Origin of the sequence: Lactiplantibacillus garii (genome assembly GCF_003885105.1) — a bacterium.
GTDB classification, from domain to species: domain Bacteria; phylum Bacillota; class Bacilli; order Lactobacillales; family Lactobacillaceae; genus Lactiplantibacillus; species Lactiplantibacillus garii.
Genome location: NZ_QWZQ01000010.1, coordinates 1 through 57,671, shown reverse-complemented (window position 1 = coordinate 57,671; position 57,671 = coordinate 1). Strand labels below are relative to the sequence as shown.

Here is a 57,671-nt window from a genome sequence, read left to right as displayed (position 1 = left end):
CGATCCCGCCAAACATTAGGCCGACCGCGATAATTTTTCCCACCGCGGTGTGCGGGGTGTCGTCGCCGTAACCCACCGTGGTCGCCGTCGTGATTGCCCACCACAACGAGTCCGACAAACTCTGGTGTTCAAACACGGAAAACAACAACGCGCTGAGGACGATAATGGCAATGCTAATTGAAAACAAATAAATAAAACCGGTGCTATAAATAAACCGGTGAAAATCGTGGGTCCACTTACCGTCCAATCCCAGTTTCCAGAAAAGATGGTGGTACTGGATCATCCGCGCGAGCCGGCCCAGTCGAAACAGGGCAAACACCGGGTGCATCGGAATGATCCCCATCAAATCAAAGGCCGAGTGAATCAAAAACGTTTTGCGGTCCTTCGCGATTGCCAGGCGGACAAAGTAGTCCACCGCAAATACTGCTAGTAATCCGTTGGCGACCTGTGACTCCAGGTGCCAGTTACCCACGTGAAAGCTGAGTAACACCACGTTAATGACCGAACCCAGCGTTAAGAGGGTCACAATCAGGTGGTAAACTGCCACCCACCGCCGTTGTCGTTCTGCTACCATCGCACTTACCCCTAATTCATAAACTAGCTTATAATATAGTCCACTTCACCTTAATTAACCAGCTTTGACCCAATTTTTAATTTTTCTTAAAACCAAGTCCCAACTACAAATAAAATTGGGTATAACAAGAAGAACAACGACGCACTTTTAACGGTCGTTATGAAGGTGCGCTTTTTATCCTGCACCGCAAAGAACGGCCGCATCCCCCGCCACATGAATGGTAGGAGCAAAACGGCCCCCAGTGTGACGACCGGGGCGATGCCCAGTAGGACGTTGACAATCGGCCACAGGCTGCCGAGAATCAAAAACAGTTGGATCAAACGGACCGCCCCGGGTTTACCCAGGTAGTACGCTAAGGTGTAGCGGTGGTTGCGAATATCCTCGTCACGGTCGGCCGTATTATTAGCCAGTTGAATCGTGAAAAAAATCAGGGTAAGCGGAAGGCACAGTAAGAAGGTCGTCCCCACCATTGTCCAGGTCATTGGCCGCTGCCCGTACGTCGAGACCACCACGCAAGTTAGCTGGATCAAAAAGGCAATCGATAACGCGACCACCGTTTCGCACAGCGGCGTCGCGTTGATTGGGTGCGGGCCGGCGGTATAAAAAATACCGATCACGTAACCGAGCAGGCCTAGTAGTAACACTAGCCACCCGGTCCGCCCAACCAGCCAAATCCCCGGTAGTAACGACAGCAAGTACAACCCCAGTGCTAAGCGCCCGACCCCGGCCGCTGGTAAGTTTAACCGGCCAATCGGGTTGGTATTTCGCGCGTAGTCGACCCGGTCGAGTGCGTGTTGGTAATCGTAGTAGTTATCCGACACGTTGACGGCCAAATCAAAAATAAACACCTCCACGAGGCATAAGCCGACGTTGAACCAGTTAACGGTTCCTAAGTGGTACTGGGCGATTGCGACGCCCAAAACGAACCACATCACGTTTAGCGGGGCCGTATAGATCTCGGTCAATTCATAAAACACGGGCCACGTTAGCCATTTTCGCATGCGTAAAACTCCCCATCCATTAATTTTTCTAACCACCATCGTACCCTTTTATCTGCCGGTTGCCCACCCGCACGCTTCTACAAATTTAGTTCGGTAACTTTTTGATGCGTTTTGCTTAGCCGTCATCATGGAAATGTGTTATAACCATTTTAGTTAAGGCCGTTAAATTAATAAACCAAATAGGAGTGAACGTTGATGAAAATCTATCAAGCAAAAATTGCCCCGTTAAACGCACAAGCCATCGGAACTGCCGCCCACGGTTCGGCCGTGTTCGTGGTGAACGGTGACCAATTGACCGTTAACATTGAAATGTTTGACACCCCCGCCAACCAGCAGCACTGGGAACATTTTCACGGCTTTCCGGACGGTCGGCCCGCAGCGGTTGCGACGATGGCTCAGGACGCCAACCAGGACGGCTACGTGGACTTACCCGAAACCGAGCCCGTTTCCGGAACCACGATGGTCCCCTTTAACGCGACCCCGGAAACCATGGACGTCCCCAACGACGCCTACCCGGTTGCGGACGCCAACGGTTACTTTGCCTATACCAAGGTGGTGCCATTAAAGCGTTTAGACGCCGAATTCAAAAAAGTCTTTCATGATAGCGAACTGGCTCTCGACAAGCGGGTCATTTACATTCACGGCGTCGCGCCCAGTCTAAACCTACCAGCCACGGTTGCCGGCGAAGTTGCCCAGTACGACCACCACGTGACCCTGCCGATCGCGGTCGGTAAAATCGAACGCATTCAAGGTTAACTAAAATAACTCAGAGTGTGCCAAAAGTCGGTTAGCTGGTGAGCGGAGCCCGCTAACTTTTGAAACCCGTTTCGACAATAATTGTGCGGAGATACAAAAGGTGCTGTGACTTTTGCCACGGCACCTTTTGTTTTAGTCGTTATTCAGTTTTTTCGGGAACGGCGAGTGGTAAGTCTAAGCGGGTCAGGTCTGCGTAACTTTCCCGTTGGACGACCAGCTGGCTCTGGCCGTTTTCACAAAAGACCACCGCGGGCCGCGGGTTACGGTTATAGTTGCTGGCCATTGAATAGCCGTACGCCCCGGTATCTAAAACGGCGAGGACGTCCCCCGGTTGCGTGGCGGGCAACTGCTGATTCCAGATCAACATATCACCGGATTCACAGTACTTCCCAGCAATTGAGACCACTTGTTTAGCGGGCAACGTCGGGTCCTTGGCCAATACCGCTTCATACTTGGCTTCGTAGAGGGCCGGACGGATGTTATCCCCCATCCCGCCGTCCACGGCCAAATACTTCCGGATCCCCGGAATGTCCTTCGAAGCGCCCAGGGTGTACAGGGTCATCCCGGCCGTTGCCACGAGTGAACGTCCCGGTTCGATCCATACTTCCAACATCGGGACGTGGTGGGCTTGCGTTTGGGCGATGGTTTCTTTTAGGATGGCGTCCACAAACGCGGTCGGTTCTAAGGGTTGGTCTTCGGCCGTGTACTTCACCCCGAAACCGCCGCCGACGTTCATGATCTGCGGGTAAAAGCCCAGTTCCGTTTGCCAGCGCGCAAACACGCCGACCAACTTATCCACGATCATTTCAAACCCGTTCAGTTCAAAAATTTGTGACCCAATGTGGCAGTGAATCCCTACTAAGTCTAAGTACGGCGCGCCAAGGGCCCGTTTAACGGCTTCGTCGGCCTGGCCACTGTTCAGGTCAAAACCAAACTTGGAATCTTCCTGACCAGTCGAAATGTAATCGTGGGTATGCGCCGAAATCCCGGGCGCGATGCGTAACATCACGGTCGTCATTTGCTGCCGCTCCGTCGTTAGTTGTGTCAGTAAATTCAGTTCGTAAAAATTATCCACGATAATGCAGCCAACACCAGCGTCTAACGCCATGCTAAGCTCGGCAACCGACTTATTGTTACCGTGAAACGAGACCCGTTCCATCGGAAAGCCGGCTTGTTGCGCCGTGTAAAGTTCACCGCCCGACACCACGTCGCAGTGGATGCCTTCCTGAGCGATCAACTGATACATCGCTACGGTCGCGAAGGCCTTGCTGGCATAACTAATTTGATACTTAACCCGGTTGGTTTCAAAAACCTGCTTAAAAGCTGCGATTTCTGCCCGAATGGCGCCCGTATCATAGACGTACAGCGGTGTTTGGTACTGCTTAGCTAGGGCTAAGGTATCGACGCCGCCAACGGTCAAATGGTGCGCGGCGTTCAGGGCGGCAGCACTAATTTGTTCGTTCACGATTTAACCTCAATTCTCCGCGTGACTCCCGTTTCAAAAAAACCGGCCCATCGGTTCGGCCGGTTCAACAATGAAAAAACTATTTAGCCTCTTCGTCGCTCTTTAAAACACCGCCAACACTGTAACGGTTCTTTTGCATTTCACTTAAAATAACATGAATGTGTTCGGCCGGGGCACCGGTATTTTTGCTAACGGCGTCGGTAACGTCCTTCACTAAATTTTTAAGTTGTTCTTGTGAACGACCGGCAATTAAATCAATGTGTACGATTGGCATTGAGTCCACGCTCCTCTTATTATTCTTACAGAAACTAATGATACTTTAATTTTATGGCTTTTGCAAACTTTCTCGTTGGGCCGCCTGTTCCCGCTCATTCATGAATAATCCCGACGTATCGACGGTGTTTAAGATGTCAATAAAGGCGTGCTGATCGTGGTCGTGAACCGCGCCCTGTAAGGCGTAGAGTTCGTAACGACTCAACACCACCAGCAACGTGGCGTTAGGCCGGCCGGAATAGGCTCCCGTGGAGCTGATGACGGTCACGCCGCGTAAAATCGCCCGCTGGATCGCCTTGGCAACTTCGGCCGGTTGACTCGTGACGATAATCGCCGTGAGCTTTTGGTGGCGGGTATGGATCAGGTCAACTAAGCGGGTCGACGCGTAAATCGCAATGATCGTAAATAACGCGTTTTCCCAACTAAATAAGAGCCCAGACATCACGATGATGATCAGGTTGGTGATAAACATTAGGCTGCCGACCGTTCGCCCCGTCACCCGTTCCAAAACTAACACGATAATGTCAAAGCCCCCGGTCGAAAAGCCGTAACGCATCGTAATGCCAATCCCGATCCCGGTCAAAATTCCGCCAAACAGCGCACCGAGTAACGCGTTGTGCGCGACGTTTATCACCGGGACGATCACGGCGGCCATCGCCGTCAAGAAGGCGGTCACAAAGCTCATGATCGTAAACCGGTGCCCGAGTTTAAACCAGCCGAGTAACGCAATCGGCACGTTAAAGATCAGGATGTACCAACCGGTATTGATCTGTAGACCCAGCGGTTTTCCTAGTGAGTATAACAATTGGGCAAGCCCGTTCACCCCGCCGCTAAAAGTATTAGCGGGAATCAAAAATTCGTTTAACGCGACCGCCGAGATCACGGCCGACGCCAGCATCACGATAACTTGCCAGGCAAACGCCAGGCGGGGATTAGTAATGTGCGCCATTTTGAAACCTTCTTTACGTCTTATTTAAACGCCTTCCATTATAACTAAAAATACGCATTGATTCTGAAAAATGCTAAAATTAACTCAGATAAGCTTATTAATTGATCCAGACAGAAAGAAGGACTCCTATGCTGACCCACCAGTTTAACCCCTATTCCGCTTGTACGAGCATCCTCGTTGGTAAGAACGCCAGCGCGGACGGTTCGACCATGATTGGCCGAAACGAAGACTCACGGGCGGCCTGGGCCAAAAAATTCGTCATCCACCCGCACACGGAATTTGACGCGCCCCAGACTTTTAAGTCCCAAGACGCCGACCACCCGTTTAGCATGACGTTACCCAAGATTCGGGCCAAGTACACCGCCACCCCCGAATGGACGCCTAAGTACGGCTTATTCGAAGAAGACGGCATTAACGAGTACGGCGTGGCGATGAGTGCCACCGAAAGCGCCTACTGCAACCCCCGCGTACTGGCTGCCGACCCCTACGTTCAAAATGGGATCGGCGAAGAAGCGATGGTCACGGTCACCTTACCGTACATTCACTCCGCCCGCGAAGGGGTCGAACGCCTCGGTCAAATTATTGAGGAACACGGCACCTACGAAACCAACGGGATCCTATTCAGTGACGCCGACGAAGTTTGGTACATGGAGACCGGGGCCGGCCACTACTGGGTCGCGCAACGCATTCCGGACGACGCCTACGCGGTGGTGGCCAACCAGTTAGCCATCCAAGAAATTGATTTGACCGACCACGATAACTACATGTACGCCAAGGGAATTCGTAACTTTGTATTAGACAACCAATTAGCTTCAATGGACAACGGTCTCAATTTTCGGGAAGTGTTTGGCACCGCCGACCTATCGGACCTACACTACAACACGCCGCGCGTTTGGTACGGGCAAAAGTACTTTACGCCCAACGTTGACCAACAACCGGAGTCGTTTGACCTGCCATTTATTCAACGGGCCAGCGGGTTGATCCACATCGACGAAGTCCAGCACTACCTGGCTTCGCACTATGAGGGGACCCCGTTTGACCCGGTCGGCAGCGGCACTGACGCGGAAAAACACACTTACCGACCAATCAGCTTAGCCAAGACCCAGGAATCCCACGTTTTGCAACTACGGGAAGACTTACCGGTGGCGACCCGCGGCATCCACTGGCTCGCGATGGGCGTGGCCGCCGAAAGTGTTTACGTGCCGTTTTACGCCGGTGCCGATGACACCCCGGCCGCGTACCAGGTAGCGACCGAAAAGTTTGATCCCACTTCGGCGTATTGGATCTTTAAACACGTCGGGGTCCTCGTTGACGCGCACTATCACGAACTCCACGGTGACCTGCAAACGGTCCAAAAGGACTTAGCCGTTGCGTTGGGCCACCACCTGATCGTGACCGACCACGAAGTTGCGGCCCTGACCGGTGACCAGTTGACCACTAAGCTGACCCAGGCCAACCAAAAAGCTGCCGACATTGCCATCAACGCGATGCAAGCCCTCGCCGCCGACTTGATCACCAAGAGTACCGACATGTCCCCGCTGAATTACAATACCGATTTAAACTTATAAACGTTCAAGCCAGAGTGTGCCAAAAGTCGGTTAGCTGGTGAGCATTAACGGCGGATGGCGAATAATCCTGGGCTTGGATTGTTTGACATCCGCCGTTAAGCGGAAGCCGCTGACTTTGGGTGCACGTTTCGACAATAATTGTGCGGAGATCCAACAGAGGCTGTGACAAAAGTCACAGCCTCGTTTTTTTATGCCGTTGGGTCCCCGTTTAGTTAATTCGACCGCCAGACCAGCACCACGTTTGCTATAATAAAACATAGTGAAAATGACGATGCAGTACTTAAACATTGCGTTCAAGCCATATCTAATAACGCCGTTAGCGAGGGGGGCGAGTGAAATGACGCAACGGGGCCACGTTGGTTGCATCGATACCATTATTATTGCGTTGATCTTAACTTTTATTGTCGTTCACTGGGTCTGGTTCGCCGTAGCGATTGGTGCCGGCCTAATCGTGGCCGGTATTAGCTGGTGGTTAAAAAAGCGGCACCGAGCCGCCAAAGAAACGGCCGTACCATCCACTACGAGTACCCCAACGGCGGGCATTCCGCCGCTTTTAGCCTCCCCGGTGGCGGCAGCCTCACCGCGGGCCTACTTTGAAGCGACCGTGACCGCGTTTGACGGCACCGCGATGAACTTTAGGTTAGACGATACCAACCGTTTCATGGATTACACCCTCTTAGACGTCACCACCAGCGGTTTAGCCCAGGCCGTGGCAACTGGCAGTGCCGAACTAACGGATGCCCGAAAACAAGTTCTGCAACAGAGCCAACAAATCGGTGAACAGTTCCCGGGACAGGGTTACGGGGTGCGACTCTACTACGGTACCAACTTTGAACACCTGCTGATTCAAGCACATAACGGCCAACTCGACTACTACGCGCCGGACGACCCTAACTTCTGAATAGCTTAAAACGGACGGCCCCGAATGATTCACACCTCCGGGGCCGTCCGTTTGCGCCTTATTTAATTAGTTGTTACTAACAAGTTGCTGTTAAACCAAGTACTACTTCAAATCCGACGTATTAATAATCGGCTGTGAGCCGCGCTCCGAGATAATGGTGACCATCATATTATTGATCAGTTGCAGCTTCTTATCGTCCGACAACTGCATCCCGGTATCCTTTTCCAAGCGTTGGATGGTCTCTTCGGTAATCGAAACCGCCCCTTCAACGATCACCTTCCGCGCGGATAAAATGGCGGACGACTGTTGCCGTTGCAGCATCGCGCTGGCAATTTCCGTGGCGTAGGCCAAGTGAGTCAAGCGCGTTTCCACGATTTCCACCCCGGCCACGTTGAGCCGTTCTTGTAACTCCTCCGTTAAACGGTCAGAGACTTCGGTCGGATTGCTCCGCAGGGTCTCCTTTTCATCATCGCCAAACGTATCGTACGGGTACTCCGACGCCACGTGACGAATGGCAGATTCACTCTGAATTTCCACGAACTGTTCGTAATCGTCGACCGCGAACAGCGCCATACTGGTATCGACCACCTTAAACACGATGACCGCCGCGATTTCCACCGGGTTTCCGCGCAAGTCGTTGACCTTTAAAATGGCGCTGTTAAAGTTGCGCACCCGCAGTGAAATTGAAAACTTGTTGGTCAGCGGCACCGTCATGAACAGCCCGGAATCGCGAATCGTCCCGATGTACTTCCCGAAAAACGTTAGCACCCGCGCTTCGTTGGGCCCCACGATCGTTAACGAGCTCGCCCCGAAGGCCGCAATAATGATCAGTAACGCCCCGAGTAATACGCTAAAGAAGTGGTCACCCGTCGCCCCGCTCCAAACCAGCCACCCGCCGGCTAACACGAATAAAATGGCTAATACCAGGCCGACGTAACCGTTGATATGAAATACTTGTTTTTCTTTCAAAAAAATTCATCCCCCTTTATGACCTTTATTATACCAGAACGCAAAACAACGCCCACCAGATTGGTGAGGCGTTGTTTGACGTTACGCGGCTTAATACCCATTAAACGGCCTGGTCGACCGTGCTAAACGCGCCGGCCGCCACGGCGGCGAGCATCGTTTTGGCGGCGACAAAGTGGAACTTGGCCCCGTAGATCAAGCCGGCGTCGTCGCAACTGTAGTTGGATTGGTGTAAAACACCGGTGCCACCGGAACCCATGAAACCGTAAAATCCGGGCACGCGTTCCTGGTATAACGCAAAGTCGTCGTCGGCGTTGCACGGGTGCGCCGGCACGATGTTGACGGTGTTGGCGAGGGCCTTCTTCAAAATAGTGGTCAACGTGGCGTCGTTGTTCACGCAACTCGGTCCGCGGTCCCACTTAACAGCGGTGGTTTGACCGTTCATCTTAGTAATTCCTTGCACGATGTCGTAAAAGCGTTCCTTGGCCAGTTGCCGGTTGGCGGCACTAAACGTCCGGATGGTCCCCTTGAATTCCGCTGAATCAGGGATGACGTTAAAGGTCGTCCCGGCTTTGACCGCCGCTAACGTTAACACCAGCGGCGCGTCCGGTGCGATGTTGCGACTGCGGATTGTTTGTAGGGCCGTGATTAATTCGCCCAGCGTGACGATCGGGTCGTGACTAGCTTCCGGCATCGCCGCGTGTGAGCCGTGCCCCTGAATCGTCACGTCAAAGTTATCGTTGCTGGCCATCATGGGACCGGTCTTTAAGGCTAACGTCCCGACCGGAATGTTGGGTTGGTTATGAAAACCGGCAATGGCCTGCACCCCGTTGAGGACGCCGTTTTTGATCATGATCTTCGCCCCTAAGTGCCCCTCTTCGGCGGGTTGAAAGATCAGCCGTACCGTGCCCTTCAATTCGGCTTCGTGTTCTTTAAGCAGGCGGGCACCTCCGAGCAACGCGGCGGTGTGAAAATCGTGCCCACAGGCGTGCATGTGGCCCTTAATAGTGGAGGCAAACGGCAAGTCCGACTTTTCTAACACCGGCAAGCCGTCAATGTCGGCCCGCAGCGCCACGGTCGGTTCCCCGTGACCGATTTCCGCAACGACGCCGGTTGCCCCGGGGTACGGTAATAACCGGACGCCTAAGCTAGTCAGCGTTTTTTTGATCAACGCGGTCGTTTTAACTTCGTGTAACGCGAGTTCGGGGTACGCATGGATCTGATGGCGCAAACCGGTCATCCAAGTGGTTAATTCTGTTGTTGTCATAAAGATTGCCTCCTACAAAATCTTCAAAAATACCGATGCAATGATCACGGACGCGACGGACACGGTCGCAAAGCCGCCCACTAACATCTTTGGTAACATGTGGTCGAGTAAGTACTTCTTTTCCTTGGCGTTAGTCCCCATGATCCCGGCAACTTCGTGGGTCACGATGTAGTCGGCTGGGAACCCAAACAACGCGGTCAACGCGCTCGCAAACGCCATTTCACGACTGAAACCAAGCGGCTTAGCTAAAACGGCGGACGCTAAGAACATCCCGGTGATCCCCAAGATAATCAACGTCACGATGGGAACTAAAATACCGGATAACATGCTGATCTTAACGATGTTCAAGTTGGAGAAAATGTACGCCAGTAACCCGTACATCAACCAGTGGAACACCCCGGCCTTTTGCAAAACGGAATCTTCCAAAAAGCCGACTTGGTGGGCAATCACGCCAAAGATCAAGCAAATGATGAATTGGTTAACGGCACCGTGTAACAGGCTGGCTACCCATTCGGCCAGTGCGGTCACGATGGCGACTTTAAAGAGCATGAATGCGGGCGTGTCGTACGCGTCGGAAACTTGCCAGCGGCGTAACTTAAACCGGGCCACCGTTTGGCTAGGCGCCACGGCCGTTTCCTTATCACGCGCGGACGCGGTCACCTGGGCGTTGGTGTGGTTCGTCGCCCGCCCCAGCTTGGGGTCGTCCGTGGCTGGTACCGCGACTGGATCGGCGTGGTATTGGCCAAGCAAACGGCGACTTTCACGCTTTAACATCCAGGCGGTCAGCGGATAACCCAACATGCTGTGCACCACGAACATCGCGACCGGGTACGCCACTAACGCGGTGATTCCCTGAGCTTTTAAACCGGCCGTCATTAGAAAGGCGGCGACCAGCCCCCCGGTCAGCGGTGGGACGCTGGCGACCACGGTGTGCCAGCTGAAAAGTAAACTGCCGATGCCCATCGCGAGGACAACGGTCCCAACGACCCCGGTCAAAGCAATCACAACGGCGCGCCATTGTTTAAGTAATAGTTTTAAGTTCATCAACGTGCCCATATGTACCAATAAAACGGCTTGCGTAATGGCGATGAACTGCGTGCCAAACGACGCTTGGGGTACGATGTTTTTAGGAACGATGGTCCAAAACCCAATCAAAAATAGAACGGCCGTAATGAAGACGGACGGGATGTACGCGCGGGAACGGGTCGAAACCCATTCGCCCACCATCATGAATCCCATTACGACCATCAACGCAATAATTGCTGCCATAAGCATCACACTCCAATTGATTAATTTATAATTAGCGGTGTTCCTTTTTTCTAATTATATTTTAATGATAAACTACCAGATTTTCCGGGTAATTACGAGGGGCTACCGGGATTAGCGTTTAATCGCAAGTATAAACCGTTTTCAAAAAGCTGATTCTTTTGTAAAAATGAGAACTATCTTAATAATCAAAATGCAACGTTGAACTAACTTGATAAGCAAGGTGATTTTAAGGCCGGTTACGCGCACAAAAAAAGAGGCTGTGGCAAAAGCCACGGTCTCGTTTTCATCTCCAAATAATTATTGTCGAAACGGGTTTTAAAAGTCAGCGGGCTCCGCTTAACGGCTTACCGACTTTTGGCACACCCTGAAAAAAACGGCTAACTGAAAAATTCAGTTAGCCGTTTTTAACGTTTCGACTGGTGGTAACCACCAACCAAAACTAATTGCGTTGTAATTAGCCCCGACGACGTTCTGGAATCCGGGCAGCCTTACCATGTAAGTTACGCAAGTAGTACAACTTAGCGCGACGTACGCGACCTTGACGAACAACGTCAATGGCAGCTACACGTGGTGTGTGTAATGGGAAAGTCCGTTCAACACCGACACCGTTACTGATCTTACGAACAGTGTAGGTTTCGCTGATACCGGAACCGTGACGCTTGATAACGACACCTTCGAATAATTGGATCCGTTCGCGGGTCCCTTCAACGACGCGGGCGTGAACCCGAACCGTATCACCGGCACGGAAATCAGGGATATCCGTACGGAGTTGGTCATTGGTGATCTTTTCGATCAATTGATTTTGACGCATAATTTGTTTCTTCCTTTCGCCGACATTCGTGACAACCTGGTCAGCGGAACATCGTTAATGGGCGTAATAGCCAATAAATAGAGTAACATATCCGTTACCCGGAATGCAAGCTTAATTTAATAACCCGCTTCGTCGGCTTGAATATCCGCCAACATTTGGCGGGCCTTACCGGATAACTTGAGTCCCTTTAACAGGTCCGGCCGGCGTTCATAAGTGCGTTTAAGCGCCTGTTCTAAACGCCAGTCCGCAATTTTCCCGTGGTCGCCGCTTAAGAGGATCTCCGGAACCGGCATGCCGCGAAAATCAGCCGGACGCGTGTACTGCGGGTACTCTAACAAGCCGCTGGAAAACGAATCCCCGGGGGCCGATTCCGCGTTGCCGAGCACGCCGGGAATCAGCCGAACGGTCGCGTCGATCATCACCATCGCGCCCAGTTCGCCCCCGGTTAAAACGTAGTCGCCCAACGAGACTTCGTCGGTCACCAGTGAACGGATCCGTTCGTCGTAGCCCTCGTAGTGGCCGCAAATAAACGTCAGGTGGTCTTCCTTGGCAAAGTCTTCGGCCACGTGCTGGTTAAATTGCACGCCAGCGGGATCTAACAGGACGACCCGCCCCTTTGCCGGGTGCTTGGCTTGAACGGCCGCTAAGGCGTCAAAAATGGGCTGTGGCTGCAGTAGCATCCCGGCCCCGCCGCCATACGGGTAGTCGTCCACGTGGTTGTGCTTATCGGTCGTGTAATCGCGAAAATCGGTCACGTCCACGTTAATGACGTTATTTTCAATGGCGTTACCGATCATCGATTCGTGCAGGGGACCTTCAAACATGCCGGGAAATAGGCTTAAAATATCGATTTGCATTAGTCGATCAACCCCTCCATTAGTTCTACGGTCACCACGCCGGCGTCCAGGTCGACCTTTTTGATTACTTGGGGGATCTTCGGCAGTAACACGTCGCTTTGACCGTGGCCGCGTTGAACCACCCAAACGTCGTTAGCGCCCGGCGATAAAATTTCCTTGATTTTTCCAAGGGTCTCCCCGGCCGTCGTGACGACCGTGAGCCCGACGATCTGGTGGTAGTAATATTCACCTTCCGGCAGGGCGTGAAGTTCATCCGCCGCCACCATGATGGTCCAGCCTTTATACTGCTCCACGTCGTTAATGTTATCGAGGCCCTTGAACGTCAGGAAAAAGAGGCCCTTTTGTTGCCGGGACTTATTGATCACCAACGGCACCCCGTTGGTCGTGCTATCCGGCGACTTAAATAACGTCACCTGCTGGCCGGCTTTAAAGCGTTTTTCTGGAAAATCGGTAATGACCACGACCTTCACCTCGCCGCGAATGCCGTGGGTGTTGACTAGTGTTCCGATGCGATAATAATCCATGGGTACCCTCCTCATATATAAACTGGTTTTTAAATTGCGTTTGATTTATAAGTAATAAAAAAACTCTTAAACAAAACATTACTGCTTCGCTCAAGAGTTTTTTTGTTGTCCGTCTTCGATCGTAAGCCGGACACGTTTAGGTCCTGAAACGCGGACACTGTACACAATCGTGCGAATTGCCGAAGCAACCCGACCCTGACGGCCAATCACCCGGCCGATATCTTCGGGGTTAACCGTTAAGTTGTATTCCAAGTACCGTTGGGTCTCTTGAAAATCAACTTGGATATCGTCAGGATGTTGGACTAAGGGGGTCACGACCGTGGTGATTAAAGCTTTAATATCTGCCATGATCTATTACCGCTTTATTATTTAGTGTACTTTGCTTCGTGGTACTTCTTCATGATACCGGCTTTGGATAAAATATTCTTAACCGTATCTGAAGGTTGGGCACCATTGTTCAACCAACCGAGGATATCTTCCTCTTCAAGTTTAACTTGGGCTGGTTCAGTAAGTGGGTTGTATGTGCCGACTTGGGCGATAAAACGACCATCACGTGGTGAACGTGAATCTGCGACAACAATCCGGTAAAATGGATTTTTCTTTGAACCCATCCGCTTTAGACGAATCTTGACTGACATTTAAACACCTCCCGAATTCTTTAACAGGTAATAATATACCAGTAAATCCATAGCTTGTAAAGGACTTTTTCTTGACAGGCTAAAAAATCTTTTAAATTAGCGTTTCCGACGGCGCATCGCCTTCGCCAACCGCTTTTGTTTCTTCTTCTTGGTTTGGCGGACCATCCGTTTCATGGCCATCTGCTGCATCTTACCACCGATACCGCCACCGTTGCCACCCATGAGGCCTTCCATGCCGGAGAAGTTCCCCTTCGACATTTGGTTCATCATTTTCTTGGTTTGGTTAAATTGTTTGATCATCCGGTTAACTTCGTGAATCGGTCGCCCGGAACCAGCAGCGATTCGACGCCGCCGTGACGGGTTCAACAGGTCCGGGTCGGCCTTTTCCTGCTTAGTCATCGAATAAACGATGGCCCGCACGTGGGCGATGTCCTTGGGGTCCATGTTAAAGTTCTTCATGGCCGGGTTATTTGCCATCCCGGGGATCATCTTCATGATGTCTTCCATGTTTCCCATCTTGTCGACCTGGTCCAACTGATCGATGAAGTCGTTAAAGTCGAAGGTGTTTTCCTGGATCTTCAGGTTCATTTCTTCGGCTTGCTTTTCATCGTACTGTTGTTGGGCTTTTTCAATCAGCGTCAGCATGTCACCCATGCCGAGGATCCGGTCCGCCATCCGGTCGGGATGGAAGACGTCGAGGTCGGTCATCTTTTCACCCTGACCAACGAACTTGATTGGTTTACCAGTCACGGCCCGAATTGACAGGGCGGCCCCACCACGGGTATCCCCGTCTAACTTGGTCAAAACGACCCCGGTGACGTCTAATTTGTCATTAAACCCTTCGGCGGTATTGACGGCGTTTTGCCCGGTCATGGCATCAATCACCAACAGGATCTCATCGGGGTGGACGAGGTCCTTGATGTTCGCCAGTTCGTTCATTAACTGTTCGTCAATTTGTAACCGACCGGCCGTATCAATGAAGACGTAGTCGTTATGGTTCTCTTTAGCCTGCGCCATCCCTTGCCGGACGATTTCAACCGGATCAACGTCAGTGCCCATTTCAAAGACCGGCACGTCGATTTGTTGCCCGACCTGTTGCAATTGTTGAATCGCGGCGGGCCGGTAAACGTCGGCCGCGATCATTAACGGCCGGGCGTTTTGCTCGTTCTTAAGTTTGAGTGCCAGTTTTCCCACGGTCGTGGTTTTCCCGGCCCCTTGCAGCCCGGCCATCATGATCACGGTCGGAATCTTTGGTGATTTATTTAACGGTACCGCCGTTTCCCCCATCGTTTTCGTTAATTCTTCGTTAACGATTTTAACGATTTGTTGGGCGGGGTTTAACCCTTCTAAGACCTTCGCCCCGAGGGCCCGTTCACGGACCGTCTTGACAAAGTCCTTAACGACCGTAAAGTTAACGTCGGCTTCCAGCAAAGCGAGGCGGATCTCCCGCATCGTTTGCCGTAAGTCGCTTTCCGAGACCTTCCCCTTACGCCGGAGGTTGGTCATTGCCTTTTGTAACCGTTCTGTTAGGCCTTCAAATGCCATCAGTGTCACCTAACCTTTATATTATTCTGAGTCAGCTTCTAAACTGACTAGTTGTTGAATCATCTTAATTAACGTTGCATCGCCGTGGTAATGCGCCTTGATATAGTCCGAAATGGCGTCAACTTCGTGATTGCGTTCCACAAAGTCGTGGTACAAACTGAGCTTCGTCTCGTAACCTTCCAAGATTTTTTCGGTCCGTTTAATGTTATCGTAGACCGCCTGACGGGAAACCGAGAATTCGGCCGCAATCTCACCGAGGGAATAATCGTCGCCGTAGTACAGTTGAATATACTCTTTTTGTTTATTGGTTAATAGCGGTTCGTAAAACTCAAATAACGAGTTGATCCGGTAATTTTTTTCAATTTCCATGCGGTGACTCCTCACGCTTATAAGCTCAGACTACATACTAGTTAAGATTACCGATTTTAGTAGGATTCGTCAACTCTCAGCCGCCATTTTTACTCAAAAAATGAAAGGGATTGCGCTAAAACGTCAAAGCGCGCAAATGACTCAAAACTAAACCAAGTCATTTGCGCGCTAGTTATCTTAGTGACGAGTTGTAGCGTCCACCCAACATCAACTGGACGCACACCGTTAATATTAAGCCGTAATAACGTCCTTAAACAAGCCGTAAACGAAGTCGTTGGCGTTAAACGGTCGCAGGTCGGTGACCTTTTCACCCAACCCAACGTACTTCACGGCGAGGTGCAGTTCGTTACGGATGGCCAAAACGATCCCCCCGCGGGCGGTCCCGTCGAGTTTCGTCAAGACGATCCCGGTCACGGCGGTCGTGGACTTAAATTCCTTAGCCTGCGTCAACGCGTTTTGCCCGGTCGTGGCGTCTAGTACCAGTAACACTTCGTGCGGGGCGTCCGGAATTTCACGGGTAATCACCCGTTTGATTTTTTCCAGCTCGTTCATTAAGTTGACCTTATTTTGCAAGCGGCCGGCGGTGTCGACAAACAACACGTCGTAATCTTCGGCCTTGGCCTTCTTAACGGCGTCAAAACAAACCGAGGCCGGGTCACTCTTCTCGGGTCCCGCAACGACGTCCACGCCGTCCCGTTGACCCCAAACCTGGAGTTGTTGGATGGCACCGGCCCGGAACGTATCGCAGGCGGCCAAGAGGACCTTTTTGCCCTGTTGCTTGTACATGTTGGCCATCTTACCGATGGTCGTCGTTTTACCGGCCCCGTTGACCCCGACAAACAGGATCACGGTCGGACCGCTTTTAGCCATGTGGATCGAGTTATCCTCGCCCTCACCGGCTTCACCGTACATGTCGACCAACTTTTCAACGATGACGTTGGAAATGTCCTTCTTGCTCTTGGCATTTTGTAACTTCACTTCGTCGCGGAGTTCGTCACTGATCCGCATGGCAGTTTCGTAACCCACGTCGGATTCGATCAGCGTGTCTTCCAGTTCGTCAAAAAAGTTTTCGTCAACGTGCCGGAAGTTCGCCAAGAAGGCGTTGATCCGGTCGCCAAAAGTTTTACGGGACTTCTTTAAGCCCTGGTCGTAACGTTCGGCTTCGGTGGGCTCAGTTTCCGTTTCGCTGGCTGGTTCTGTAGTAGTTGCATCTCCCGTCGTCGTGACCGCTTCACTGGCCTTACTTTCAACGGGCGCTTCGCTGACGGTGGCTTCCGCCGTGCTGGTAGCGGATTGCGCTGGTTGACTGCTTTGACTAGCAGCCGCGGCTTTTAACGCCGCAATTGACTTAGCGACCGCTTCACTGGCCGTCATTTGGGATTCGGCTGAAACCGGCACTGCCTCCGAAACGGGGGCGGCACTGACGACCTCCGCGGTAGCACTCGTCGGGGCGGTCGATTGGGAAGCATCCGCCGCCTCACTAGCCGTCACCGGGGCTTCCGACTCGGCGGCTGCCGAAACGGGGGTGGCACTCGCCGGGCCGCTCTCAACGTAGGTGACGGTCGTGTCGCTTTCACTTTGGGCACTGGCAGCGGCACTTACGCCGGTACTGGCCTGACTCGTTTCACTGGCAACGGCCGCGCTCGCCGTACTGGTTGCTTGGGATTCTTCAGATTCAGGTAAACTGAACGCTTTTTTTAGGCGACTAAATAGTCCCATGATGAACACTTCCTTTTTAAATTAATTTTGGTCATTTTTAAGGTCCGCTAACGAAACGGACACCATTTTTGAGACCCCCGATTCTTCCATCGTTACCCCGTAGAGCACGTCGGCGTGCATCATCGTCCCCTTCCGGTGGGTAATGATCACGAACTGGGTCCCAGTTTGAAAATCGTTTAAATACTGACTGAAACGGTCCACGTTGGCATCGTCCAGCGCGGCTTCGGCCTCGTCCAAAATACTGAACGGCACCGGCCGCACGGCGAGGATCGCAAATAACAGCGTGATCGCCGTTAACGCGCGTTCCCCACCGGACAACAGGCTTAACCGTTGGAACTTTTTGCCCGGCGGCTGGGCCATGATGTCCACCCCGCTCGTGAGCAGGTGCTCCGGATCGGTCAAGATCAGCTGGGCCTTGCCCCCGCCAAACATTTGCACGAAAATGGTGCTAAACTGCGCCGCAACCTGGTCAAACGCGGTTTTAAAACGGGTGGCGACCGTCGTATCGAGGTCGGCCATCGTTTGTAACAAGTGGGCCTTGGATTCTTTCAAGTCCACCGCCTGGGTGTTCAAGAAATCGTAGCGCTGCTTCACGCGGTCAAATTCCTCAATGGCCCCCAAGTTGACCGTCCCGATCTCGTCCAACCCCCGTTTCAGGAGTTTGAGCTGCTCGTTAATGGCCGGTAAGTCAAGGTCACTCACGTTCGCTTGGGCCGCGGCCACGGTCAAGTTGTACTTTTCGGCTAGGTCGGCGGTCGCGTGGTCAACTTCCCCGGTCAGCTTGGTCTGACTCAGTTCCAGTCGCCGGTAATCGTCGGTCGCGGCCGCGGCCAATTGCTGGGTCCGGACCTGTTGGGCGGATAAGTCTTCGACCTGGTCGTTCAAGTCCCCGAGCCGTTGCTCGCAAGCCGCCTGGTCCTTTAACACGCTGGCTTGGTCGGCTTGGGCCCGTTGTAACACGGCCGCCCGTTCCTGAACCGACATTTGTTGACTAGCCAGGTGGTCCTGAATTTCCGCCAAGCTAGCTTCGGCCTGGGTCTTAGCACGCGTCTGATCTTGTAACTGGGCCGCGCACTGGTCTAACTGGCTCTGGGTCTGTTTACAGCGTTCCTGTAACGTTACCAACTGTTCACGTTGGGTCTGTAGTTTTCCGGCCTGCGTTTGTTGGTAAGCTTCGTAGTCGCTTTGCTGCTGTTCCACCGTCGCCATTTGGTCCTGATAGGTTTTCAGCTTGGCCGCGTTTTCGGCTTTGGCCTGTTCGTTACGGGCGACCTGGTCTTCGTAACTATCATCGGCTTGATGCCGTTGCCGTTGCTCGTAATCGAGAGCCTTGACCTGACGGGTCAACTGGGTCTGCTCACTTTGTGCCGCTTGTAATTGGGCCTGAACCTGGTTTAACTGGTCCTTTAGCTCCGTTAAGCGTTGCTGACTGGTTTCAATTTGTGAAGAACGGTCCTGGTTGGCCTGCTTGGCGCTAGCCAGATCCTGTTCATAAGTCACTAACTCCGCCTGCATTTGCGCCACGTTGGCCGCAATTTTTTCGGCGGATTGCTGTTGTTGCAGCAGCCCGTTGTCATCGTGGCGGGTCGCCCCACCGGTGATGGCCCCGCTGGCCGCGATGGTTTCACCACCAACCGTGACCAATTTACAGCGGAAACGGCGGGTGCGGGAGATCGCCATGGCGTGGTCCAACGTATCGACGATCACGGTGGTCCCCAGCAAGTAGCGCTTGATGGCCAGTAGCCGGGGTTCACAGTCGACTAACTCACTGGCGATGCCCAAAACGCCGGCCTGCTGTTGTAGTTCCCGTTCCGTGTTGACCGGTAACTGCCGGGCCTGGATGCGTTCCATGGGCAAAAAGGTCGCCCGGCCGGCGTGGTTTTGTTTTAAAAAGTTCACGACCGCCTTGGCCGTCTGCTGGGTGTCACAAACCACGTTTTGGAGCTGGCCGCCCAGCGCAACTTCGACCGCTTTAGTATATTGTCCGGGAACGTTTAGGAGTTCGGAGACTGCCCCAGCCACGCCGCTAAACTGCTGCCGGTGTTGTAACACCATCCGCACCCCGGCGTAAAAGTTCGTGTAACGTTCCTGCACGGACTGTAACGCTTCTAAGCGCGATTTTTCCCGTTGCATTAGTCCGGCCGCGTCAAACCAGCGCTGCTGCTGCGCGTCGATCTTAACGGCGGTTTGTTTAAATTCCGCTTGCTGTTGCTTAAGGTGTTCCTGCTGCTGACTGACCTGGTTTTGGAGGTCGCTTTGCTCGCGGTTATGCACGTCAACGGTAGTCGCGACCCGTTTTAAGTTGGCCTGAGCCGTGGCGAGCCGGTTAGCTAACGCGTCGGTTTGACTTCCGGCCTGCTGGTGCTGTTTGACCAGGTTCTTCGCCTCGTTATTCAGTTCGGCTTGGACCTGTTTTTCATCGACGTAGGCGTTCCGTAACTCGGTCAAGCGGTCGGCCAGTTGTTGCCGACCGGCGGCGCTGGTTGCCGTGGTTAGTTCGGCCACGGCGGCTTTAAGCTGCTTGATTTGTGCTTTTTGCTGGGCGAGCTGGGCCGTCAGTTCACTCCGTTGCGTCGTTAAACTGGCAAGTTGCGCGGTGGCGGTGGCCAGTTCAGCTTGCACCCGGGTTTGGGTCGCCTGCTGATTTTGCCGCCGTTCCGCGTCCACGCCCTGTTGACCTTGCGTGTTTTCAATCGTCTTGGTCAGTTCCAAGTTTTTAGCCGCCAGCTGGTCTTTGCGTTGCAGTTGTTTGGCTTGTTCGGCCTTTAACGCGGCTAACTGCGTGGCCCCGGCGTCCACTTGTTGTTGGTACTGGTTGACCAATTGCTTGGCACCGGTCAGTTTTTGGTTGACCGTGACCAATTGATCGTGGGCAATGGTGATTTTTTTGACCAGGCGCGAACGGTCCAGGTCGTCAAACTTTTGTTTTTGGTCCTGGTAGTCACGGGCTAAACTGGCTTGTTCTTCCAACGGCCCCTTTTGTTGTGCGAGTTCGGCAATGATGTCGTTGACCCGGTCCAAATAGTCGGTGGTTTCCGCCAGTTTATTTTCGGTGGTCTGCTTATCCTTTTTGTACTTCAAAACGCCGGCTACGTCTTCGATGATGCTCCGCCGGTCTTCGGGCTTAGCGTTAAATACCGCTTCGACCCGGCCTTGCGAGATCACGGAAAAGGAATCCTTACCCAGTCCGGTATCGATCATCAGGTTGGTGATGTCCTTTAAGCGACAGCTTTGGTTATTGATTAGATAGTCACTGTCGCCGTTGCGGAAAAGCTTCCGGGTAATGCTGACTTCCGCGTAGTCCAGTGGTAAAAAGTGGTCACTGTTATCAAAGGTGATCGTGACCTTAGCCATGTTGAGCGGTTTACGGTGCGCCGAACCGGCAAAGATCACGTCGGTCATTTTCGTTCCGCGCAAACTTTTAACGGCCTGTTCACCGAGCACCCAGCGAATGGCTTCGATAATGTTACTCTTACCACTACCGTTTGGGCCGACGATGCCGGTCATTCCGGCTTGAAAATCAATTTTGGTTTTATCGGCAAAGGATTTGAAGCCGCTGATTTCTAATGATTTAAGTTGCATTCGACACAAACTTCCTGTAATTATTGATCGTTACTTTGTTGTAATTGGCTGTATGCTTGCCGGGCCGCGCTCTGCTCAGCTTCCTTCTTAGAGTGTCCCCAGCCCTGACCGATTTTTTTACCATCGGCCAAAACGGCGATCTCATAAGAGCGTTCGTTAGCGGGACCGTCCTGTTCGATCAGTTGATAATCGATATCCACGTCGCCGTCGCGTTGCAAGTATTCCTGCAGCGTCGTTTTATAGTCAAAGACCCCGTCAAAGCGGCCTTCGTCTAGTTTAGGGAAGATCACTTGGTGGACAAACTTCAAGACCGGTTCGCGGCCCTGGTCTAAATACAAGGCCCCCACGAAGGATTCAAAAATATCGCAAAGCAGGGAATCCCGTTCCCACGCCCGCGCCTTTTGTTCACCCTTACCTAAGCGAATGTACTGGGGAAACCCGCACTCCCGGGCAAAGCTGGCGAAGCTGTCTTCGCACACCATTGCGGCCCGGAGGCGGGTCAACTTGCCTTGGGGCATGTCTTTATAACGTTTGTATAAATACTCGGACACTGCCAGTTCCAAGACGGCATCCCCCAAAAATTCGACCCGTTCGTAAAATTTTAACTTCTGATCCTGATGTTCGTTGACGTACGAGGCCTGCGTAAAGGCTTCCGCTAACAAATCGGGGTTGTTAAAAACGATCCCGAAACGGTCTTTGAGCATCGCGGCTAATTCTGTAATCATGTTAAACTTCCTTTCGTAAATAAAATACCGATACAATTAACCATTATACTATGATTACGCGCTTAATAACAATTTTATTAGACTGGCGGTTTGGCCGTAACTAAAAGCAGGTACCCCAATCGGATACCTGCTTTTAGTTACGGTCAGTGACCGTTATTTAGCTTGATGCGCAGCCACGTAATCGACCACTTCACCAACCGTGGAAAGCTTTTCGGCGTCTTCGTCGGAAATTTCGCTCCCAAAGGTGTCTTCTAATTCCAACACAAATTCTACGAAGTCAATGGAATCGGCGTCCAGATCCTTCTGGAGGTTCATGTCGTTCGTCACTTTACTTTGATCAACTTCGAAGCGGTCCGCAATGATGGCCGCAATTTTATTAAAAATTTCTTCTTTTGTCATGTAGAGCTCCCTCGCTAACTTGAATTCACTAAAGTATTTTAATCGTTTTCGTCGGGCTTGTCTACACTTGCCTGCTGATTTGCCTGCTGGTGCGCAAAGTATTCCGCCACCCCGGGAACCAGGTCGGTGCTGACCATCTGCCGAATTTGCCGGATCGTGTTCACGATTGTCGGCGCCTTGCTGGAACCGTGGGCCTTCACGACCGGTGCCTGTAAGCCTAATAACACGGCCCCGCCGTACTGCGAGTAGTCCATTTGCGAGCGGATCTGGTTAAAACCGTTCTTCAGCAACAGTCCCCCCAGCTTGCCGCCGACCCCGGTATTGTAAACGGCGTCCTTAACTAAGCCGAGCATCGAACGGGCGGTGCCTTCAATGCTCTTCAGCACGGCGTTCCCGGTAAAGCCGTCGGTCACGACCACGTCGGCGACCCCGTTTAACAGGTCGCGGGATTCAACGTTACCGACAAAGTTAATGTCGGCGGTTTGTTGCAGGAGTTCAAAGGCCGCTTTGTGGACCTTGTTACCCTTGTCGTCCTCGGTCCCGTTATTCAGTAACGCGACCCGCGGGTTCTTGGCGTGCATCATCCGTTCGGCGTAGTACGTCCCCAAGACCCCGTACTGTTGCAGGTTCATCGGTTTACTGTCAGCGTTGGCGCCGATGTCCATCATCACGAAGTTGGACTGGTTGGCGTTGCGGACGACCGGCAAGGCGGTGACTAACCCGGGCCGGTCGATCCCCTTGATGCGGCCCACGATAAACAGCCCCGCTGCCAGGACGGCCCCGGAATTTCCGGCGGAGAAAAACGCGTCGGCCTGACCATCCTTGACGGCCTGGGCCGCCATCACGATCGAGGAGTGCTTTTTACGCCGCACGGCCCGGACCGGTTCGTCTTCCATCGTAATGACTTCGTCGGCGTTAATGATTTGGATCCGTTCCCGGTTTTTAAGCTGGGCGTTAATGACGTCGCGCTGGCCGTAAAGTAAAAAGACCGTGTCCTCAAATAAGTCGCGGGCCTGTTCGACCCCTTCAATTACTGCGTTGGGCGCGTAATCGCCACCCATGGCATCGATCGCAATTTTGATCATCTTGTCACCATTTCCTCTCGTATTGACCGGCTAGTCTAACGTTCCGACCGCCGCTAATTTTACTTTTAAGTACTGAGCTAACGCCTGGTACGCCGGTTGATCCTGCCAATCCGGTTGTTGCACGATGGCGTGGGCGTCCTGCTGGGCCACCTGAAGCACGTTTAAATCGGCCACCGGATCGCCCACTTTAAAGACCGGCATCCCGGACTGTTTGACGCCCAACACGTCACCGGCCCCGCGTAATTCCAAATCTTTTTGGGCCAGCACGAACCCGTTAGTCGTCTGCGTCATGATCTGCATCCGTTCGATCCCCTGCTGATTCTTCGGGTCGGCGACTAAAATACAGTACGACGCCTTGCTGCCCCGGCCGACCCGGCCGCGCAGTTGGTGCAGTTGGGCCAGACCAAAGCGGTCCGCGTCGTAGATCATCATGATTGTCGCGTTTTTCACGTCGACCCCGACTTCGATGACCGTCGTTGAAACCAGCACCTGGATGTCACCGGCCTTAAAAGCGGCCATCACGGCGTCCTTTTCTTCCGGCTTCAAACGGCCGTGGAGCAAGCCGACCTTAATGGTGGGGCCAAAGTAGTCCTGCAAGTTTGCGGACAGCGCCTCGGCGTTTTTAACGTCCAGGGTTTCGGATTCTTCGATCAACGGCGTCACGACGTAGGCCTGCGAACCGGTGTTGATCTGCTGACGAACAAAGCTTAACGCCGAGTTAGCTTGGTTACTGCGCACCCAGGTCGTTTGGATCGGTTGCCGGCCCGCCGGCAGTTCGTCAATTTCCGACACGTCCATTTCCCCGTAAGCGGTGATGGCTAACGTCCGCGGAATCGGCGTCGCGGTCATCGCCAACGCGTCGGGCTGCCCGCCCTTTTGCCGAAACGCCGCCCGTTGGTTGACCCCGAAACGGTGTTGTTCGTCGGTAATCACTAGGCCTAGGTTCGCGTAGTCCACGCCGTCTTGAATCAGCGCGTGGGTTCCAATCAGCAGGTTGATTTCTCCTGCCGCTAAGGCCGCCAACAAGGTTTTGCGGGCGGCCGGCTTAGTGGAACCCGTCAGCAGCGCGACGTTCACGTCGGTGTCCGCAAACACTTTCGCTAGGTTATTCGCGTGTTGTTCCGCCAAAATTTCGGTGGGCGCCATTAGCGCCGCCTGGTAACCGGCCGTAATGGCCGCGTACATCACGATGGCCGCCACGATGGTTTTCCCGGAGCCCACGTCCCCCTGCAACAGGCGGTTCATGTGTTGCGGTGACTTAAGGTCCAGACAGATCTCGTTCACGACCCGTTTTTGGGCGTGGGTCAACTCAAACGGCAGCGTTTTGATAAAGGCCTTGAGCCGGTCGTTATCGTAGTGGATCGCAATACCGTTGGTCGTCGCGTCACTTTGTTTAAGTTCCTGCATTTTCATTTGAAAAAGTAAAAACTCTTCGTAGGTCGCCGAACGCCGGGCCGCACTGGACGCATCCTGACTAGCCGGAAAGTGCATGTCGTGGATCATCTGCCGGCGCGATAACAACCGGTACTTGACCCGCAGCGGTTCCGGCACGATGTCCGTAATCACGTCCGCGTAACCGTCGTAAGCCTGCTTAATGAGTTTTTGTAAAGTGGTTTGGCGCACCGACTTGCTAGCCGGGTAGATCGACCCAAACGCTTCGTCGGCGTTATTGGGGTTAATGATCTTCATGCCGGTCAAGCTACTACGCTTGGCGTCCCACTTGCCGTAAACCGCGATGGGCTGACCGGTCGTGATTTGTTTCATGAGGTACGGCTGGTTAAAAAAAGTCACCATGTAAACGTCGTGGTCGATCAATAACCGGAAATTCAAGCGGTTCTTTTTGCGGCCAAAGCGGGCCAGGACCGGTTCCGAAGCCACGGTCCCCTTTAAGGTCACCTTTTCCTGGTCAGCGATCTCGTTAACGTCTTTGACCTGTAAATCGTCGTAACGAAAGGGATAGTACGTTAAGAGGTCGGCGACCGTGTTGATGCCGAGTTCGGCTAAGGCCTTCTGCCGGGCCGGACCGACCCCGCTGAGGCTCCCCACGGCGTCACTTAATTGTTGTGCCATATTCGCACGCCCTTTCTGAAAGATTATGTTTCAATTATACCAAAGACTCGAAACGCTGACCAAAATGCAAGCACCCGCTAAAACACAAAAAGGGACTGGGACTAACGGCCCAACCCCGATCTGCGTTGCTGCTTTGATTTAGTTATTCCACTGAAATCAAGAACGGGTAAACCGGTTGGTCCCCTTCGTGGATTTCAATTTCTAATTCGTCGTCTAATTTTTGAACGGCCGCTGATAATTTGTCAGCGTCGGCCTTAGTTGCGTCGGCCCCGTAAATGATCGTGACGAGTTCACTGTCTTCGTCCAGCATGGCTTTGACCATGTCGAGCGTGGCCGTTTCACGGTCCGGGTTCGTAATGACGATCTTACCGTCCACTAAGCCCATGTAGTCGTCCTTCTTGATTTCCAGCCCGTCAATGGTCGTATCACGAACGGCGTGGGTCACCTGACCACTAACCACCGTATCGAGCGTATCTTCCATTTCGGCCTGGTTATCTTCCAAGCTGGCTTCCGGGTTGAAGGCTAACATGGCCGTCATCCCCTGTGAGATCGTCTTACTGTGAATGATCTTAACCGGAACGTCGGCCACTTCCGCCGCCTGTTCCGCCGCTAAGAAGATGTTCTTGTTATTCGGTAAGACTAAGGCCTTTTTTGCCCCGCTATCATTGACCGCTTTAACGATGTCCGCCGTGCTGGGGTTCATCGTTTGACCGCCCGCGATGATGTGGGTCACGCCTAAGCCCTTAAAGAGCTTGGCGATCCCGTCACCGGAGGAAACCGAAATAATCGCGTAACCGTGCATGTCAATTTGCGGTTGTGCGGGTTCGGCCGCCGTCGCAACGGCGGATTCCGCCTGAGCGTCTTCCTTATCGTGTTCCATGATGGTCTCTTGTTGTAGGCGCATGTTGTCCACTTTGACCTTGATCAGGGCCCCGAAACGTTGGCCCCAAGTCATGACATCACCGGGATGTTCGGTATGCACGTGGACCTTGACGATTTCGTCGTCGTTAATGACCAGCAACGAATCCCCCAATTTAGCTAAGTAGTTATAGAAGGTATCGTAGTCAAACTTATGGTCGACCAACTTACCGTCACCAATGCGGACCATGATTTCCGTACAGTAACCGTACTTGATATCGTTGGGATCAAGCTTCCCCTGCACGCTTTGATGGTGGGCCGCGTCGATCATCGAATCCATTTCGGCGTCATCGGGCACGTAGTCCTGCGATTCGTCGACTTTACCGCTGAGGGAATCACTAAAGGCTTCCAGCACAAAGGTCAGCCCCTGACCACCGGAGTCCACGACCCCGACCTGTTTCAAAACGGGTAACAGGTCCGGCGTTGACTTCAAAGCGGCCTCCGCGGCGTCCACGATGGTCGTCATCACTTCACAAATATCATCGGTCGTTTTAACGGCCTTTTTACCGGCACCCGCTGCTTCACGAATGACGGTCAGGATAGTTCCCTCAGTGGGCTTCATAACCGCCTTATAGGCCGTCTGGGCACCCGCTGCGAAAGCTTCGGCTAAATCGTTAGCGTCTAAGGTTGCCTTACCCGCCACGTTTTTAGAAAAGCCGCGGAAAATCTGGGACAGGATCACGCCGGAGTTCCCGCGCGCACCCATTAACAGTCCCTTAGCGAGGGCCGAAGCCAGATCACCGACCTGGGTACTGGTTTCTTCCCGTTCGTACTTGGCCCCGCTGGCCATTGATAAACTCATATTCGTACCGGTATCGCCATCGGGTACCGGGAAAACGTTCAAAGAATTAATGAATTCGGCACGTTGGTTCAGCTTTTGCGAAGCCGCTTGCACCATTTTGCCAAATTCAAGATTAGTAATCGTGGTGATTTTCAATTTCAAAATTCCTCCTTGGCTTACACCAACTTCAATTTAGTCGTTCATTACCCGCACACCTTGGACAATGACGTTGACCGAATTGGCCGTAACGCCAAGCATGTTTTGCAAATTATATTTGACCTTGGCTTGGACATTGCGTGAGACTTCTGAAATCTTGGTCCCGTAACTAACGATCACGTTGACGTCGATCGCCACACCGTTATCTTCTTGGCGGACGACCACGCCCCGCGCATAATTTTCGCGCCGTAAAATTTCATTTAAATTATCACGAATCTGATTCCGACTAGCCATGCCGACAACCCCGTAGTTATCCGTCGCGGCACCGCCAACGACCGTCGCAATGACATCGTTATCGATATCGATTGTTCCAAATTGCGTTTTGATTTTGACAGCCATGAAAATAGCCTCCTTGTTTTAACGCGCTCATTTACGATAGTTTATCATAGCACAACGGTTCATGAAAGAAAAATCAAGCGCACGGGGTTCTCAAAGCCCGCAGCGTGGGAATTTAGCAGTAAAGTAAAATTACTTGATAGAAATGTATTGCAACGCGTATCAAACTATGATAAATTATTCTAGTGAATGATAAAGCAACGACCTTTTATCAATGATTACCGAAGGAGGCAGATCAACATGGCAAAAGACTTCGTTACGGGTAAGCGGACGCACTTTGGTAACACGCGTTCTCACGCCTTAAACCACAGCCGCCGCAGCTGGAAAGCTAACTTGCAAAAAGTTCGCATTTTAGTTGATGGTAAACCAAAGAAGGTTTGGGTTTCAGCTCGGACTTTGAAATCAGGTAAAGTAACGCGCGTTTAGCGCAACAAACCGCCACCACAAATTTTTTTGTGACTGGCGTTTTTTGTTGCCCAAAATCCGGTTTAACGACACCAACTTTTATAAAGTTTATAATTCAACCGGCTAGTTACCCGCACCTTGCAGGACCACCACCCGTTAATGCGGATGGTGATTTTTTTTGGCTTTCTTTGTTGCCGGCGCCCTTTGAAAGCCCCGCAAGTTAGCTGTGGGTACGTTGCTGTAAGCTTACCCAAAACGTGAGCTACCACCAATTTCACAGCTAACTTGCGGAATTCTCCGGGCACCTCTTCTTCCACTTCAATTTTAGCTTTAAACGTTAGGATCAAAATTGGTAGATTGTTTACTTTAATCAGACTTCTTACAGTACCCTTTCAACATACCTACGACACATATTCGTACACAATTATTTTCCCATTGATAACAACTTGAACGCTAGTGGCCACGTCGAATTGCTCGTCCATTTATTAACGTTTAGCCTTTACCATCAAACTAATTTCAGAGCTTCAATACTAGGTGCCCGGAGAACTTTTGAAATATCCTTGTGAAATTGTTGTTAGTCCGCGTCGTTTGCGGGCTTACAACAAGACCGCTTTTTGAGATGATTCGCCCTTTGGATTAGCTCAAAAACGTGCCCACAAGGATCATTTCAAGCACTTCGCAGGGCACCGGATCCCTACCACCACTAAAAAATGCGACTCCATAACAAAAGGCGACTAACCGCGTACCTTCGCGTTTAGTCGCCTTTTACTTATTAATCTTTACTTTGAATCACGGCTAACACGCCCTGGTCAAAGCTAAAGTGGCCGCTGGTGCCGACAAATTCGTTGCTGGCCCACGAAATTGGGTAATCGTTGTGGTCCGCTTGTAACTGGTACTTTTCGTCCGGTAACGTCAGGTGCATCGGCATTAGCGGTACGAACGCCAGGTACTTTTTGTCCGCTTCCTTTTGAATCTGGTAACTGCCGGGTAAAAAGTACTGTACGCTGTTTTGGCGGTCGATCAGCTTAATTTGCGGCGCCCACTGCCGAAAAAACGGGTCCAAGACTAACCACACGTTAGCTAATAAGTGGTCTAAACGGCCCCCGGTAGCGCCGTACACGTGCACTTCGTCCGGCGCGAGCTGCTCAAAAATGGATTTGAGTGCCAACTGCGTGTCGGTGTGGTCCTGGTCCGGCTTAACAATCACCAAACCGGCTAACGCGGCCTTGACCGTCGCCAACTCACGACTGCTGATCGAGTCGAAGTCCCCAACGACCATCACCGGTTGAATCCCCATTTTGACAAGTCGAAGCGCCCCGCGGTCGGCACCGACCCACGGCCCCGGTAACGTTTCTAAATGGTCCGGCCAATTCTCAGTCGGACCACCCACCAATAAATTTACCGTGGTCATTAGTTCGTCGCCACTTTAAGGTCCTGAATCCGGGCAGCCGGGTCGGCACTCCCGTAAACGTAAGAACCGGCCACCGCGACCGTGGCTCCCGCCGCGTAGCACGCCTTCACGGTGTCGGCGTTGATGCCGCCGTCGACTTCGATGTCAAAGTTATAACCCTTTTCGCGTTTGATAGCGTCTAGGGCCTTAATCTTAGCGACCATTGGTTCCAGGAAGTGCTGGCCGCCAAAGCCGGGGTTAACGGTCATGATCAGTACTTGGTCAACTAACGGCAAAACTTCGCTGACCATGTCCAGCGGCGTGCCGGGATTAATCACGACTTCGGCCTTGGCACCGGCCGCTTTGATCAGTTGTAACACGTGGTAAATGTGCTTGGTGCTTTCCACGTGGACCCCGATCAAGTCCGCGCCGGCCTTCGCAAAGGCTTCCACGAAACGTTCCGGTTCCACGATCATTAAGTGGCAGTCCAGGGTCAGCGAAGTCACCGGCCGTAGATCCGCCACGGTACTCATCCCAAAGGATAAATTCGGTACGAACTGGCCGTCCATGACGTCAATGTGCAACAAATCCGCGCCGGCCTTTTCCGCCATCTGCACGTCCCGTTGTAAATTAGCAAAATCCGCACTCAAAATTGAAGGGGCAACTTTAATCATTAATTTCACACACCTTTAAATTATTTTTTCTTATTATAAATGACTTTTTTATTCTTAATGGTTTCGTAAAACTGCAAGTAGTTATCGTAGCGACTTTGCAACACGTCCCCGGCGGCTAACGCGGCCTTCACGGCGCACTGCGGCTCGTTGATGTGCACGCAACCACGGTACTTGCAGTCCCGACCTAACCGCACAAATTCGGGGAAAAAGTGGGTCAGTTCGTTGGCGGCAATGTCAAAAACTTCGTAGGAAGAAAACCCGGGCGTATCCGCTACCAACCCGTCCGCTACCGGAATCAAACTAACCTTACGGGTCGTGTGTTTCCCCCGGTTGAGCGCCTGCGAAATTTCACCGGTCGCTAAATCTAAACCGGGTTGCAAGTGGTTTAATAACGTGGATTTACCCGCCCCGGTCTGGCCCATCACGACCGCCACGTGGTCGGCTAGTTGGGCTTTGACCGCGGCTAACGCGGTCGCGGAAAAGGCGGTCCGGTCAATAATGACCGGGTAGCCGATCTGCCGGTAGCGCTCCGCTAAAGCGGCCCGTTCTTGGTAAGTCGCGTCGTCGAGCAGGTCGGTCTTGGCAAAGTAAAGCACCGCCTGAATGCCGGCCACCTCTAAAGCCACCAGTTGCCGGTCCAACAAGTTGGTCGAAAACTCCTGGTTGGTCGTGGCGGTCACGACCACCGCTAAGTTAACGTTGGCAACCGGGGGCCGCACCAACTGGGTCTGCCGCGCTAACACTTTTAGCAAGTAGCCCTCCTGCGGCGTTGTACTGTCAAACTCCACCTGGTCCCCAACTAACGGGGTAATTTTACGCTTACGGAAGTTTCCGCGCGCCCGGGTTCGATATAGTTGACCATCGGCGTAAACGTCGTAAAAACCGCTTAGCGATTGTCGAATTTGTCCAATTTTCAAATTAGCACCACCTTATTTTTAGTTTGGTACGGTCCACTTATGGATAACTAACTCCATTGTACCAAAAAAAGTCATGCCTGCGCATGACTTACTACTTTAATTTGTTGCGTCCTGACTCGTCACGTTGAATTTTTCACTGATGGTGACCCCGTTGCGTACGATCCGGTAGCGGCCCTTGGTCTTACCGGTTAGTTCAAACGGCAAACTGATCCGCGTATCGTGCATGATGGCGAGATCCCGGTACAGCGTGCCGAGCACGTGATTATCATCTTGTAAATAGATTTTGACGTCGTTTGCCTGAGTCGTCGTGGGCGTTAGTGCCTTGTACGGTAAGGTCAGCTTGACGTAAAAATTGGTGGGTGTCGCGGCCGTTTCCGGCTGACTGCCCCGTGACATCGTGACCGTGATCGTTGAACCGGCCCGCACGTCGGCACCGCCGTCGGGGGTCTGATCATACGAGTAACCGGCCTTTTGTTCTGAAGAGTAACCGCGTTTAAAGTTGACGTTTAACCCGTTGGATTGCGCGTAATCGGTAATGTCGGCCTGACTTTCACCCGTTAGATCCTTGAGGGCGACGTAACGACTTCCGGCACTCACGGTAAAAGTCACCGTGGTGGTCGTTGGCAAAACGCTGCTGCCCGCAGCCACGTCCTGACTGATGATCTGTCCCGTGGCCACGTCCGAGGTGCTAAACCGTTCACGAACCGTAAAGCCGGCCGATTTCAACGTTTGGCGCACGTCCCGGTAGCTTTCGTTGACGTAATTACCAAAATTCATTTTTTTAGCCCCGCTGCTAATGGTCAAATTAATGCGGGCGTGCTCTGAGACCTTGGTTTTCGTTCCGGGGGTGGTTTTGACGACCTGCCCGGTGGCGACCTGGTTACTCTTGACCCGCTTCACTTCCCCCACGGACAGGTTACGCTTGGCCAACACCTTGGTGGCCGCGGCTTGGGATAAGCCGGTCACCCGCGGCACGGTGGTTGATTGTGGTCGGCTGAGTTCCAGCCCAATCACGATTGCCGCAACTAATAATAAGATGATCGTGCCGATGATCAGCAGTCGGCGCCGCAACGGGTGGCGTTTGGACCACGACCGGGTCGGCCGGACCGGTTCCTCGGCTGGTTCTTTGGGCTGGGCGGGCGCCGGTTTCGGTTGGACCTGATCCGCTTCTGCGGCGGTCTTGCGCGGCATGACCTGCGTCTTACCGTCCTGATTAGCCTTAATGGCCGCCTGAATCTCGGCGCTCGGCATGATTTTGGTCTCGTCGTTGCCAACGTCGTCCGGTACGAAGCGCTTTTCACCCACGCGGGTACTGGATAACGTCGTTAATAGGTCCGACGCCATGTCTTCCACGGTCGCGTAACGGTCGCGCGGGTCCTTGGCGGTCGCACACAGCACCACGTTTTCGAGGGCCTGAGGAATGTCGGCGTCAAAGTCCCGGACGGACGGGATCGCGTTTTGAAAGTGTTTCAGCGCGATGGAGACCGCGGTCTCACCTTTAAACGGGACCGAGCCGGTCAGCATTTCGTACAAAATGATGCCTAACGAATAGATGTCGGACTGCTTAGTGGCCATGCTCCCCCGCGCCTGTTCCGGTGAAAGGTAGTGGACCGAGCCCAAGATCGTATTGGTTTGGGTCATCGAATGTTCAGACAACGCCACGGCGATCCCAAAGTCGGTGATCTTAGCGTTGCCCTGTTCGTCAATTAAAATATTTTGGGGCTTTAAGTCCCGGTGAATAATATTATGCGCGTGGGCGGTGGCCACCGCACTTAAAATCTGCTCCATGATGTCAATAACTTGCTGCAACGGTATTGGGAAATTTTCCTTAATGTAGTTCTTCAGGTCCATGCCCTTCACGTATTCCATGACTAAGTATTGCATGCCGTTTTCTTCACCGATATCGTACAAACTCACGATGTGCGGGTGTACTAATTCGGTTGTCGCTAAGGCTTCGCGTTGAAACCGTTTAATGGTTTTCGGGTCATCCCGCAAGTCTAAACGTAAGAGCTTGACCGCGACGTCGCGATCTAAGATTAAGTCGTGCGCCAAGTAAACGTTGGCCATCCCACCTTCACCTAATGACCGGACGATTCGGTACCGTCCGCTAAGGGTATAGTTGGGTGTCATTTACCGGCCACCTCGCCATCTACCGCCACGATCAACGCGGTGATGTTATCCAAGCCCCCGGCCGCGTTAGCCATTTTGATCAGCGTTTCGCACTTCTGCGTGGCCGTTTGATCCGTGGCTTTTAAGACGGTTGCCAACTGGTCATCGGGCACCATGTTAGTCAACCCGTCCGAACACAGCAATAACTGGTCGCCGGGCTGGGCTTCAAACAACTTAGTATCAATATCCGCGTCCGGCGAAATGCCCAGCGTACGGGTAATGATATTTTTCTGGGGGTGTTTACGGGCCTGTTCCGCGGAAATTTCGCCGCGCTTCACGAGCTCGTTGACCAGTGAATGGTCCTCGGTCAATTGGTGCAGTTCGCCGTCCCGGTAGAGGTAGCCGCGGCTGTCCCCTAAGTTGGCCATTAAAAATTGGTTATCAAAAAGCAGGGCCGCCACCATGGTGGTCCCCATGCCCTTTAAGTCCGAAAACTCGCGGGCCTTTTCGATGATGTGCTGATTTTCGTCCTGGACCTCGTTTGCGAGCCACTTCACCGCGTCCGTTGGTTGATCAAAATCGGTGTTTTCAAAACGGTACCCCATGTGCGAGACCGCCATCTCGGAAGCCACGTCGCCCCCCTGGTGGCCGCCAATGCCGTCCGCGACGATGGCAAAATTGATCCCGGCGTTATTTTGAAAAACGCCGACGTAGTCTTCATTTTCTTCACGTTGTTGGCCAATATCCGACCGGTATGCAAAATCCACTGTTCACCACTCCACGGTTATTTTTTTCTTAAACAAGCAATGAAAAAGCCGTCAGACAAGTAGTCGTCCGGATAGATCGATAACGTTTGCACGTCGCGGTCCGCTTTTAATCCCTGTTTAGTTGGCGTTGTTTGCAACTCAAAATCGGGATGGGCCGCCAAGAACTGGTCGATCACGTCCTGATTTTCCTGTCGCAGAATCGTACAAGTGCTATACGTCATGATACCACCTTTTTTCAAGGTTGGGGCGGCCGCTGATAAAATTGCGAGTTGAATCTTTTGCAGGTTCAAACTATCGCTGAGCTGCTTTTCATAACGGATCTCCGGTTTACGACGAATCAGCCCCAACCCGGAACACGGCGCGTCAACTAAGATCCGGTCAAAGTGGTTCTCGCCAAACTCACCGCCCACCTTGCGGGCGTCCAGTTCGGTCGCAGCGACCCGGTCGGCGACGTGCATCCGGGCGGCGTTTTGACCGATCAACTTGACCTTGTTGGCGTGGATGTCTAGGGCGACGACTTCGCCCCCCTGATCTTTATCCAGCTCCGCGGCGATCTGGGTCGTTTTCCCACCCGGCGCGGCGCAGGCGTCCAGCACGTGGTCCCCCGGTTGCACGTTTAACGCGGGTACGACCAGCTGGGCACTTTCATCCTGCACGGTAAACATCCCGTAGCGTATCGCTTCGGTGTTAACGGCCTGCCCCTCGGTGACAATTAACCCCAGCGGCGAAACCTGACTAGCTTCCACCGTCAGACCGGCGTTTTCTAAGGCAGCCTGCACGTCGGCCACGTTTGACACGGCCGGGTTGACCCGCAAGGACTGCTTAGCCGGTTGGTTCAGTGACGCTAAAATACTGACCATTTTTTCCTGTCCCAACTGGGCGCGCAGTTCGTTAATTAACCAAACGGGCATACTGTAAGTAATGCTCAACCGTTCGTCGGGATCCTTAATAGCATCAAAACTAGGCAGCCCGCTGCGGTCCATTTGGTGCAAGACGCCGGTCACAAACCGCCGAATCCCGGGATGACCCTTCACTTTGGCAATCTCAATCGTTTCGTTAAAAACGGCCCGTTGGGGAATTTTATCCAGGTACTGCCACTGATACAACGCGCTCAGCAGTAGTTCCTTGACCCACGGATCGATTTGATTAGGATGGCACACGAACGGTTTTAACCAGTATTCCAAGGTCAAACGGTGCTGGATCACCCCGTAGACCATGTTAGTCAACAGGTTAATGTCGCGTCGATCCATCGTATGGTCGTTGATCAGTTGATTCAATTGTAAATTGGAATAGGCGCCATTTTTAATTTTTGCTAAGGCCGCCACCGCTAACCAGCGGGGGGTGTTGTCCACTGTACTCATTTATTAATAACCTGCTCTCCGGTCGCGAACTTGTCCGCGGCACCATTTAAAAAGTCCGTAATTGTCATCTTAGGTTTGCCCGCCGGCTGCAACTCGTTGATTGCCAAGGCGGTTCCGTTGGCCGCGGCTAGTACGAGGGCGTGCTTAGTTTTGCGCACCACCTGTCCGGCCGCTTGGTCAACGGTTTCGTCGAGTGGCGTCACGTCCCAGAACTTGGTCCGTTTGCCATCCAGCACGGCGTAAGCGATGGGCGCCGGCCGCATCCCGCGGACCTGGTCGTCAATTTGCGCGGCCGTCTGGTTAAAGAAGTCGAGTTCTTCTTGTTCCGGTTGAATGTTCGGCGCGAAGGTGACCTGCTCTTCAGCTTGCGGCGTGGCCGTTAACTCACCGTTGATCAATTTTGGTAAGGTTTCGAGCAACAGGTCGCGCCCCACCACGCTGAGTTTTTCAAACATCGTCCCGGTATCGTCCGTTTTTTCAATGGGAATCGCGCGTTGCGCCAGCATGTCGCCGGCGTCCATCTTTTTGACCATGTAAATAATGGTGATGCCGGTCTCGGCTTCCCCGTTGATAATGGAATACTGCACGGGCGCGCCGCCGCGGTACTTCGGTAATAAGGAACCGTGAACGTTGATGGCACCGATTTTGGCCGCTTTTAATAACTTGGTCGGTAAAAACTGCCCGAACGCCGCCGTCACGATCAGGTCGGGTTGCAGGTCGATCACCCGTTGCATTTCCGGACTGCCCCCGATTTTTTCGGGTTGCAGGACTTCAATGCCGTGGGCCACGGCCACTTGTTTGACCGGTGAAGCGGTCAGGACGTGTTTGCGGCCAACTTTGCGGTCGGGTTGGGTCACCACGGCCAGTACTTGATACTTTTCTTTAATTAAGCTTTCTAAAATGGGCGCCGCGAACTGCGGGGTCCCCATAAATACGATTGATGTCATTAAATTTGTGCCTCCGTTGATTTCAAAATCTGGTCAGCTACATGAAGTGTAACGGCTCCACGTCGATGCCAATTTGTAAGCCCTGGCGCTGCTGGACCTGGGTCTCGTGTAACAAGGTGGTCAGCGTCTTTTCTAGGTTGGGCTCTTGCTTATACTTGATCACGATTTGGTAGTAGTAGCGCCGGTTGACCCGCGCGATCGGTTTCGGGGTCGGCCCTAGGATGATCGTGCTGGGGGCCAAGCGTGGTCGTAACCATTGTAACAGTTGGTACATCCGTTTGGCCGCCACCGCTTCATCTAAATCACTGGCCGTGATCTGGACGGTGAAGTAGTACGGCGGGTAACCACCCTGGTGCCGGACTTGCATTTCGTACTTGAAGAAACCTTCGTAGTCGTGGTGCTGGGCAAAGCGAATCGCGTAGTGGTCCGGGTTAAACGTCTGAATGTAGACGTGGCCGCTCTTTTCGGCCCGACCAGCGCGACCACTGACCTGCGTCAATAACTCAAAGGTGCGCTCACTGGCCCGAAAATCCGGTAACCCCAGGGCGGTATCGGCGTTTAGGACCCCGACCAGCGTCACGTTGGGAAAATCCAGTCCCTTGGCGATCATCTGGGTGCCAATCAAAATATCGGCGTCACCACTGCCAAACTGCGCTAATAATTTCGCGTGGGCGCCCTTTTTCCGGGTGGTATCGTTATCCATCCGAATGATGCGGGCGTCTGGCAACAGGTCGCGGAGTTCCTCTTCGACCTTTTCCGTCCCGGTCCCGTAGTAACGGATCTGACGACTATGACAGTTCGGGCAGACCCGCGGGATCGGTTCTTCGTGCCCGCAGTAGTGGCACTTCATGGTGTGGGTGTCCATGTGCAGGGTCAGTGAAATGTCACAGTTCGGACACTTCAGCACAAACCCGCAATCGCGACACAAAACAAAGGACGAGTAGCCCCGGCGATTCAGCATCAGCACGCTCTGTTCGTGGCGGTCCAGCCGGTCCTGCAAGGCGACCAATAGCGGCGCCGAAAAGTTACTTTCGGCGTGTTGCTGCATTTCTTTTTTCATATCAATGATTGAAACTTGCGGCAACGGCCGCTGGTTGACCCGGTCAGCCAGTACTAACCGCTGGTAGACGCCCTTTTCGGCCCGCGCGCGGGTCTCTAAGGACGGCGTCGCCGAGCCTAACACGACCGGGCAATTGTGATAACGGCTGCGCCACAACGCCACTTGGCGGGCGTGGTACCGCGGCGCGTCGTCCTGCTTATAAGTACTTTCGTGTTCCTCGTCCATGACGATCAGCCCGAGGTTAGTCAACGGCGCGAATACCGCGGAACGGGCGCCGACCACGACCTGGGCCTCGCCGCGTTGAATCCGGCGCCACTCGTCGTACTTTTCACCGCTCGATAGGCCGCTGTGTAACACCGCCACGGCCTTCCCAAAGCGGCCCTTGACCCGACGGACCATTTGCGGAGTCAGCGAAATTTCCGGCACCAGCATCAGGGCGGTTTTGCCCTGTGCTAAGGCCGCGGCCATTGACTGCAGGTACACCTCGGTTTTGCCGCTACCGGTCACCCCTTCGAGTAAAAAGGTGGTGGTGGCCGGTTGGTCGATGGCGCTCACGATCTGGTCCACGGCCACTTGTTGTTCGGGGTTGAGCTGAAGCGGCTGGGTGGGCTGAATGTCACTCGTCGCGTACGGGTCGCGGTAAACTTCCACGGCGACTTTTTTGAGCCAGCCCTTCTTGGCCCCGGTCCGAATCGTGGCTTCACTCACCTTGAACCGTTCACTAAACGCTTTTTGAGCCAGCGTTTCACCGTTGAGGGTCGCCAACCCCTTTAACAGGGCCAGTTGTTGGTGCGCCCCGGTCCGGACGGTCTTTTCCGCCGCGACCAGTTCAGCCGTAGTCAGGGTCGTTTTGACGGCGACCTGGGTTTTGCGGCGGGCTTGATTTTTAACTTGGTAATAAACGTCAACTTGCCCCGCGGCTTGCAGTCGTAACAATTCACTAACCGCTTGCGGCGTTTGGGCCGCGTCGTCAAACGGGACTTCACTGTGCCCCTTAAAAAGCGTTTGCTCAACGGTCGCCGACGTTTGGGACGTGGGCCGCAACTGCTTTTCGTACTTCGCCCGCATCACCGCGGGCAGCATCGTCTGCGCGCAGGTGATCCGAAACGAGAAGGTACTTTCCGCCAGCCACTCGGTCATCTCTAGCGCTTCGGGATTCAGTACCGGTGCAAGGTCGACCACCGCGTCAATGGCTTTGAGGTCGCCATCGTAGTTGGTGGTCTCGTCTAATTTAAGGACGAACCCCTGCACCCGGCGTTTACCACGACCAAACGGCACGACGACCCGCATGCCGGGCTGCACCTGCGACTGCCACGCGGCCGGGATCTGATAACTATACGGCCGGTTGGTTTGCATGGTCGGCACGTCGACCAAAACTTGGGCAATTTGCGCCACAATCGTCTTCCTCTCTCTGAATAAACTACGCTTGCACCGCACCAGCGGCCACCGCGGTGGTCAAAATGGTGCGGGCAATTTCAATTTTAGATAATAACGCCGTTTTAATTGGCGCCTGGTTCGGTTGTAATAACGTGACCTGGTTGGTATCGCCGTTAAAACCGACGCCCGGTTTGGAAACGTCGTTAGCCACTAACAAGTCTAACTTTTTGCTGGTCAGCTTGCGCTGAGCGTTAGTCATTAAGTGCTGCGTCTCAGCCGCAAACCCGATCACGTACTGGTGCGTTTTTTGCGGCGCCAGCCGTTTTAAGATGTCCGGGGTCTCCGTTAGTTGCAGCGTCAAATCGGCGTGGTCGGCCGGCTTCTTGATTTTTTCCGTGGCCGACTGCACCGGCCGGTAATCGGAGACCGCCGCAGCCATCACTAAGAGGTCGGTCGTTGGAAATTCCGTGCTAACTTGCGCCAACAAGTCGGCGGCCGACTGCACGTAGACCACTTTAACGCCGGTTGGGACCGGTAAGTTGCGGGTCGCGCTGATCAACGTCACGTCCGCCCCCATTTCACGGGCGGCTTGCGCCACGGCGTAACCCATTTTACCGGACGACCGGTTGGAAATGTAGCGCACCGGGTCCAAAGCTTCCCGGGTCCCGCCAGCGGTGACGAGCACGCGCTGGTGCGCTAACGGCAAGTCCGGTGTTTGCTGGATCAACTGGTCCGTTAACCAGTCGACGATTGCTTCCGGTTCGGGTAAGCGGCCCTTGCCCGCGTAGCCTTCCGCCAACATACCGGTTGCCGGAGTCAGGACGAAAAGCCCGTCCGCCGTCAACTGTTTGAGGTTCCGCTGGGTCGCCGGGTTCGCGTACATGTGGGAATTCATCGCCGGAATGACGAATTTGGGCGCAGTGGTTGCTAACACCGTGGTGGTCGCCGCGTCGTCGGCAATACCGTTGGCCACCTTGGCAATTAAATTTGCCGTTGCCGGGACCAACACCATGGTTTCCGTCCAGTCCGCCAACGCCACGTGGACCACGTGGTGCGGGTCACTGGTCGTAAACTCGTCTAACACAACTGGTTGCTGGGTCAACGTTTGAAACGTTAACGGCGTGACAAACTCGGAGGCGTGGGCGGTCATCGCGACCCGCACCGTCGCCCCCCGTTTCATTAATAATCGAATTAAAACTAGGGCCTTGTAACTGGCAATGCCCCCACTAATAACCACCGTTACGTGGCGCTGATTCCAAATGTCCACTACTTCACGTCCCTTGATGGTGCCACCGGTACTGACTAGTGCACCCTAAATTGATTGATCCGTGCTCTTAGTGGCGGTTTGCCCGCCACCATAGATAGTTTAATTGTATCAAGAATTAACCAATTGTTGTAGCTGAAAGCCTAATCCAGCCAAATAAAAAAGCGCCGGACCAATCTGGCCCAGCACTCTAGTAATTTGAATTAGTCTTCATCGGTTTCGTCGGGGTCGATCATTAAATCGCCGGCCGCGATTTCTTCTAAGGCCCGACCAATGGTTTTAACGGACTTGTATTCACTGAGCATCGGTGCCGCGCCGGCGTCCAATTCGTGCGCCCGCTTGCTGGCTAACATAATCAGTGAGTACCGTGAATTAACCTGCTTTAATAAATCATCAACTGATGGATATAAGATCATGATTCCGCATCTCCTAACATTTCTTCATACTCGGGCATGACCCGTTTAACACTGTACCGCTCACTCTTAATGATGGCTTTGATCCGTTCCGCCGCCAGCGGCACTTCGTCGTTGATTACCGCGTAATCGTAATTACGCATCATTTTAATTTCGCCCACGGCCTTAGCCATCCGCTTATTGATGACACTCATGTCATCCGTGCCACGGCCAATGATCCGGTGTTTTAATTCCATTAAATCGGGTGGTGTCAGAAAAATGAAGACACCGTCGGGCATTTTTTCGCGAACCTGCATGGCACCGTTAACTTCGATTTCGAGGAAAACGTCCTTACCAGCGGCCAACGACTGCTTAATATATTTTAAGGGCGTTCCGTAGTAGTTGTCAACATACTTGGCATATTCAAGCATACCGCCGCTTTTAATTTCATCCTCGAATTCATCTTTGGAGACAAAATAGTAGTCCTTTCCATCAACTTCACCCGGACGCATTTTCCGAGTCGTCATCGAGACTGAATATTGAAAATCGTTATCATCTGAGTCAAAGATCTCCTTACGGACGGTACCCTTGCCGACGCCCGAAGGACCTGATAAGACGATTAACATGCCTTGTTTCGCCATGATCGCAAATTCCCCTTATTAAATATGTTTTAAAGTTTATTTTGCACTTTTTATGGCTAGATTGCAAGTTTTATCCGGCGATTCTCGCCCGAAGCCGTCTTTTTACGGAAAACTTTTTTGTGAATTTATGGCTTGCATTTTAGAACGTTTGTTCGTATAATGTAAACACAAACAAATGTTCGAGGTGGCTCACATGCAAAATCAACAATCCAATTTAAAATTAATTTCAAAAAACTTACAAGCTTCGTACCGCCAGTTTATGGATGACTTCATTGCCGCCCCGACCGTCGTGGCACCACTCCTGCCCACGATGCCGGCCTTTCAGCGGGATTTGTTCTTAAAACAAGCGCAAACGCGGCACTACCAAGTGATGTTACAAATGCAGCCCAGCTTAACCGAAACCCACCCGTATAATATTCACGGGGTGTTACGGACCCTGGCTAGTGGTCAGCTCGTTTTGATCAACCGGCGGCAGCACTTAACGCACCTCGTTGACGTTACCCAGATTCGCTATATTCAGCGGGCCTAATCAACCCGTAAATAAAAAGCTTGCGGTCAAAGATGAAATTTCAACTGATACCACCTTGCATATCAATTGAAGTGTTTTGACCGCAAATTAAAAAGATTGATGTTACAGCCTCACCGCGCCCCCCTGAATGGGTTCGGTGGGTGACCTGTAAATCAATCTTTTTGTTTACCCTATTTTTGAGTTGGGTCGGCCCGTTTTTCGATCCAGGCTAAGACCGTATCCGAAATAATCGCCATTAACGCGGTTGGTAAGGCACCGGCCAAAATAATGGCCCCACCATCGGTCGCGTTGGTCCCGCGAATGATGATGTCCCCTAAACCACCGGCACCAACGAAGGTCCCGATCGCGGTGATCCCAATCGCGAGCACTAAAGCATTACGCAAACCGGCCATGATCACCGATAACGAAAGCGGCAGTTCGACCATGCGTAAAATTTGCCAGCGGGTCATGCCCATCCCCTTACCGGAATCAAGAATACTTGGACTAACGTTCAGCATCCCGGTGTAGGTGTTTTTAATGATCGGTAATAGCGCATAGAGGAAGACGGTCACAATCACCGTATTGACCCCCAAGCCCAAACCAATCATGATGATCGACAGCATCGCCAGTGACGGCACCGTCTGGATCACGTTGGCAATCGCGATCACGGTCGCACTGAGTTTACTGTGGTGGGCGATCAAGATCCCAATCGGAATCCCGATAATCGCCGCGAACAGCACCCCGTAAATCGAAATCAGGAAATGACGGGCAAACTGGCTCAAGACGTACGCCCCGTTTTGCTGGTAGTAATAGACCAACTGTTGCAACATATTCATGTGTGCCATTACTTGCCACTCCCTTCAAAGTAGTTGTGTTGTTCTAGGAACTGTTTGGCCACAACTTCCGGTTCAACTAAGTTATTATCAACCTTATAGTTCAAACTTTGCATGGTCTTTAAACTAATCTTCCCGTTCAACCGGCTTAAGATCGACTTCAGTTGCGGGTGTTCCTTCAAGACTTTGTTAGTGGCAACGGCACTCGCGTTGTACGGTGGGAAGAAGTTTTTGTCGTCCTTTAAAATTTTCAGATTGTAACTTCTGATCCGGCCATCGGTGGAATAACCCAAAATGGCGTCCATTTTACCGGATTCCAACGCGTCGTAAACTAGCCCAATTTGCATTGGGTAGGTATTACCAAACTTATAACCATACAGTTTTTGGAAATCGGGGTAACCGTCACCCTTCCGTTCCAGCCAAGTTTGGTCCAAACCAACCGTTAACTTCGAGGCCACCTTCTTCATGTCGCTGACCGTGTTTAAGTGGTACTTTTTAGCCGTCTGCTGGGTCACCATGAACGCGTAGGTATCGGCAAACCCGTAGGACGGGAAGTAGGTCATGTGGTACTTCGAATTGAACTGGGAACGAACCTTGTTATCGGTCGCCTTCACGTTACCGCGGTCGGCCTTTTCACCTAAGATGGTGGTCAGGTCGGTCCCGGTAAAGCGAATCGACGAAATGTCGGCCTGGTTGTTTTTCAGGGCGTTAAAACTAACCGTCCCGGAACCCAGGTTGTTAATGATCGTCGTGTTTAAGTTGGAATAGTGCTGAATCATGTCCTGAATCACGTAGGCCATGATTTGTTGTTCGGTCGTATTTTGGGACGCGATGCGAACCGTGTCAGACGACGTCCCGGAAAGGCCCGGAAAGCCGCAACCGGCTAATAAAACGCCGCTAGCCACGGTCGTCACGACACCTAAAAACCATTTTTTGAATTTTCTCATCTCGCTACCCCCTTACGCTTGCGTCGTTCGTGGCGTCACGGCGGCTTCCAACTTGCCGAGTAACCAGTCCACGACCAGGGCCAAGATGATGACCGGAATCGACCCGCCTAAGATCAGATCGGTCCGGTATAAGTTTAAACCGTTGAAGATGAAATCCCCAAGACCACCGGCACCAATGTAGGATGCCAGCGCGGCCCAGGCAATCACGTACGTCGCGGATAACCGGATCCCGGCCATGATCACCGGCGCGGCCATCGGAACTTCGACTTTAATGATTGACTGACCACTCGTCATGCCCATGCCCTTGGCCGCGTCGATCAGCGCCGGCTCGACGTCCTTCATCCCTAAGTAGGTGTTCCGTAAAATCGGTAACAAAGAATAGATAAACAGGGCAATAATTGCCGGCACGCTCCCGATCCCGAAGAACGGAATCATTAACGCTAATAGGGCCATCGCGGGAATCGTTTGTAACATACTAGCGATCGACATCACCACGTTGGCAACCGTGTCGTTTGCGCGGGTCAACAGGACCCCGATCGGCACTGCCACGATCACCCCGAGTAACAGGGCGATTGCTGAAATGTAGAGGTGTTGCCACGTTTTCAGCAGGAGCTGGGCCCCGTAAGTTTGTAAAAAACTCATCATTAGGCTTCACCGCCCTTGGCACTCGCGGAGTCGGCGTCCTCCCCGTGGTGAATGTTATTGGTCTCTTCGTCCGCTTCTTCATCACCCCAAAGGGCGTCGTACACGATATCAACCAGGGTCGCCCGGGTGACGATTCCGACTAAGCGGTGGTTGTCGTCGACGACCGGGATGTTTTTCAGTCCCCGTTTTAGGATTCGTTCCACGGTGTCGCGAATTAACGAACTGGACTGCACGTAGAACAAATCTTTTTTCATGATGTCGCTCACGCTGGTCGCGGAGTTAAAGTTGTAGTCCACGTCTTCAATGCCGATGACACCCTTTAAGATGCCGGCTTCGTCGGTAACTAATAGTGAATCGACCCGCTTATCGTGCATTAAGCGCAGCGCGTCGGTCAACGACTTGCCGGGCGTGGTGGCGATTGGGTCTTTTAACATCACTTGGCCAACGGTCGTAATACTTGGGCGGGCCTGGATCAAACGGTCCTTCCCAATCAAGTTCTCCACGAATTCGTTAGCCGGGTGCCGTAAGATACCGTCGGGTGTGTCCACCTGCATGATCTTCCCGCCATCCATGACAACGATCCGGGTCGAAAGCTTCAGCGCTTCGTCCATGTCGTGGGTCACGAACACGAAGGTCTTGCCTAAACGTTCTTGCAGATCCTTAACTAAGTCCTGTAGGGCTTCCCGGGTGATCGGGTCTAGGGCCCCAAACGGTTCGTCCATTAAAACTAAGTCCTGATCCGCGGCCAGTGCCCGAACCACCCCGATCCGTTGCTGCTGCCCACCGGACAGTTGCGACGGGTAACGGTCTAAGTAATCTTCGGGGAGTTCAACTAGTTTGATCATTTCTTTGGCCCGTTCGTTCATTTTTTCTTGGGGCCACTTTAGCAACCGGGGCACCAACGTAATATTGTCCCGAATGGTCATGTGCGGCATTAAACCGATGTTTTGAATCACGTAACCAATTTGGCGGCGTAACTTCACCGGATCCATTTTGCCAATATCTTCGCCATTTAACTTGATGGTGCCGGAAGTCTGACTTAACATCCGATTGATCATCCGCATGGTCGTCGTTTTACCCGAACCAGAGGTCCCGATGAAACAAACAAACTCACCCTTTTCGATTTCAAGATTAAAATCTTCAACGGCGACTTTGCCACCAGGATACGTCTTGTTCAAATGTTCCATTGTCAGAAACAACCTCATCACTCCAATCTTTTTTTCAGCTTATGCAGTTCACTTAATAAACTGTACCCTATCAAGCATAACGTATCTTAAAACAAAATTGCAAACAACACGCCACGTAAAATGCAGTTTTCTGGGCATTGGAACCGGAACCAATCCTATTAACATCACTAAAGAAGCAAAAAAAGAGTCTGAACCAAAGATTCAAACTCCTGAATGGTTATTCAGCTTTTTCTTCACCGGCCAGCCGTAATAATTCCTCGGCGTGTTCCAGTGATAATTTCGTGACCTTGGTGCCGGCCAGCATCCGTGCCAGTTCTTCCACGCGGGCGTGGGCGGTCAGCTTCGTCACGCTAGTCTTGGTGCGGTTACCGGTGATCTTTTTGGCGATGAAGTAGTGGTGGTCGCTCATCGCCGCCACCTGCGGCAAGTGGGTGATGCAGAGTACCTGGGAAAAGTGGGCGATGCCGCTGATCTTTTCGGCGATCGCCTGGGCGACCCGGCCGCTGACCCCGGTATCAACTTCGTCAAAGATAATGCTGGTAATACCCTGTGATTCGGAAAAAATCGTCTTTAAGGCCAGCATCATCCGCGACAGCTCCCCGCCGGACGCAATTTTCGCCAACGGCCGCATCTTTTCACCGGGGTTGGTTTGAATGTAAAACTCAACGCTGTCCAACCCGCTGCGAAAAAGCTGGCCGTTCGTCGGTTTAAAGCGGACTTCAAAAACCGCCTTATCCATGTACAGATCCTTTAATTCTTGGTGAATCTGCCGCTGCAACGACTTAGCCGCGGCCCGGCGCTTATCGGACAGGGCTTCCCCCGTTTTTTGGAGCGCCGCTTTTTGTTCGGCCACCCGTTGCGATAAGCCCTCGCTGTTTTCCTCGGAGTCGGTCATTTTGGCCAGTTCCGCGGAGATCTTCTTATAATAATCCAAAATTTGTTGCTCGGAGTCGCCGTACTTGCGTTTTAACTGACTAAGCACCTCTAAGCGCTGTTCAATTTCGTCGAGCCGCCCTTCGTCAAACTCCTGCAAGTCTAACTGGTTTGAAATTTGCCCGGCAGCGTCCTGTAAGCCGTAAAAGGCGTTTTTAACGTTCATCGTGATCTCGTTAAACGCCGGGTCCAAGTTGGCAATCGGTTCTAACGCGTTCATGGCCGTACCAACCATGTCGACCGCGCCCTGAGTCTCCTCACCGGCGGCCAACAGGGTGTAACTCTGCTGCAAGGCCTGGTTGATCGTCTGGTAATTATCCAGCCGGTCGCGTTCGGCCGTTAAGTCGGCTTCTTCGCCCACTTTGACCTGGGCCGCCGAAATTTCTTCCACTTGGAAATTCAGCATGTCTAACCGCTGGGCCCATTCCTTCTCGTTGGCGTTTTTTTGCCGGAGTTCCTGGTTAAGCTGCTGGTACGCGTGGTACTGCTGCGAATACTGACTCTTTAGTTTCCGGATCTTCGGTGCCGCGAACTCGTCTAATAAACCGAGGTGTTTGTCCGGTTGCATCAGTTCCTGGTGTTCATTTTGACCGTGAATGTCGACGATCGTCTCACCGATTCGTTTTAAGGTTGTCGTATTGACTAACATTCCGTTAATCCGGCAGGTGTTGCGGCCGCTCTTGGCAATCTCCCGCTGCAAGATCACCGTGTTATCGGCGTGGTCGATGCCGGCTTCGTCCAGCATCTTCGCCGTCACCCCGTCGGCGGGTAAAATAAACATCCCCTGCAGCACCGCTTTATCGGCCCCGGTCCGGATGAATTCCTGCGACCCGCGGCCACCGGCTAAGAGGCCGACCGCATCAATAATGATCGATTTCCCGGCCCCGGTTTCCCCGGTCAACACCGTCATCCCGTTTTCAAACGCAATGTCCAAGTGTTCAATAATGGCAAAATTTGTAATTGATAATTCCTGTAACACACCGATTCCTCCCAAAACCCAATTGGGCACTGCCCAGTCGGCGATTCACGCGGCCGCCGTTCGTCTGGCGGTCTAAAAAAAGCGACCTGACACGAACGTGAACAGGTCGATCAATAACTAAACTTAGTTATCGCTTAAGAGACGTTGAATTTTTTGCTGTAAGTCTAAGGTCAGGGCCAGGGACTTACAAATGATCAAAACGGTGGCGTCGTCACCGATCGTTCCGAACACCTCATCGTAGTGCATCGCTTCAATCAAACTCGCTAACGCCGGACCGTTACCGGGCAACACCTTCACGAGCACGAACTTATCCTGCGTTGCGTAGGAGACGTACGCGTCCTTGAGCGTGCGCTTGAGCTTTTTTTCCGTATCCATTTGTTTTTGGACTGGCATACTGTAATGGTAGCCACCCGTTGCCGAGGGAACCTTGACCAGTTGCATGTCCTTAATATCCCTTGAAATGGTGGCCTGGGTCACCTCAATATTTTCGGCACGTAATAAACTGACAAAGTCTTCTTGTCGTTCAATTTCGTTTGAACTTAATAATCGTTTAATGTAGCGCTGGCGCTCTTGCTTTTTCACCCGATCACCCCCGGCGTCTTATTCATATCTATTTAAACACATCATAAGCCATTTTGCATAAATATGAAAGACTGGATTTAAAATCCACTACTTATTCAGTTGGTCGTACGCGGCTTGTTGAGTTTGTTCGATTGATACACTTGGCGCCACGGCCGCCTGCTGGTCAGTAGCTTGTAAATGCACGAGAAATTCGATATTGCCCTCGCCACCCTTGATTGGTGAATAATCCAACCCGAGCACGTTGTAGCCGGCACTGACCGCAAAATCCACGATATCGTTCAAAACGGCGGTATGCACGGCCGGGTCCCGCACGATCCCGTGCTTGCCGACGTTTTCCCGCCCAGCTTCAAACTGCGGCTTGATCAGCGCGACGACCTCACCACCGTTTTCGATGATGGCGTGCAGTGGTGGCAAAATTAAGTGCAGTGAAATAAACGAAACGTCGATCGAAGCAAAGCTCGGCTGACCGTCCTTAAAATCAGCCAGCTTACTGTACCGGAAGTTAGTGTGTTCCATGACGACGACGCGCGGATCTTGGCGGAGCTTCCAAACAAGCTGGTTACTCCCCACGTCCAGCGCGTAGCTGAGCTTCGCGCCGTTTTGCAACATCACGTCGGTAAAGCCCCCGGTCGACGACCCAATGTCCAACACCGTTTTGTCACGCACGTCGATGTTAAAACTGTGCAGGGCCTTCTCTAACTTTAAGCCCCCGCGGGAAACGTAGGGCATGGGTTTACCCTTCAAGTGGAGCTCGGTGGTCACCGGGACCTTCATGCCGGGTTTATCGAGGCGTTCTTCGTTAGCCCCTAAAATCTCACCGGCCATGACGGCCCGCTTGGCTTTTTCACGGGTATCAAATAACCCCTGTTGTACTAATAATACGTCAATGCGTTCTTTTTCCATCTAAATTAATTCCTTTAATTTGTGAAGTACGTTAAAAATGAAGCTAACAGGTCAAAATTCCGTTGACTCAGGGCGCTGGCTTCCCGTAACGCCGTTTGCGCTGCGGTAACCGCCGTGGTCAACGCGGCCCGCGCGCCGTCTAGCCCTAATAATTCCGGGTAGGTATTTTTCTGTTCACCGGCATCCTTGTGAGTCGCCTTACCGAGTTGTTCCGGCGTACTGGTGACGTCTAAGATGTCGTCGTAAATTTGAAAAGCCAGTCCAAAGGCGTCCGCAAATTTCAATAACGCCGCGGCAACCGGTGCCGGTACCGGTGCCTGGATGGTCCCGGCCTGCACGGCGTAGTGGATCAGCGCCCCGGTCTTTTCGCGGTGCAACTGCTGCAGCGCCGGCAGATCCAGCTGATGGCCGGTATTTTTAACGTCGGCGACCTGGCCCGCGACCATTCCGGTGGGACCGGTCGCTTGGGCTAACGCTAACGTCTGCTGGGCAATCACGGACGGCGCGAGGCCGCTGTCCGCGATCCACTGAAAACTCAGCGGCTGCAAGGCGTCCCCGGCTAAAATCGCCACGTCCTCACCGAACTTTACGTGGCTGGTCGGTTCCCCCCGGCGCAACTGGTCGTTGTCCATGGCGGGCAGGTCGTCGTGGATCAGCGAATAAGTATGCATCAGTTCAACCGCCACGCTCGCCCGTAAATGGGCCGCCGTCACCGGTTGGTCAAAGGTCGTTAAGACGGCCAGCGTCAGCAGCGGTCGCAGGCGCTTGCCGCCCGCCAGCACCGAATAACGGATGGCAGCGGTTAAAATGTCGCGGTCGCTGCAATCCCGCAAGTTTTCGTCTAAGTAGGTGTTGATCCGCGGCACCCACCGCGCCTCAAAAGCGGCTAGCAGCTGACTATTCATGTTGGTCATCTTGGTTAGCCTGTTCAAACGGAACTTCGTTGCCGCTTGCGTCCATCATCTTAGTCAGCGTTTTTTCGGCGCCTTCCAGGGTGCTTTGTAACTGTTTACTCAAAGCAACGCCCTTTTGAAACTGGTCGAGAGCCTGTTCCAACGGCACGTCGCCCTGTTCTAGTTGGTTAACGATCGTTTCTAACTGGTTCAAATTTTGTTCAAATGTTGGTTGTTCAGCCATTTTGTTTTCCTCCATCGGTACTCGTGATTTGGGCTTGGGCCGTCCCGTCCGCAAAGTGAATCGCCACCGCTTGCTCCGGTTGGACCTGCTTCACGGTATGGACGACCTGCTTGTCGGCCGTGACGAACGCGTACCCGCGACCCATGATCTTTAACGGACTTAATAGGTCCAACGACTGCACGGTCTGCGCCAGCCGCTGCTGCTTGCGTTGCATCACGAGCTGGGTACTGCGTTCTAACCGCTGGGCCAGGTTAGTTACCTGCGTTTGCGCCTGGTTGACCTGGTGAATCGGCGTGCGTTGGGCTAACCGCTGGGCTAAGCGCTGGTACTGCTGTTCCGCCTGGTTCACGTTAGTTTGACCGGCCTGCTTTAAGCGTTCGCTTAAAAAGTCTAGCTTTTGTAAGTAGCCTTCGTACAACCGGTTCGGCTGGGTAAAAACGTACGACGTACTTAACTTGTTTAAGCGTTGCCGGTCACGCTGAACCAGGTTTTGAAAGGCGTTCAGTACCCGCGTCTGGTCCTGCTTTAATTGTAACAGAACGTCGTTAAAGACCGGTACCGCTAATTCGGCCGCGGCGGTCGGCGTGGCGGCCCGCACGTCGGCGACCAGGTCGGCGATCGTCGTGTCGGTTTCGTGCCCGACCGAGGAAATCACCGGCAATTGGCTCGCCGCGATCGCCCGGGCGACCACTTCTTCGTTAAACGGCCACAGGTCTTCGATCGAACCACCCCCGCGCCCGATGATCAGGGTGTCAAAGTTACCGGTCGCGTTGGCCCGTTCAATTTGGCGGGCAATTTCGGGCGCCGCCGCGTCACCTTGGACCTGCGCCGGAAACAAGACGATCTGGGCGATCGGGTAGCGCCGGCGGGCCGTCGTAATGATGTCACGGATCACGGCCCCGCTGCGACTCGTCACCACCGCGATGCGTTTAGGAAAACGCGCAAGCGGCTTTTTGGGCGCATTAAATAAGCCCTCAGCCGCTAACTTTTTCTTTAATTGTTCGTAGGCTTGGTACAACGCGCCCACGCCGTCCGGTTCCATGCGTTCCACGTAGATCTGATAACTGCCGCTCGGCTCGTATAAACCGATGCGACCGACTACCAGCACCTTCATCCCCTCTTCGGGACGGAATTTCACCTTGGCAAAGGCCGACTTGAACATGATCGCCGAAATTTTGGCGTGGTCGTCCTTTAAGCTAAAGTACTGGTGGGTGTTCGGGCGCGGCCGGTAGTTAGAAATTTCACCAGTCAAGTATACCTTGCCCAAATACGGGTCGACTTCAAATTTACGTTTTAAATACTGAGTTAATGCGGAAACTGTCAAATATTGTTGACTGTCACTCACTTACGATCACTCCATTTTGCAAGTTCAACCGTGGTTTGCATCAGGGTGGCGATGGTCATCGGGCCAACCCCACCCGGTACGGGGGTAATTAAACCGGCCACGCCCTGGGCCGACTCAAAGTCCACGTCCCCGGTCAACTTACCGCTTTCGTCCCGGTCCATGCCGACGTCGATCACGGTCGCGCCCGGTTTGATATCCTCACCGTTGATCAGGTGGGTGATCCCGGTCGCCACCACTAAAATGTCCGCCGTTTTGGCGACGTCCTTTAAATGGTGGGTGCGACTGTGGGCGACCGTCACGGTGGCGTTGGCGTTGGTTAGTAACGCCGCCATCGGCTTACCCACGATCGTACTACGCCCAATCACGACCGCCGTTTTACCGGCGGGATTGACCCCGTACGCCTTTAACATGGTCATAATACCGCGGGGCGTGTTAGCGACCGGGTAATTCCCCGGAAAGTTCGTCACTAACTTACCGACGTTAGCCGGATGGAAACCGTCCACGTCCTTGTGCGGGTCAATTGCCATCGTAATCAGCGGTTCATTGATTTGTTTCGGCAGTGGCGACTGGACCAAAATCCCGTGAATGCTGTCATCGGCGTTATATTCCGCGATAACGGCCAGTAATTCTTCCTGGGTGGTGGTTGCCGGCAATTGCCGAACAATCGAATGCATCCCTAACTTGGTTGCCTTGCGATTTTTGTTACGTACATAAATCTTGCTTGCGGGGTCTTCCCCCACAATGATCACTGCAATTCCGGGCTGAACGCCTTGGGCGACTAATGCTGCAACTTGCTTTGCGGTTGCTTCGTTCACCTGTTTGGCGACCGCCTTACCATCAATAATCTTCGTCACGCGTGCCACGCTCCCTCTTTTTGTCTGGTTTCATTTTAGCATAGTCCCGAGCCAAAAAAGTAGGAAGTAGAATGATAAGTTATTAAAAAAAGTCTGGCAAAGTGCCAGACTTTTCGGGTTGAACATATAATTGTTCGGTTTTAGACTAAAGCGCTTGGTTGGTAACGGCCTTACCCAGGACCCCACTCACGAATTTCCGTGAACGATCATCGCTGAACGCCTTGGTTAATTCGATTGCTTCGTTGACCGCCACTTTATCCGGCACGTCGTCGACGAACTTTAATTCGAAGAACGCGATGCGCAAAATGATTAAATCGGTCTTAGCCAACCGGTCTAACGACCACGTTTGGCTAAGGTACGGTTGAATCTGGGCGTCTAATTCCGCTTGATGTTCACGAACACCAGTTACCAGCGTACTGAGATAGGCCGGAATTTCCATTTCAGCGGTCTCGTCCGGGTTGAGTAACTGTTGGAAAAGCTGATTTTCATCAGCGTCCGGGTTAGCGTTCAAGGCAAATAGCGCTTGAAACGCCTTTTCCCGGATTTCATGACGCGTTAAACTCAAGATTCTTCACCATCTTCATTTTGATCAGTTTCGGGGTCTTCATCACCAAAAAGATTGTTCGGGTCAATGGCGCTCTCCGTCTTTTCAGTAACGATCCCGGTAATGTGCACGTTAACTTCGCTTAAGGCCAAGTCCGTCATGAACAGGATCTGTTGTTTGACCTTATCCTGGATGGCTAACGCGACTTTTGGTACGGACACCCCGTAGTTTAAGTAGGCGTAGACGTCCACGCTGATTTGGTCGTCAACGATCGTCAACTTGACACCCTTACCGAGACTCTTCTTACGACCGAACAACTCATTTACACTGGAAGAAATCGTTCCCTGCATCCGGTTAACGCCATCAATCTGACTTACCGCGATACCAACGATGATTTCAAGCACTTCTGGTGCAATTTGAATTTGTCCTAAGCTGGGTTCTTTACTTTGTAACGTAATGTTGCTACTGTCAGCCATTTTGACATTCCTCCAATTCCATGTTTGCCGGTTCTAGTTCGTTGAATTAAGCCCGTGAAACGTAGGTGCTGTCAACGGTGTTAACAATCAGCTTGTCGCCAGCCTTAACGAAGAATGGCACTTGAATGATCGCACCGGTTTCCAAAGTAGCGGGCTTGGAACCACCGGAAGCGGTGTCGCCCTTAATACCCGGTTCCGTTTCCTTAACTTCCAAGGTCACGGTGTTTGGTAAGTCGATGCCTAACACTTCGTTGTTGTACATGGTTACGGAAACTTCCATGTTTTCCTTCAAGAACTTCAATTCGTTTTGAATTTGTTCGCCAGGAATTTCAATTTGTTCGTAGGTATCGGTGTTCATGAAGACGTAGTTGCCACCATCTTCGTAAAGGTACTGCATCGTACTCTTGTCGATTGGGGCTTGTTCCATCCGCGCACCGGCACGGAAAGTCTTATCTTGAACGGCACCGGTCCGTAAGTTCTTAAGCTTTGAACGAACAAACGCGCCACCCTTACCAGGCTTAACGTGCTGGAATTCCACGATGCGCCAAATTGCGTTGTCTACTTCAATGGTTAAACCATTTTTAAAATCTGCAGTTGAAATCATATTATAAGTCCTCCTAGAAGATATCTTTATTACTATAACAAGACGGAGCCGTCCTGACAACTGTCTTAACTATAAAATAAGTAATTCACGGGTTGCTTTAGTTAAGCGTTCGTGCCCGTCGTTCGTGACCAACACGTCGTCTTCAATTCGCATGCCACCCAGACCTGGGAAATAAACGCCGGGTTCCACGGTGACCACGCTGTTGGCCACTAACTGATTGTTCGTGTTTTTAGAAATTAACGGCCCTTCGTGAATGGCCAGGCCGATGCCGTGACCCATCCCGTGGTTAAAGGCTTCGCCGTAACCCGCTTGCGTCAAGAAGTCCCGGCCAACGGCGTCAAGTTCGGCACTGTTCGCCCCCGCTTGGACGTGGTCGACCACCATTTGTTGCGCGGTCTGCACCGCCGCGTAGGCCGTCTTAAGCTTAGCGTCCGGTTCACCGAGCGCGAAGGTCCGGGTCATGTCAGAAGTGTACTCGTTTAAAAAGTAGCCGAAATCTAACGTCACCATTTGGCCAGCTTCCAGTAACGCGGTTGACGCCGTTCCGTGGGGCAAGGCCGCCCGGGCGCCACCAACCACGATGGTGGTAAACGACGGGTTGCTGGCACCGTGACTGCGCATAAAGGCGTCTAACAAGTTGCTGACGTCAATTTCACGCATTCCCGGCCGGACAATGCTAGTTACGTAAGCAAAGCCGGCGTCGGCCAGTTTAGCGGACGCCCGCAGCTTGGCGATTTCGTCCGCTTCCTTGGTGATCCGTAACGTATCAACGACGGCTGGTAACGCCACTAAGTCACTAACTAGGTTTTCATCCAAGTAGCTGTACGCGGCGTACGGCAAATCGTCTTCAAAGCCCATCACGCCGGTTTGGTGCTTGGCAATCAACGCACACACGGCACCCAGGTAGTCCCGGGTAATTACCAAGTGCTGCTGATCGTACTGGTTGGCAAACGCCGTTTGATAACGGGCATCCGTAATCAAATAGACGTCGTCGCTTAAAACTAGTAAGTAGCCGTCACCGGCCATATCCGCCATTCCCGTTAAGTAGTGTAAATTAGCTTCGCTCGAAACTAGGAACGCGTCAATTTTTAGCCCCTCAAAGGTTTGTTGTAACCGTTCAATTCGACTCGACATTAAGTCACTCCCATTCATACTACGTGCTCTATTATACCAAACTATATCAAAATTGATGAAATTCAGTTATAACTCACGTCAATACGCGTGGAAATTAACGCTGGCAGAAACGAGTCAAAGACTAAGGCACGTTCTAACCGGATTGCCGAAACGTGTTTGGGTCAGACTGCGTCCTGCGGTTAGCTACGTCACCAGTACCATGCACAAACCGCACGTCCTTATTCTAATTGCCGAAACGTGTTCGGGTTAAGCTGGTCGCTCCGCTTGCTACGCTAGTCATACAATGCAAAAACAGTACGCGCCCCTACCTTGATTGCCGAAATGTGTTCGGGCCGAGCTGCCTTCTGCGCTTGCTACGCTATCAGTACCATGCACAAACCGCATAGCACTGATAGCTAGGCAATGCTCAAAGCCACCCGCTCGGACCTCACACTCTCGAAAAAAAAGAGCCCCCTCAGAGGCTCTTCTCATACTCTTTATTATTCTGCTGGGTAAACAGAGACTTGGCGCTTGTCGCGACCTTTACGTTCAAAACGAACGACACCGTCTGCCATGGCAAATAACGTATCGTCACCACCGCGACCAACGTTTACACCTGGGTAAATGTGAGTTCCGCGTTGACGATAAAGAATGTTCCCATTCTTAACCGTTTGGCCGTCAGCCCGCTTGGCACCTAAACGCCGACCAGCTGAATCACGACCGTTGGCAGTTGAACCGCCACCTTTATGGTGACTGAAGAATTGCAAGTTCATTAACATAGTAAAGTCCACCTCCGAATGTGGTTATCGTGTTTGTTCACGAACCTGGATGTAATCTCCGTAGTTCGTGGCAACATCGTTTAATCCGAGCGTGAAACTTTCGAGTAACGTTTGTAATTGTTGATTTTCTAAGTCCAGCTTAGAAAAATCCGCAATTAGTAAGCCCCCGTTCGTTTCATCACTCTGAACCGCGGGCTTTAAGTGGGCAACTTGTTCGATCCCGTTGACCGTACTGATTGCTAACACCGAAACCGCCGCACACACGATGTCTTGTCCATAAGCACCTGAATCAGCATGTCCCGTTAATTTAAAAGCGGTCACCCGACCGTTGTGATTACGAGAAATGGTTGCCTGAATCATGAGAATGCCTACTTTCTTAATTATGCATTAATTGTGTCGATCGTTACCTTAGTATATGGTTGGCGATGACCCTTCTTAGTATGTTGGCCCTTCTTGGCCTTGTACTTGAAAGTAACCACTTTACGGTCACGGCCTTGTTTTTCAACAGTACCTTCAACCGTCGCACCATCAACAGTAGGGGTACCAATCTTGGTTGTGTCGCCGCCGACAAAGACTACTTGATCAAAAGTAACCTTGTCACCAGCTGCAGCATCAAGTTTTTCAACGTAGATAGCTTGACCTGCTTCAACTTTATATTGTTTACCACCAGTTACAATAATTGCGTACACGTTTGTGCACCTCCTTAAATTATGAATCACTTAGACTCGCCGAATTAAGCGTCAGAAACTGAACTTAATACTCAACTCGTGCGGTTGTAGCTGTAGAAGTCCACAAATACAACAGGAAAATGTTATCAAATTTTTTCATAATAGTCAAGTCAGATTTTCACTGAATGAAAAAATCGGTGAAACTAATGTTGCGAACCGTCATTAAGTGGTGCATCTTTTTAATACACTTGGTGAGGTAGCGCGGCGTATAGATCATGTCGTTGGCTAACCAGTCGGTGATCAGTCCGACCGTGGCTGAGACGTAGTACGCAATCTGAATGCTAACGGGAACTTCCAGGTCCGCAAACTGGTCCTCAAAATCGTGGTAAAACTGATTCATCCACTTGGTTAACTGCTGATTGATCCGCCGGTTAACGGCTAACTGCCGCTGATCCAGCAACAACGTCTTGAACGCCTCGGCGTGCTGGTCAATGTACCCCAACGCCCGGGATAAGGAGAGCACCCGTACCCGGCGCAACGGGTCGGCCGGGTTGGTGATCACGTCCCCAATTCCCACCGTGACAATGGCTTGCTCAAACAATTCCGTCACTAGGTCTTCTAGGGCCTGATCCACGAACGCCGGTTTATCTTTATAATGAAGGTAAAAGGTCCCCCGGGTCACCGCCGCGGTACTAGTCAGCTGCTGAACGGAAATGTTTTCAACCGTTTCGGTTTGTAATAATGTAATTAATGCTTGGCGTAAACGCCGGCGCGTCTTATCCACGCGCGGGTCAACATCGTGACTCATGATAACTTCCCTACTTTCTAGAAGTAATATAGCATTTTTTATAAAAAGTGTCTAACAGTTTGTGTAAGCCGGACAGTTTACGTTAGAGCGTCTAATAACGGGGCTTAATCGTTCGAAATGGTGAATTAATTAAGGTAGACACCGTTCATTTAATCGTTGAATGGTGTTAACTCCACGCTAGGCCAATCCTGCTCCCGTCATTAATAATTAAATTTTAGTTGCCATTTTGCCCAATCCGGTAATTTATGGGGTTAAATGACGTTAATCGTTAAATAGTCGCTCCAAATCGTTAAATAGGCACCCCGCCGCCGCGTGACACGATCGTCCCCAGCTATTGCGCCGGTGACAACCAAATTGGCCGTTCTAAGATGCCAAATTGATGCTAAGCTAACCGCCGTCAATAAGCGCCGCGCACCTTTCACACTCTGTAAAGGATATTGCCTTGACAACTTCTCAAAAGATTGGTTATAATAGAAATGCAATTTTTTCAGGGAAAGGCAGCTTTTCCGTTAAATTCGGTTGCAATTTACGCTATACTTGTTTTAGTATAGTCGTTATTGGACTAATCAAAGGAGGGACATACTCTTATGACTGTTGTTGCAAAACCATATAACACTTGGGCTGCTCGTCGGCCAGTTGCCGGTAAGCAAAAGCGCATTCGTCGCGAAAAGCAAACCGCTGCGATCCAACGTTGGGCCGCTGGTAAGACTGAAACCATCGAACACACACCAAAAATCAAGTAATTAAAAAAGAACTGATCTTTAATTGATCAGTTCTTTTTTAATGGTTTGATTGTATGTGCACACGTGTGCGAATGGTCAAAGTTTCCCGTTGGCCTAGCGGTTATTACGGGAAGCAGTGAAATGTTTGCTCGTCGCATTCTCCTTGGCAACAAAGTTTGAATAGTACTGAACGCCACCCGCGATGGCTAAAATACCGATAATTGCGAATACTGGAC

At 52.3% G+C, this 57,671-nt stretch carries 59 protein-coding genes and 1 other annotated feature (1 of these 60 running past the window's edge); of the genes, 6 read left to right on the top strand and 53 right to left on the bottom strand.

Going from position 1 to position 57,671, the window contains the following annotated elements; all coding sequences use genetic code 11:
- Positions 1-574, bottom strand: partial view of a potassium channel family protein gene (locus D1831_RS04460; RefSeq protein WP_125071724.1) — the 5' portion only. It extends 206 nt beyond the left edge of the window; the window shows 574 of its 780 coding nt (coding positions 1-574); the start codon lies at positions 572-574; its stop codon lies beyond the left edge, outside the window.
- An 86-nt stretch (positions 575-660) separates the two neighbouring features.
- The gene (locus D1831_RS04455) at positions 661-1,575 is read right to left on the bottom strand and encodes a prenyltransferase (protein ID WP_125071723.1); all 915 of its coding nucleotides are present in this window, start codon (positions 1,573-1,575) and stop codon (positions 661-663) included.
- Between the two features lie 195 nt (positions 1,576-1,770).
- On the opposite strand from D1831_RS04455, the gene D1831_RS04450 reads away from it, so the two are divergent.
- Positions 1,771-2,331 (top strand): hypothetical protein, encoded by a 561-nt coding sequence (locus tag D1831_RS04450; protein WP_404819881.1) that lies wholly within the window; start codon positions 1,771-1,773, stop codon positions 2,329-2,331.
- Between the two features lie 139 nt (positions 2,332-2,470).
- On the opposite strand, the gene lysA is transcribed toward D1831_RS04450, so the two are convergent.
- The 3 genes from lysA to D1831_RS04435 all read right to left on the bottom strand — a co-directional run bounded on the left by lysA (position 2,471) and on the right by D1831_RS04435 (position 5,018).
- A complete protein-coding gene (gene lysA, locus D1831_RS04445; RefSeq protein WP_125071721.1) occupies positions 2,471-3,796 on the bottom strand; it encodes a diaminopimelate decarboxylase in 1,326 nt (441 codons plus the stop codon).
- Between the two features lie 79 nt (positions 3,797-3,875).
- Positions 3,876-4,070, bottom strand: coding sequence for a 2-hydroxymuconate tautomerase (locus D1831_RS04440; protein WP_057707072.1), 195 nt, complete (start codon positions 4,068-4,070; stop codon positions 3,876-3,878).
- A gap of 51 nt (positions 4,071-4,121) precedes the next feature.
- Positions 4,122-5,018 carry a YitT family protein gene (locus tag D1831_RS04435; protein ID WP_125071720.1) on the bottom strand — a complete coding sequence of 299 codons (897 nt, stop codon included), beginning with the start codon at positions 5,016-5,018 and terminating at the stop codon, positions 4,122-4,124.
- Between the two features lie 128 nt (positions 5,019-5,146).
- Between D1831_RS04435 and D1831_RS04430 the strand changes: the two genes are divergently transcribed.
- Together D1831_RS04430 and D1831_RS04425 are read left to right on the top strand one after the other, a co-directional pair.
- Positions 5,147-6,586 carry a C69 family dipeptidase gene (locus D1831_RS04430; RefSeq protein WP_125071719.1) on the top strand — a complete coding sequence of 480 codons (1,440 nt, stop codon included), beginning with the start codon at positions 5,147-5,149 and terminating at the stop codon, positions 6,584-6,586.
- A 337-nt stretch (positions 6,587-6,923) separates the two neighbouring features.
- Positions 6,924-7,487: a hypothetical protein gene (locus D1831_RS04425; RefSeq protein WP_125071718.1), complete on the top strand. Its 564-nt coding sequence runs from the start codon at positions 6,924-6,926 to the stop codon at positions 7,485-7,487.
- Positions 7,488-7,589: 102 nt separating this feature from the next.
- Here the strand turns inward: D1831_RS04425 and D1831_RS04420 are convergent, their stop codons facing one another.
- From D1831_RS04420 to D1831_RS04335, 18 genes are all read right to left on the bottom strand, one after another.
- Positions 7,590-8,456, bottom strand: coding sequence for an SPFH domain-containing protein (locus D1831_RS04420; protein ID WP_125071717.1), 867 nt, complete (start codon positions 8,454-8,456; stop codon positions 7,590-7,592).
- A 100-nt stretch (positions 8,457-8,556) separates the two neighbouring features.
- Positions 8,557-9,720: an amidohydrolase gene (locus D1831_RS04415; protein ID WP_125071716.1), complete on the bottom strand. Its 1,164-nt coding sequence runs from the start codon at positions 9,718-9,720 to the stop codon at positions 8,557-8,559.
- A gap of 12 nt (positions 9,721-9,732) precedes the next feature.
- Positions 9,733-10,989 (bottom strand): hypothetical protein, encoded by a 1,257-nt coding sequence (locus D1831_RS04410; RefSeq protein ID WP_125071715.1) that lies wholly within the window; start codon positions 10,987-10,989, stop codon positions 9,733-9,735.
- Between the two features lie 454 nt (positions 10,990-11,443).
- Positions 11,444-11,800: a 50S ribosomal protein L19 gene (gene rplS / locus D1831_RS04405; RefSeq protein ID WP_125071714.1), complete on the bottom strand. Its 357-nt coding sequence runs from the start codon at positions 11,798-11,800 to the stop codon at positions 11,444-11,446.
- Between the two features lie 116 nt (positions 11,801-11,916).
- Complete coding sequence (trmD, locus tag D1831_RS04400; protein WP_125071713.1) at positions 11,917-12,657, bottom strand: tRNA (guanosine(37)-N1)-methyltransferase TrmD; 741 nt, start codon at positions 12,655-12,657, stop codon at positions 11,917-11,919.
- The gene (gene rimM, locus D1831_RS04395; RefSeq protein ID WP_125071712.1) at positions 12,657-13,181 is read right to left on the bottom strand and encodes a ribosome maturation factor RimM; all 525 of its coding nucleotides are present in this window, start codon (positions 13,179-13,181) and stop codon (positions 12,657-12,659) included. Before rimM ends, trmD begins: the two co-directional genes overlap by 1 nt.
- 90 nt (positions 13,182-13,271) lie before the next feature.
- A complete protein-coding gene (locus tag D1831_RS04390) occupies positions 13,272-13,529 on the bottom strand; it encodes a KH domain-containing protein (RefSeq protein WP_125071711.1) in 258 nt (85 codons plus the stop codon).
- Between the two features lie 17 nt (positions 13,530-13,546).
- A complete protein-coding gene (gene rpsP, locus D1831_RS04385) occupies positions 13,547-13,819 on the bottom strand; it encodes a 30S ribosomal protein S16 (RefSeq protein ID WP_057707049.1) in 273 nt (90 codons plus the stop codon).
- A gap of 96 nt (positions 13,820-13,915) precedes the next feature.
- Positions 13,916-15,364: a signal recognition particle protein gene (gene ffh / locus D1831_RS04380; protein WP_125071710.1), complete on the bottom strand. Its 1,449-nt coding sequence runs from the start codon at positions 15,362-15,364 to the stop codon at positions 13,916-13,918.
- A 21-nt stretch (positions 15,365-15,385) separates the two neighbouring features.
- A complete protein-coding gene (locus tag D1831_RS04375; protein ID WP_125071709.1) occupies positions 15,386-15,733 on the bottom strand; it encodes a putative DNA-binding protein in 348 nt (115 codons plus the stop codon).
- A gap of 231 nt (positions 15,734-15,964) precedes the next feature.
- Positions 15,965-17,452: a signal recognition particle-docking protein FtsY gene (gene ftsY, locus D1831_RS04370; protein WP_125071708.1), complete on the bottom strand. Its 1,488-nt coding sequence runs from the start codon at positions 17,450-17,452 to the stop codon at positions 15,965-15,967.
- A gap of 21 nt (positions 17,453-17,473) precedes the next feature.
- Positions 17,474-21,034: a chromosome segregation protein SMC gene (gene smc / locus D1831_RS04365; RefSeq protein WP_125071707.1), complete on the bottom strand. Its 3,561-nt coding sequence runs from the start codon at positions 21,032-21,034 to the stop codon at positions 17,474-17,476.
- A gap of 20 nt (positions 21,035-21,054) precedes the next feature.
- Complete coding sequence (gene rnc, locus D1831_RS04360; RefSeq protein ID WP_125071706.1) at positions 21,055-21,759, bottom strand: ribonuclease III; 705 nt, start codon at positions 21,757-21,759, stop codon at positions 21,055-21,057.
- 153 nt (positions 21,760-21,912) lie between these two features.
- The gene (gene acpP, locus D1831_RS04355) at positions 21,913-22,158 is read right to left on the bottom strand and encodes an acyl carrier protein (protein ID WP_125071705.1); all 246 of its coding nucleotides are present in this window, start codon (positions 22,156-22,158) and stop codon (positions 21,913-21,915) included.
- A gap of 38 nt (positions 22,159-22,196) precedes the next feature.
- Positions 22,197-23,243, bottom strand: a complete 1,047-nt coding sequence (gene plsX, locus D1831_RS04350; protein ID WP_125071704.1) for a phosphate acyltransferase PlsX — start codon at positions 23,241-23,243, stop codon at positions 22,197-22,199.
- Positions 23,244-23,273: 30 nt separating this feature from the next.
- Positions 23,274-25,313: an ATP-dependent DNA helicase RecG gene (gene recG / locus D1831_RS04345; protein WP_125071703.1), complete on the bottom strand. Its 2,040-nt coding sequence runs from the start codon at positions 25,311-25,313 to the stop codon at positions 23,274-23,276.
- A 142-nt stretch (positions 25,314-25,455) separates the two neighbouring features.
- The gene (locus tag D1831_RS04340) at positions 25,456-27,168 is read right to left on the bottom strand and encodes a DAK2 domain-containing protein (RefSeq protein WP_125071702.1); all 1,713 of its coding nucleotides are present in this window, start codon (positions 27,166-27,168) and stop codon (positions 25,456-25,458) included.
- Between the two features lie 36 nt (positions 27,169-27,204).
- A complete protein-coding gene (locus D1831_RS04335) occupies positions 27,205-27,567 on the bottom strand; it encodes an Asp23/Gls24 family envelope stress response protein (protein ID WP_057707040.1) in 363 nt (120 codons plus the stop codon).
- Positions 27,568-27,804: 237 nt separating this feature from the next.
- On the opposite strand from D1831_RS04335, the gene rpmB reads away from it, so the two are divergent.
- Positions 27,805-27,990, top strand: coding sequence for a 50S ribosomal protein L28 (gene rpmB / locus D1831_RS04330; RefSeq protein WP_057707039.1), 186 nt, complete (start codon positions 27,805-27,807; stop codon positions 27,988-27,990).
- 751 nt (positions 27,991-28,741) lie between these two features.
- On the opposite strand, the gene D1831_RS04325 is transcribed toward rpmB, so the two are convergent.
- The 11 genes from D1831_RS04325 to gmk form a co-directional block, all read right to left on the bottom strand.
- The gene (locus tag D1831_RS04325; RefSeq protein WP_125071701.1) at positions 28,742-29,380 is read right to left on the bottom strand and encodes a thiamine diphosphokinase; all 639 of its coding nucleotides are present in this window, start codon (positions 29,378-29,380) and stop codon (positions 28,742-28,744) included.
- Complete coding sequence (gene rpe, locus D1831_RS04320) at positions 29,380-30,033, bottom strand: ribulose-phosphate 3-epimerase (protein ID WP_125071700.1); 654 nt, start codon at positions 30,031-30,033, stop codon at positions 29,380-29,382. The genes D1831_RS04325 and rpe overlap by 1 nt, the downstream gene beginning before the upstream one ends.
- Before the next feature lie 20 nt (positions 30,034-30,053).
- Positions 30,054-30,950 (bottom strand): ribosome small subunit-dependent GTPase A, encoded by an 897-nt coding sequence (rsgA, locus tag D1831_RS04315; protein WP_125071699.1) that lies wholly within the window; start codon positions 30,948-30,950, stop codon positions 30,054-30,056.
- A gap of 96 nt (positions 30,951-31,046) precedes the next feature.
- A complete protein-coding gene (pknB, locus tag D1831_RS04310; RefSeq protein WP_125071698.1) occupies positions 31,047-33,080 on the bottom strand; it encodes a Stk1 family PASTA domain-containing Ser/Thr kinase in 2,034 nt (677 codons plus the stop codon).
- Positions 33,077-33,826, bottom strand: a complete 750-nt coding sequence (locus D1831_RS04305; RefSeq protein WP_125071697.1) for a Stp1/IreP family PP2C-type Ser/Thr phosphatase — start codon at positions 33,824-33,826, stop codon at positions 33,077-33,079. The genes pknB and D1831_RS04305 overlap by 4 nt, the downstream gene beginning before the upstream one ends.
- Before the next feature lie 17 nt (positions 33,827-33,843).
- Positions 33,844-35,187: a 16S rRNA (cytosine(967)-C(5))-methyltransferase RsmB gene (rsmB, locus tag D1831_RS04300; protein ID WP_125071696.1), complete on the bottom strand. Its 1,344-nt coding sequence runs from the start codon at positions 35,185-35,187 to the stop codon at positions 33,844-33,846.
- Positions 35,184-36,134: a methionyl-tRNA formyltransferase gene (gene fmt / locus D1831_RS04295; RefSeq protein ID WP_125071695.1), complete on the bottom strand. Its 951-nt coding sequence runs from the start codon at positions 36,132-36,134 to the stop codon at positions 35,184-35,186. Before fmt ends, rsmB begins: the two co-directional genes overlap by 4 nt.
- A 37-nt stretch (positions 36,135-36,171) precedes the next feature.
- Positions 36,172-38,589, bottom strand: a complete 2,418-nt coding sequence (priA, locus tag D1831_RS04290) for a primosomal protein N' (protein ID WP_125071694.1) — start codon at positions 38,587-38,589, stop codon at positions 36,172-36,174.
- 25 nt (positions 38,590-38,614) lie between these two features.
- Positions 38,615-39,838, bottom strand: coding sequence for a bifunctional phosphopantothenoylcysteine decarboxylase/phosphopantothenate--cysteine ligase CoaBC (coaBC, locus tag D1831_RS04285; protein WP_125071693.1), 1,224 nt, complete (start codon positions 39,836-39,838; stop codon positions 38,615-38,617).
- Positions 39,839-40,038: 200 nt separating this feature from the next.
- Positions 40,039-40,251, bottom strand: coding sequence for a DNA-directed RNA polymerase subunit omega (gene rpoZ / locus D1831_RS04280; RefSeq protein WP_125071692.1), 213 nt, complete (start codon positions 40,249-40,251; stop codon positions 40,039-40,041).
- Entirely contained in the window at positions 40,248-40,868 is a 621-nt protein-coding gene (gmk, locus tag D1831_RS04275; RefSeq protein ID WP_125071691.1) for a guanylate kinase, read from the bottom strand. Before gmk ends, rpoZ begins: the two co-directional genes overlap by 4 nt.
- Before the next feature lie 193 nt (positions 40,869-41,061).
- Between gmk and D1831_RS04270 the strand changes: the two genes are divergently transcribed.
- Positions 41,062-41,397 (top strand): hypothetical protein, encoded by a 336-nt coding sequence (locus D1831_RS04270; protein ID WP_125071690.1) that lies wholly within the window; start codon positions 41,062-41,064, stop codon positions 41,395-41,397.
- Between the two features lie 170 nt (positions 41,398-41,567).
- Here D1831_RS04270 and D1831_RS04265 read toward each other — a convergent pair whose 3' ends face one another.
- The 19 genes from D1831_RS04265 to D1831_RS04175 all read right to left on the bottom strand — a co-directional run bounded on the left by D1831_RS04265 (position 41,568) and on the right by D1831_RS04175 (position 56,713).
- Positions 41,568-42,221: an ABC transporter permease gene (locus D1831_RS04265; protein ID WP_125071689.1), complete on the bottom strand. Its 654-nt coding sequence runs from the start codon at positions 42,219-42,221 to the stop codon at positions 41,568-41,570.
- Positions 42,221-43,156 (bottom strand): osmoprotectant ABC transporter substrate-binding protein, encoded by a 936-nt coding sequence (locus tag D1831_RS04260; RefSeq protein WP_125071688.1) that lies wholly within the window; start codon positions 43,154-43,156, stop codon positions 42,221-42,223. The genes D1831_RS04265 and D1831_RS04260 overlap by 1 nt, the downstream gene beginning before the upstream one ends.
- 12 nt (positions 43,157-43,168) lie before the next feature.
- Complete coding sequence (locus tag D1831_RS04255; protein ID WP_125071687.1) at positions 43,169-43,801, bottom strand: ABC transporter permease; 633 nt, start codon at positions 43,799-43,801, stop codon at positions 43,169-43,171.
- Positions 43,801-44,988: a betaine/proline/choline family ABC transporter ATP-binding protein gene (locus tag D1831_RS04250; protein ID WP_179950287.1), complete on the bottom strand. Its 1,188-nt coding sequence runs from the start codon at positions 44,986-44,988 to the stop codon at positions 43,801-43,803. The genes D1831_RS04255 and D1831_RS04250 overlap by 1 nt, the downstream gene beginning before the upstream one ends.
- Before the next feature lie 217 nt (positions 44,989-45,205).
- Positions 45,206-46,900: a DNA repair protein RecN gene (recN, locus tag D1831_RS04245; RefSeq protein WP_125071685.1), complete on the bottom strand. Its 1,695-nt coding sequence runs from the start codon at positions 46,898-46,900 to the stop codon at positions 45,206-45,208.
- Positions 46,901-47,023: 123 nt separating this feature from the next.
- Positions 47,024-47,482: an arginine repressor gene (locus D1831_RS04240; protein ID WP_125071684.1), complete on the bottom strand. Its 459-nt coding sequence runs from the start codon at positions 47,480-47,482 to the stop codon at positions 47,024-47,026.
- 87 nt (positions 47,483-47,569) lie between these two features.
- Positions 47,570-48,385 (bottom strand): TlyA family RNA methyltransferase, encoded by an 816-nt coding sequence (locus D1831_RS04235; protein ID WP_125071683.1) that lies wholly within the window; start codon positions 48,383-48,385, stop codon positions 47,570-47,572.
- Between the two features lie 14 nt (positions 48,386-48,399).
- Positions 48,400-49,290 (bottom strand): polyprenyl synthetase family protein, encoded by an 891-nt coding sequence (locus D1831_RS04230; RefSeq protein ID WP_125071737.1) that lies wholly within the window; start codon positions 49,288-49,290, stop codon positions 48,400-48,402.
- Positions 49,283-49,522 (bottom strand): exodeoxyribonuclease VII small subunit, encoded by a 240-nt coding sequence (locus D1831_RS04225; RefSeq protein WP_125071682.1) that lies wholly within the window; start codon positions 49,520-49,522, stop codon positions 49,283-49,285. Before D1831_RS04225 ends, D1831_RS04230 begins: the two co-directional genes overlap by 8 nt.
- The gene (xseA, locus tag D1831_RS04220) at positions 49,515-50,867 is read right to left on the bottom strand and encodes an exodeoxyribonuclease VII large subunit (protein ID WP_125071681.1); all 1,353 of its coding nucleotides are present in this window, start codon (positions 50,865-50,867) and stop codon (positions 49,515-49,517) included. Before xseA ends, D1831_RS04225 begins: the two co-directional genes overlap by 8 nt.
- Positions 50,864-51,721, bottom strand: coding sequence for a bifunctional 5,10-methylenetetrahydrofolate dehydrogenase/5,10-methenyltetrahydrofolate cyclohydrolase (locus D1831_RS04215; RefSeq protein WP_125071680.1), 858 nt, complete (start codon positions 51,719-51,721; stop codon positions 50,864-50,866). The genes xseA and D1831_RS04215 overlap by 4 nt, the downstream gene beginning before the upstream one ends.
- A 145-nt stretch (positions 51,722-51,866) precedes the next feature.
- Complete coding sequence (gene nusB / locus D1831_RS04210) at positions 51,867-52,286, bottom strand: transcription antitermination factor NusB (RefSeq protein WP_125071679.1); 420 nt, start codon at positions 52,284-52,286, stop codon at positions 51,867-51,869.
- Positions 52,283-52,741, bottom strand: a complete 459-nt coding sequence (locus D1831_RS04205; RefSeq protein ID WP_125071678.1) for an Asp23/Gls24 family envelope stress response protein — start codon at positions 52,739-52,741, stop codon at positions 52,283-52,285. The genes nusB and D1831_RS04205 overlap by 4 nt, the downstream gene beginning before the upstream one ends.
- Before the next feature lie 46 nt (positions 52,742-52,787).
- Positions 52,788-53,345: an elongation factor P gene (gene efp / locus D1831_RS04200; protein WP_125071677.1), complete on the bottom strand. Its 558-nt coding sequence runs from the start codon at positions 53,343-53,345 to the stop codon at positions 52,788-52,790.
- 69 nt (positions 53,346-53,414) lie between these two features.
- On the bottom strand, positions 53,415-54,479 hold the full coding sequence (locus D1831_RS04195; protein WP_125071676.1) for a M24 family metallopeptidase: 1,065 nt from the start codon (positions 54,477-54,479) through the stop codon (positions 53,415-53,417).
- A gap of 479 nt (positions 54,480-54,958) precedes the next feature.
- Positions 54,959-55,237, bottom strand: coding sequence for a 50S ribosomal protein L27 (rpmA, locus tag D1831_RS04190; RefSeq protein ID WP_057707011.1), 279 nt, complete (start codon positions 55,235-55,237; stop codon positions 54,959-54,961).
- Positions 55,238-55,261: 24 nt separating this feature from the next.
- On the bottom strand, positions 55,262-55,597 hold the full coding sequence (locus D1831_RS04185; RefSeq protein WP_125071675.1) for a ribosomal-processing cysteine protease Prp: 336 nt from the start codon (positions 55,595-55,597) through the stop codon (positions 55,262-55,264).
- A gap of 20 nt (positions 55,598-55,617) precedes the next feature.
- Entirely contained in the window at positions 55,618-55,926 is a 309-nt protein-coding gene (rplU, locus tag D1831_RS04180) for a 50S ribosomal protein L21 (protein WP_057707009.1), read from the bottom strand.
- 22 nt (positions 55,927-55,948) lie between these two features.
- Positions 55,949-56,022 (bottom strand) — a sequence feature (ribosomal protein L21 leader region).
- A 61-nt stretch (positions 56,023-56,083) separates the two neighbouring features.
- Positions 56,084-56,713 (bottom strand): TetR/AcrR family transcriptional regulator, encoded by a 630-nt coding sequence (locus D1831_RS04175; protein WP_125071674.1) that lies wholly within the window; start codon positions 56,711-56,713, stop codon positions 56,084-56,086.
- Positions 56,714-57,300: 587 nt separating this feature from the next.
- Here D1831_RS04175 and D1831_RS04170 point away from each other — a divergent pair.
- Entirely contained in the window at positions 57,301-57,456 is a 156-nt protein-coding gene (locus D1831_RS04170; RefSeq protein WP_125071673.1) for a hypothetical protein, read from the top strand.
- The last annotated feature ends 215 nt before the right edge of the window (positions 57,457-57,671 follow it).

Coding starts and splice junctions, on each gene's coding strand:
- D1831_RS04435 (WP_125071720.1), bottom strand. CDS start 5,018: ATGGCGCACATTACTAATCCCCGCCTGGCGTTTGCCTGGCAAGTTATC.
- recG (WP_125071703.1), bottom strand. CDS start 25,313: ATGGCACAACAATTAAGTGACGCCGTGGGGAGCCTCAGCGGGGTCGGT.
- ffh (WP_125071710.1), bottom strand. CDS start 15,364: ATGGCATTTGAAGGCCTAACAGAACGGTTACAAAAGGCAATGACCAAC.
- D1831_RS04440 (WP_057707072.1), bottom strand. CDS start 4,070: ATGCCAATCGTACACATTGATTTAATTGCCGGTCGTTCACAAGAACAA.
- D1831_RS04185 (WP_125071675.1), bottom strand. CDS start 55,597: ATGATTCAGGCAACCATTTCTCGTAATCACAACGGTCGGGTGACCGCT.
- rimM (WP_125071712.1), bottom strand. CDS start 13,181: ATGGATTATTATCGCATCGGAACACTAGTCAACACCCACGGCATTCGC.
- rsmB (WP_125071696.1), bottom strand. CDS start 35,187: ATGAGTACAGTGGACAACACCCCCCGCTGGTTAGCGGTGGCGGCCTTA.
- D1831_RS04425 (WP_125071718.1), top strand. CDS start 6,924: ATGACGCAACGGGGCCACGTTGGTTGCATCGATACCATTATTATTGCG.
- D1831_RS04205 (WP_125071678.1), bottom strand. CDS start 52,741: ATGGCTGACAGTAGCAACATTACGTTACAAAGTAAAGAACCCAGCTTA.
- D1831_RS04170 (WP_125071673.1), top strand. CDS start 57,301: ATGACTGTTGTTGCAAAACCATATAACACTTGGGCTGCTCGTCGGCCA.
- D1831_RS04390 (WP_125071711.1), bottom strand. CDS start 13,529: ATGGCAGATATTAAAGCTTTAATCACCACGGTCGTGACCCCCTTAGTC.
- D1831_RS04250 (WP_179950287.1), bottom strand. CDS start 44,988: ATGGAACATTTGAACAAGACGTATCCTGGTGGCAAAGTCGCCGTTGAA.
- smc (WP_125071707.1), bottom strand. CDS start 21,034: ATGCAACTTAAATCATTAGAAATCAGCGGCTTCAAATCCTTTGCCGAT.
- pknB (WP_125071698.1), bottom strand. CDS start 33,080: ATGACACCCAACTATACCCTTAGCGGACGGTACCGAATCGTCCGGTCA.
- rnc (WP_125071706.1), bottom strand. CDS start 21,759: ATGATTACAGAATTAGCCGCGATGCTCAAAGACCGTTTCGGGATCGTT.
- D1831_RS04415 (WP_125071716.1), bottom strand. CDS start 9,720: ATGACAACAACAGAATTAACCACTTGGATGACCGGTTTGCGCCATCAG.
- D1831_RS04430 (WP_125071719.1), top strand. CDS start 5,147: ATGCTGACCCACCAGTTTAACCCCTATTCCGCTTGTACGAGCATCCTC.
- D1831_RS04175 (WP_125071674.1), bottom strand. CDS start 56,713: ATGAGTCACGATGTTGACCCGCGCGTGGATAAGACGCGCCGGCGTTTA.
- rplS (WP_125071714.1), bottom strand. CDS start 11,800: ATGCGTCAAAATCAATTGATCGAAAAGATCACCAATGACCAACTCCGT.
- D1831_RS04255 (WP_125071687.1), bottom strand. CDS start 43,801: ATGATGAGTTTTTTACAAACTTACGGGGCCCAGCTCCTGCTGAAAACG.
- plsX (WP_125071704.1), bottom strand. CDS start 23,243: ATGATCAAAATTGCGATCGATGCCATGGGTGGCGATTACGCGCCCAAC.
- D1831_RS04335 (WP_057707040.1), bottom strand. CDS start 27,567: ATGGCTGTCAAAATCAAAACGCAATTTGGAACAATCGATATCGATAAC.
- D1831_RS04195 (WP_125071676.1), bottom strand. CDS start 54,479: ATGTCGAGTCGAATTGAACGGTTACAACAAACCTTTGAGGGGCTAAAA.
- rpmA (WP_057707011.1), bottom strand. CDS start 55,237: ATGTTAATGAACTTGCAATTCTTCAGTCACCATAAAGGTGGCGGTTCA.
- D1831_RS04325 (WP_125071701.1), bottom strand. CDS start 29,380: ATGACCACGGTAAATTTATTGGTGGGTGGTCCGACTGAGAATTGGCCG.
- acpP (WP_125071705.1), bottom strand. CDS start 22,158: ATGACAAAAGAAGAAATTTTTAATAAAATTGCGGCCATCATTGCGGAC.
- rpsP (WP_057707049.1), bottom strand. CDS start 13,819: ATGTCAGTCAAGATTCGTCTAAAGCGGATGGGTTCAAAGAAAAATCCA.
- D1831_RS04270 (WP_125071690.1), top strand. CDS start 41,062: ATGCAAAATCAACAATCCAATTTAAAATTAATTTCAAAAAACTTACAA.
- D1831_RS04410 (WP_125071715.1), bottom strand. CDS start 10,989: ATGGCAGCAATTATTGCGTTGATGGTCGTAATGGGATTCATGATGGTG.
- D1831_RS04265 (WP_125071689.1), bottom strand. CDS start 42,221: ATGGCACACATGAATATGTTGCAACAGTTGGTCTATTACTACCAGCAA.
- rpoZ (WP_125071692.1), bottom strand. CDS start 40,251: ATGATCTTATATCCATCAGTTGATGATTTATTAAAGCAGGTTAATTCA.
- fmt (WP_125071695.1), bottom strand. CDS start 36,134: ATGACATCAATCGTATTTATGGGGACCCCGCAGTTCGCGGCGCCCATT.
- D1831_RS04235 (WP_125071683.1), bottom strand. CDS start 48,385: ATGGAAAAAGAACGCATTGACGTATTATTAGTACAACAGGGGTTATTT.
- D1831_RS04375 (WP_125071709.1), bottom strand. CDS start 15,733: ATGGAAATTGAAAAAAATTACCGGATCAACTCGTTATTTGAGTTTTAC.
- gmk (WP_125071691.1), bottom strand. CDS start 40,868: ATGGCGAAACAAGGCATGTTAATCGTCTTATCAGGTCCTTCGGGCGTC.
- D1831_RS04230 (WP_125071737.1), bottom strand. CDS start 49,290: ATGAATAGTCAGCTGCTAGCCGCTTTTGAGGCGCGGTGGGTGCCGCGG.
- D1831_RS04225 (WP_125071682.1), bottom strand. CDS start 49,522: ATGGCTGAACAACCAACATTTGAACAAAATTTGAACCAGTTAGAAACG.
- D1831_RS04455 (WP_125071723.1), bottom strand. CDS start 1,575: ATGCGAAAATGGCTAACGTGGCCCGTGTTTTATGAATTGACCGAGATC.
- trmD (WP_125071713.1), bottom strand. CDS start 12,657: ATGCAAATCGATATTTTAAGCCTATTTCCCGGCATGTTTGAAGGTCCC.
- efp (WP_125071677.1), bottom strand. CDS start 53,345: ATGATTTCAACTGCAGATTTTAAAAATGGTTTAACCATTGAAGTAGAC.
- D1831_RS04260 (WP_125071688.1), bottom strand. CDS start 43,156: ATGAGAAAATTCAAAAAATGGTTTTTAGGTGTCGTGACGACCGTGGCT.
- rpe (WP_125071700.1), bottom strand. CDS start 30,033: ATGATTAAAGTTGCCCCTTCAATTTTGAGTGCGGATTTTGCTAATTTA.
- rpmB (WP_057707039.1), top strand. CDS start 27,805: ATGGCAAAAGACTTCGTTACGGGTAAGCGGACGCACTTTGGTAACACG.
- D1831_RS04450 (WP_404819881.1), top strand. CDS start 1,771: ATGAAAATCTATCAAGCAAAAATTGCCCCGTTAAACGCACAAGCCATC.
- ftsY (WP_125071708.1), bottom strand. CDS start 17,452: ATGGGACTATTTAGTCGCCTAAAAAAAGCGTTCAGTTTACCTGAATCT.